The organism is Candidatus Krumholzibacteriia bacterium, assembly GCA_035649275.1.
In the GTDB taxonomy this organism is placed as follows: Bacteria; Krumholzibacteriota; Krumholzibacteriia.
In genome coordinates this window covers 1-44,013 of the sequence record DASRJW010000044.1, presented here as the reverse complement: position 1 = coordinate 44,013, position 44,013 = coordinate 1, and the positions used below count along the sequence as shown (strand labels likewise).

Below are 44,013 nucleotides of genomic sequence, written 5' to 3'. Positions count from 1 at the left end.
ATGTGTTCTTAGCTGATGACCTCCGGACAGCTGCCGCCTCCGATGGTTGATCGATTCTACGCCGCCTCGGGTTCCACCTCCTCCGGTTTCTGCATCTCTGCAACGCCGTCGACGAAGGCCTGGTACGGTGTCCGTCCTTTGGTGCGATAGCCCTGATGGGCGCGCTCACGGTTGTAGAAGTCCAAGTACCGATCGAGATCCGCTTGCAACTGATCGAGGCTCTCGTACTCGGTCTTGCGGAAGGCAACCGCGAAAAACTCCTCCTTCAGCGTCCGATGGAAGCGCTCGCAGAAGCCGTTCGTTTGCGGCGAGCCCACCTGCGTCCGCCGATGCAGGATCTGGCTGATCGACAGATACAGCTCGTACGGATGCTGCAGTGGCCGACCGCAGTACTCCCTGCCGTTATCCGTGAGCATGTGTTCGATCTCGATGGCATGCTCGTCGTAGAATGGCACCACGCGATCGTGGAGCACGTCCACGGCCGTCATCGGCAGCTTCGAGAGGTACAGTTTACCAAACGCCAGCGAGCTGTTGGCGTCCACCACCGTCTGGTGATAGATCCGACCCACGCCCTTGATCGTTCCCACGAAGTACGTGTCTTGGCAAAGCAGGAATCCGGGCTGCGGGGCTTCGATGTGCTGCTGTGGGTCGATGACTCGACCGCGATGACGCTGCAGCAGCCGCACCTGATTCTCGGTCAGCACTCCGCCTCGCGCTGCTGTCCGCTGCTCGAGCCACAGCAAGCGCTGGAAGCGAAGCGTCAGGCCGTGCCGCGCCCACACCCCGCGTACCGCCGGCGGCGACACTCCCACCCCCACCAGCCGCAGCTGCTGGCTGATCCGGATGTAGCTGTAGGTCGGATACCGTTCGGTCATCTCGAGGATCTTTGCCTCGAGCTCCGGCGGCGTCTGGTTCGGCATCCGCGGCGAGCGCCGGACACGAGGTGCCAGGCCCTCCGGACCGTAGCGCTCGAAGGCTTCCTTGATCTCGTAGTAGTGACTGCGGCTGATGCCTGCCCGCTGGCAGGCCTGACTGATGTTCTGAAGCTCCTCGGCCAGAGCTAGCATGCTGAGGCGCGCCTTGATAAGCTTCTCCCGGGTGCTCATGTCCGTCTCCTCCAGGTAAGAGCTGAGTCTCGCAACCCAATTCCTACCACCGGAGGCGACCCCTGAGCACCCTCTCCATTTCTAGGAGCTCAGGCCTCGACTGTCCGGAGATCTCCCGCTAAGTTCACATGATGGCTGCATCGGGCTTCGACTCGTCCTCCCGGCCAACGCCCCTCCAGGCACACACCGCGCCTGACAGGCCGCTCCAGCGGACGAAGCCGTGCGACACGTGGATTCTCATGAAGCCCTCCATCATTGCTCTGTGTGTCGTCGGTTGGTCCTCCGGCCTGGCCGCGCAAACGGCTCCGTGGCAGCCGTCGCCGGGGCATACGCAAGTACCAATCTGGCCCTCGACCGTGGCGGCAGGGCGCGCAGGACCTGACAGTGAAACGACGGCGATCGGCGGATCGATGGTCGCCGGTCGGCCGTGGCTTCAGGTACGCAACGTCTCGCGTCCCACGCTGACCGTCTACTCGCCACAGGGGACAAACACCGGCGCCGCGGTCATCGTGTTTCCCGGCGGCGGCTATCAGATCCTGGCCATCGACCTCGAAGGGACTGAGGTCTGTGACTGGCTGACATCGAAGGGGATCACCTGCGTGCTCCTGAAGTACCGCGTGCCCAATGCCGGACCGAACTGGGAACAGTTCTGCGGTTGTGACGTCAACACGAGATCGTCCAGGCCGCTCGAAGACGCGCAGAGGACGATCTCGCTGGTGCGCTTTCACGCGGCGGAGTGGCATGTCGATCCACACAAGATCGGAGTGCTCGGGTTTTCCGCCGGTGGGCATCTGGTAGCCGCGGTGAGCACGCATTTTGACCGCCGTGTGTATCCACCGGTGGATGCCGCCGACCAAGAACCCTGTCGTCCGGATTTCGCGGTAGCGTTGTATCCGGGACATCTGTTTGACTACCGCACGGATGCGCTGAACGCGGATATTCATGTCACGCGCGACACGCCACCGACGTTACTGGTGCATGCCCAGGATGACAACGTGGATGACCCGAGCCATTCCCTGTATTACTACAAAGCGCTGAAGGACGCCGGAGTGCCCGCGGAATTGCATATGTACGCCGAAGGACGGCACGCATTCGGGCTCCGGCAGACGGAACTTCCCGTGACACGCTGGCCGCAATTAGTTGAAACGTGGCTGCGAACGACCGGCATGATTTCCCCGTAGAGACTTGGAATGGGCATGCGACAGCCCGACCCAGTCGTATACTTGAGGCCGACGGCAAGCCGCAGCTGAGAGCCAACCCGTTCAGCGAAAGGCAGCGCAACCGCATGATCGATCACGGATCGATTCTCGTCACCGGTGCAGCCGGTCAACTCGGGGCGGTCGGGCGAACCGTGACCGGCCTGCTCCTCGATCGCGGGCTTCCGGTTCGCGCCATGGTTCGCCGCGAGGACGAACGGGCGGCGGCCTTGCGGGCCGCAGGAGCCGAGGTGGTGGTCGGAAACCTACTCGAACCGGCCGACGTCTATCGGGTTGTCAGCGGCTGTCAGCGGGTCTATTTCGGCATGTCCGTGTCCACCGGGTACCTGGAGGCGACCGTGACCATGGCGGCGGTCGCCAGGGAAGTCGGGGTGAACGCGCTGGTCAACATTTCCCAGATGACCGTTTCCCAGATGAGCATCCAGCACACCACCCCAAGCCCTCAGCAGCGGCAGCACTGGCTCAGCGAGCAGACGCTCGCGTGGTCCAGTCTGCCGGTCGTCACCGTCCGGCCGACGGTCTTCCTGGAGGGCTTCTTCCTTCCCCTCACCGGTCCGAGCGTCCGCGACCGAGGCCGCATCGAACTGCCGTTCGGGCAGGGCAAGACCAATCCGGTGGCCGCGGCTGATGTCGCCCGCGTCGTCGCTGCCGCCCTCGCCGATCCTGGGCCGCACCTGGGCCGAATCTACGAACTCACCGGACCGCGATCGCAGGACATGCACGGGGTCGCCCAAGTACTCGGAAGCGCTGAACCGTGAGGTCACGTACTCTGACATCCCCGCCGAGGATTGGGAACGGGAGCTGAAAAAGGAAGGGTTGCCGGAGTACCTGACCCGGCATCTTGTGACGATGGCCGAGTTGAACCGGGCGGGTCGGTATGACCGGCTGACGGATGGGGTGGAGCGAGTGACGGGCCGGCAGGCGATGAGCTTCCGGGAGTTTGTGTCGCTTCACGCGGATGAGTTCGGCGGTCGACGATCATAGAGTGCAGGGGGGCAGGTCAGATGAGGGAGGCCGTGCTGAAGATCGCGGCACTTTTCTCGTATTGTGGGGGGCCACTCTTCATCGCTGACCTTCTGAAGCCGCGCTTCGGTGTAGTACCAGTCTTCCTCATCACTTTTCTTCCGGTCGGGCTCATGGTGGTCGGTGCGCTTTGTCTTGACTTCGAAACCCGGGACCGGTGGTCCCTCGCGGCAGTGAGGGCTGGACGCAAGAGTCTCTACATCGTCTTGGGTACGCACTTCTATGCTCTCTGGTGCTTCGCGGGCGGCATGCGCGTACCCGACCAGTCCCTCCACTACCTTGGGATTGGCGTCGGGGTGTTGTGGAGCATTGCCTACTTGCGCGCGGCACGTCGTTCCGCGGCGGCGCCCGGCGACCCCGCTCGCGCGCGTGATCGGCTTTCCAATGAGCCGATCGAGCCGTCCTAGGTGTGCAAGAAGCGTCACCGCAGCCGCTGGCCGCGCCCGGTGAAGACGGCCTGGGGCGTGATGAGCTCGTAGAAATAGACCCCTGCCGGAAGCGTCTTCCCTCTCCCGTCGCGTCCATCCCAGACGAATTCCTGCTCTGCCTGATTCACGAGAGCGCGAAGGAGCCTTCCCGAGGCGTCGTAGATACGTAGTGTCGCATCGCCTGCCGAGATCAAGTTCCCACTACTGGAACCTGCGGCGGTGGGCGCAGGCCGGATCCGCACCTGGGAGATGAAGGGGTTTGGAGACACGAGGAGAGCGGTGTCGCCAAAGTAACGGCTCGAGGGTGTCGCCGCATCCGTGGGCGCTCCGAAGGGATAGTCGAAGATCTGGACCTCGAGATCGCCATGCCAGTCGGTGGTGGCGAAAGAATAGGTGCCGGGCTGCAACGCCGAAACCTGCAGGAAGCCGCCGCCGAGGAACTGGAAGTAGGGTTGCAAGAGGGTTTCGGAGACGCCGTAGCGAAGCTCGAGGTCGATCTCCTCGGCCCACAGCTCGAGGTCGAGCGCTGTCTCCCCGGCGAGGACGAAATCGTCGAATAACACCTGGTTGAACTCGAGTCGGCTGCCGTCGTGGTCGAAGCGACGGAGTGGCGGTGCACCTCCCTCGAGGGTGAGCTCGGAAACGGCAGCCGTGATTCCCCAGCGAGCGGCGAGCGCCGGCGAGCGCACCCGGCTCTGGAACACGACTTCGGCCGGGCGAAGATCCAGGAATGGTCCCGAGGGCTCGTGGATGTGATCGACGGTGGCGGCGCGCAAGGTGACGGTGACCCGGCGCGATTGGGTGAGGAAGACCACCGCTTGCGCCCAGGCGGCTTGGTTTGCTTGCAAGCTGTAATGGGTGTCGTGGAAGACGCTCCACGTGGGCGGGCGTCCGAGGAAGAGCGCTTGGTTCGTCACCGTCTCGAAGCGGGCATCCCAGAGCCCTTGAACACCATCGTTGGGCTGATACGCACCTCGAGACAGCATCGCCGCGGTGAGGGCGCGCTCGTGCAACCTGTCCTCTGTCGAGCCCACCTGCCCGAGCAGGATGCTGGCGTACCAGGCAGAGTCCGCTTCCCGCCGCGGTGCGTGCAGGTGCGCCTCGACCCAGTCGTAGCCCATGTGCTCGACGTCGATGGTCGGCGCGAGCACCAGCTCGGAGAGCCCGACGAGATCTTCCTGGCTCGCGGCCCAGTTCCCGGCTACGACACCCTCGACGCTCAACCAGCGCGCGATGCGTCCCTGGCTCGCCAGATGCTCGACGTCCTTCTCGATCAACCAGCGGGCGATGAGGGAGCCGAAGCTGGCGCTCATGATGTTGACTTGGTCGGCGCCGGAGACCTCGAGTACGTGGCGAGCGTACTTGGCGACGATGAGGGCATAGCGCGGCACGCCGCCGCCCCAGGCGGCCGTCACCGCCTGGAGATCGGCGAGGTCGGTGCCGTCGTAGTACGGCGGGGGCGTGTCGCCGTAGTAGCGCGTGGTGGTGACGACGTTGGCTCTCTCGAGTCCGCCCGGTTGACCTGTCGTCGGCAGACCGAGGAGCGCCGCGGCTTGCTCGAGCAGCGGATCGACCTCGTCGCGGCCGAAGACGCCGGTCTGCGTCGCCCCGGCGGGATCGAACCCATGCACGAACACCGTCGCCGTCCGCGACGGGTCGTGGCTCGCGTTTGCCGTTGCCGCGATGCCGGCGAGGATGCAGCAAGCGAGCGCAGGGAGCGCGACTCGGGCGCTCCGGCTGACTGCCGCCGCGTGCGGGGACATGGCTCAGCGCGCCGCGCGCCAGGCGTCCACGTTGCGCCTGATCTGGCGTGCGTGGACCTCCAGGTGCTCGGCGTAGATCCGCAGCCAGTCCTCCGCCGTGTAGCGCCCGACCTCCGTGTGCGTCCCCTCGCGCGACCAGGCGCTCTCGGGAAGCCGGCGGATCATCTCGTGAGTGTAGCGCCGCACGGCTTGCACCTGCGCCCGCGCCACGTCGAGCGGGTAGGCGTGGTAATCGAAGGTGCGCGTCCAGGCGTCCTGGTCGTAGCCGAGCAGGGTGGGATTGGACTCGCCGACGAGGAAGCGGATGCGTATGGCCCCGTTGGTTTCACTGTCGGCGCAGTGCACCGCGACCTCGTGGGCCGACCACTTGTTCGGCCCCGGTCGCCACTGCATCGCTTCGGCCGGCACCGTGGCCAGTGCTTCCTCGAACTGCCGCACGCCTTCACCGTAGCGCGCGATCAACGCCTGACGTTCTGCTGCAGTCATGAGCAGCTCCCGGTGTCATCGTGGCGCCTCGATGTCGGACCGGACCGGGTCCGGCGGACGCCGCGGCTTCCGGGCATCGTAACAGGTCCACCAAGCCCGGTCCCTCGGGGCAGGTCCTTCCGATCAGGTCCCGATCCAGGACCCGGAGATCGGTCCCTCAAGCCGGCAGACCGTGGGCGGCGACGTGCCGCTCGACCGCGGCGAGCTTGTCCACGGAACCGATGTCGGCCCAGTAGTAGGCATCGGCGCGCCAGGCGAGGATGCGCTTCCCTTGGCCGGCGAGGCGCAAGTAGGCCTGGGTGAGTGAGAAAGCCCCGGTCTCGACGAAGTCGTTGAAGATCTTGGGCGACAGCACCTGGATGCCGTCGAAGCCGAGGCGCCTCACCGAGGCGACGGGGCCCGCGGCCCATTGGCGCACACCCGTCGCTGGGTTCTCCCAGCCGCAGAGACGATCCTCGGTGTCGAAAAGGAGGAGGCGCGAAGCCGGGCGCTCCCGTACCGAGAGCAAGGCGACGGCGCCGCTTGCGGCGTGAGCCTCGCCGAGTCGCCGCAGATCCACGCCGCTCACCACGTCGGCGTTGTGGACGAAGAAGGGCTCCGTGCCGGCGAAAAAGGCGGCGGCTTTCTTCAGGCCACCACCGGTGTCGAGGAGCTCGGCCTCACGGGAGATCTCGATGCGCAGGCCGAGGTGTGTGCAACCGCGAAGGTAGCGCTCCGCTTGCTCGGCGTGGTGGTGGACGTTGACCATGACTTCACGCACGCCTGCTGCAGCGAGCCGGGCGAGGACGATTTCCAGCATGGGCCGGCCGGCGATCTCGAGGAGGGCCTTCGGACGCTGGTCCGTGAGTGGCCGGAGCCGGCTGCCGACCCCCGCGGCCAGGACCATCGCTTTCATGACGCTGGGGCGGCGGCCGGTTCGAGAGCCAGGTGGGCGACCTTCACCTGCACGGGATGTTGCAGCCGCAGGTGCTCGGCGAGGCGCTCGGCGCAGTACACCGAGCGGTGGCGCCCGCCGGTACAGCCGAAGGCCACGGTGAGATTGGTGAAGTTGCGGTTCCGGTAGTTCTCCACGCTGCGGTCGACGAGAGCGATGGCGTGGCGGAGGAACTCGCGCACCGCGGCATCGTTCTTGAGGAAGTCGGCGACCTCGCGGTCTTTGCCGGTGAGGGGCGCGAAGCGCTCGTGCCGCCCGGGATTCGGCAAGGCGCGGCAGTCGAAGACGAAGCCGCCGCCGTGGCCGCTGTCGTCCTGGGGCATGCCCTCCTTGAACGAAAAGCTCTGCACGCGCACGGTGAGCTGCAGGTCGACCTGCCCGTAATGGCGCAGCTTGGAGCTCGACACCAGGGCCTGGAACACCCGGGAGAGAGCCGGCAGCTCCACCGGAAGCGGCGACGTCTGCAGCAGGTACTCGAGGTTGCGCACCGCGTAAGGGATGCTCTGCAGGAAGTGCGTCTTGCGCTCGTAGAAGCCGCGCAAGCCGTAAGCCCCCATGGCCTGCATGATCCGGACAAGGACGTAAGCCGGGTAGTAGTGCAGGAAGCGCTCGCGCTGCAGCGGGGCGATTTCGTTGGCGGCATCGAGATAGACATGCAACAAGCGGTCGCGCAGCTGCGGCGGCACGTCCGCCTTGGCGTCGTAGAGCAGCGAGGCGATGTCGTATTGCAGCGGCCCGCGCCGGCCGCCCTGGTAGTCGATGAACCAGGGCTCGCCGTTCCGGATCATGATGTTCCGCGACTGGAAATCACGGTAGAGGAAATGACCCTGTCCGGCCTCGAGCAGGAAAGCGGCGAAGCGCTGGAAATCGTCCTCCAGCTGCTGTTCGTGGAAGGGGATGCCGGCCAGGCGCAGGAAGTAGTACTTGAAGTAGTTGAGATCCCAGAGGATGGAACGCTGGTCGAAGCTAGGTCGCGGGTAGCAGACCTCGTAGTTCAGAGTGCGGCCCGCTTCGATCTGGAAGCGCGGCAGAAGGCGTACCACCTTTTCGTACAGCGCCGTCGCGGCGGGAGGGAATCCGCTCGGGAGGCGGTGCCCGGCGAGGAAGCCGAAGAGCGTGATGTCACCGAGATCTTCCTGCAGGTAGACGCCGTGCGCCGCGTCCTCTGCGTAGATCTCCGGCACGGGCAGGCCGCACTGGCGAAAGTGGCGTGAGAACACCAGGAAGGCCCGATTCTCGTCGGCGTCGGGGCCATGCACGCCGACGGCAGTCCGCCCAGCGCCGGAAAGCCGCCAGTACTTGCGACCGGAACCGTCGCTCTTCAGGGGAGCCAGGTTGTCCACGGCGCCGTAACGCGCCTGGAACAACTGCAGGAGAGCTTCTTCCACGCGCCTCCACCCCGCCGCACGACCCGAGGACAGGCCTGGTCACGGGCTCCAGCGCCCGGATCCGGCCGCGCCCATGTTTTTACACGATCCAGGGTCGCAAGTGAATCGGATCTTCGGCGCCCTTCAGGAGTCTTCCTCGGGGAAAACCGGGTCAAGTCCGCATACCTCCCTAGGGAGAGAACCGGTAGCATTCCAGCAGCGACGTCGACCAAGGCGCTCCTCGAGTATGGAGGTGTTGCATGCACAGCTCTTCTCCTGACCCGAGGCAAGGCCTCCCGCGGTCCGTCTGGCAGCAGTTGCTGCCATGGTTCTTGGCCACAGTGGCTGGCCTTGCCGGCGCTGTCGCAGTGCAGGCTCAGTCGGTACCCAGTGGCTTCGCCTTGCAAGCCGTCGTGGGCGAGCCCTTCGGCGGCTCTACCGTCGGCTTCGCCTTCCTTCCCGATGGGCGCACTCTCATCATCGAGAAGGACACCGGCAACGTGCGCCTGGCGGCGGTCGGGTCGAGCACCTCGGCGGTGATCGCGACCACCTCGGGGCTGCAAGTCTTCGGCGAGCGCGGTCTCCTCGGGATCGCGGTGGACCCGGCCTGGCCGACGCGGCCCTATCTCTACTTCCACGGCACCTACAACGACGGGACCATCCGGGTGACCATGCGCCAGGCGAGCGGCGCCCTCTCGAATCCAGCGAGCACGAGCGTGACCCTCGCGAGTCCCTACGTGATCCTCGGTGGCATCGCCGACGTGAACTCGAACCACAACGGCGGCACGCTCCGCTTCGGCCCGGATGGGTTCCTTTATGTGAGCATCGGGGACGATGCCTTCAACTGCAATGCCCAGGACACGAACTTGCTGACCGGAAAGATCCTGCGTCTCGATGTCGCGAACATGCCCGGAACCGGGGGCGGCCCGCCCGCGAAGGGGGCGATCACGCCGCCGGACAACCCCTTCCCAGGACCAAACGAGAACGCGCGTCTGGTCTTCGCCGCGGGGCTCCGCAATCCCTTCCGCTTCTGCATCGATCCCTTGACCAACGATGTCTACATCGGGGACGTGGGAGAAGATTCTTGGGAGGAGATGGATGTCGCCACATACGACGGATATGTAGGCAACAACTATGGCTGGCCCGCCTTCGAGGGTTTGGAATCCCGCAGCGTCAGTTGCACCCTGGATCCTCCTTTCACCTCTCCGATTTATGTCTACCCCAATCCCTCGGGGGGCAGCGCTTCGGTCATCGGCGGCCCGCTCTACCGGCGCGTACCGGGTTCGGCGAGCAGCTTCCCCTTCGCTTACGACGGGAATCTGTTCCTCGCCGACGTCTACAACGGCTTCATTCGGCGTTTGGTGCGGTCAGGGAGCAACTGGAGCGTCGCGCCCGCTGTCCCAGGGCAAGCGAATCCCCAGCAGTGGGCATCAGGGATCGACTTCATCTCCGACCTGCAGACAGGACCGGACGGTGGGCTCTACTTCATGGTTCTCTCGGACGGCGGCAGTCTCTCCCGGGGTCTGTATCGGATCGTCGATACCACGGTGACCGACGCCTTGGACGTGCCCGGCAACGCCGGCCTCCAGGCTTTCCCGAACCCCGCCCCCGTGCAGCAAGGCCTCACGATTCGTTACCGATTGGTGCGCCCCGAAACGGCACGCTTGCGCATCTACGACGCGGCTGGCCGTCTGGTGCGGACGCTCGGTCCGGTGCAAGGAACGTTTGGCTCCATTGGTTGGGATGGTAAGACGGAGCGCGGTGTCTCCGTGGCCGCCGGCGTGTACTCGCTGCGACTCGAGACCGGCGGCAAGGAGACGGCGCGGCGCAAGCTCACGCTTCTGCAGTGAGTGAAGGATTCTCTGCGGCATTCGCCTCGACTGACGGCCGGGAGCGTTTCCTCGAGGTGCGGCGTGGTGGCCGCCGCGAGGCCCGGTACAGGCACAGGAATTGACGTGGTGATCGCCGCGGCACCTGCGTCTTATAGTGCGCGCGATGCGGCTCCGGCGCCCCAAACTGCGCCGCCTTCCCAAGTGGAAGCTGCGGATCCGCCGCCTGCCTCCATGGGCGCTGCGGCTCCTCTACAGTCTCTGGCTCCTCTTCCCGGTAGGACTCGCGGTCTACTCGTTCACCCAGCCCTGGGCGAAAGCGCGTGTCGTTCTCTTCTGGGGCATCTCGCGGAGCCCGGAAGCCATGGTGCTCGTGCTCCTCAGCCTGCTGCTGACCGTGGGAGCGGGCATCCTCGTCGCCGGCCGCCGGCGTGGCGCCACGCTGGCCGCGATCGTGCACCTGGCAACCGGCGCGCTCATGTGCTTGGTTTCGTGGTTTGCCTACCGCATGGTGGAGAACGCGGGGACCAAAGCCCTCGGGTTCATTCCTCTGGCCTCGGTGCGCCCCGGGCCGGGCTTGCGCACCTACTTCCTCGCCTCCCTCCTCGTCCTCGCCTGGGGTCTCGCCGGACTCGTCCGGGTGCTTTTGCGCCGGCGCAGGCACCGGCACGAGCCGGCCCCGTTGGCCGCGTGAATCCCGCGCCACAGGCGGGTGACCGCTTGGGTGTGGTACGGCCTTGCGTTCTCGCGTGACACGCGCCGCCCGGCGGACTATGCTATTTCGCAGGTTCCCCGGCGGCCATGGCCGCGACGGGTCCCACCCCAACGGGAGCCCGAAGCCCCCGAGGCTCCACCTCTTCGATCCGTGATTCGACCGCGCTCGGACAGGCGGTCGACACCGTGGAGATCGATGCCGGTTTGAGAGGATCGCATCCCCAGAGATCGCGCGGGCCCCGGCGCTCGGGCGGCGGTGGGCCACGCCACCACGGCGGTGGCGAGCCGCGCCACCAAGGCGGGGGCGATCCGCGTCGGCAGGGCGGTGGCGAACCGCGTCACCAAGGTGGCGGCGGTCCGCGCCAAGGTCCGCAGCACCCGCAGCGCGATGGTCGACGGAACTTCCGCGGTGAAGGACGCGACAGCGGCGTCCAGGGTCGCGATGGCTCACGCCGTCCAGGCAGGGACGACCCTTCCGGACGCCTCGGCGGCCCGAGGAACGACCTCATACGTCAGGGTCCGCGGCTGCGGGGCCCCGGCCCCGGCCTGGGTCCCCGGCGCGGGCGCGGCCCGCAGCGTGCGGCGCCGCTCTTCCTGGATCTGCTGCGGCAGCTGCAGCAGCTGACCAGCGTCGACCCCTTCGAGCGCATCCGTCTCGAAACGACGCCGCAGAACTTCTCCACCCGCGCCCTCGATCTCATCGCGCCCATCGGCAAGGGGCAACGCTGTCTCATCGTCTCGCCGCCGAAGGCGGGGAAAACGATGCTCCTCCTGGAGACGGCGAACGCGGTGCACCAGAATCATCCGGAGATCCAGATCTTCGTGCTTCTGGTGGACGAGCGCCCGGAAGAGGTGACGAACTTCCGGCGCTCTACCAACGCCGAGGTGCTCGCCGCCTCCTCCGACATGACCGCGGTGGATCACGTGCGGGTGGCGGAAACGGCGCTCAGCAAGGCTCTGGAGCCTGTGCTCGCCGGGAAGGACGTGTTCCTCCTCCTGGACTCGATCACCCGCCTCGCTCGCGCCTATAACACCCTCACCGAGGGTCAGGGGCGGACGCTGAGCGGTGGTCTCGACGCCAACACCATGCAGACGCCGCGGCAGGTGTTCGGCTCGGCGCGCAAGATCGAAGGTGGTGGCAGCCTCACGGTGATGGGGACGGCGCTCATCGAGACCGGCTCGCGGATGGACGAAGTCATCTTCCAGGAGTTCAAGGGCACCGGCAACATGGAGCTCGTGCTGTCGCGCAAGCTCTTCGAGCAGCGCATCTTCCCGTGCATCGACATCTCCAAGAGCGGCACTCGCAAGGAAGAGAAGCTGTACCCGCCAGACGTTGTCGCCCGCATGTACCTGCTCCGGCGCGTGCTCGCCAACCTGGAGCCGCCGGCGGCGATGGAAGGGCTGCTCGAGCTCCTGCACCGCCATCCCACCAACGCCGAGCTGATCGCCAGCATCCACGCCGGCCGCTGAGATCGAGGGGCATGCCAGGCCCGAGTTGTCTCTCGCCGCCCGGCACGCGCAGCGGACTTCAACGATAGACCTGATTCATCCGTCCCGAGGTGTGCCCTGCGCTCGTGCTAACGATGAGCGTCCACGGCGTGGTGCTCGCGTTGAGCCTCCGGGCGCGGGTGCGCCTGTGGAGCGCCCGCCGCTCCGCCGATGCGCATCTTGTAGAACGAGCGCCAGACGAAGTAGACGGAGACGGCGAAGAACAGTGCCGAGAGCGTGCGGGTGAGAACGGCGCCCTGCTGGCCTTCCATGCTCACCGCGAGCTCCACGGCGAGCAACCCGAAGAGGGTGGTGAACTTGATCACCGGGTTCATCGCCACGGACGAGGTATCCTTGAACGGATCGCCCACGGTGTCGCCCACGACCGTGGCCGCGTGCAGCGCTGTTCCCTTTTCCTTCAGATCCACCTCGACCACCTTCTTGGCGTTGTCCCAGGCGCCGCCGGCGTTGGCCATGAAGATCGCCTGGTAGAGCCCGAAGAGAGCGATGGAGATGAGGTAGCCGACGAAGAAGAATGGTTCGAGGAAGGCGAAGGCCAAGGTGGCGAAGAAGACCGCGAGGAAGATGTTGAACATTCCCCGCTGGGCGTACTGGGTGCAGATCTCGACCACCTTGCGGCTGTCAGCCACGGACGCCCGCGTCGTGCCTTCCAGCTTGATGTGGCGCTTGATGAACTCCACAGCGCTGTAGGCCCCGGAAGTGACCGCCTGGGTGGAGGCGCCAGTGAACCAGTAGATCATGGCGCCGCCGGCGATGAGCCCGAGCAGGAACGGCGGGTGCAAGAGCGACAAGTTGGCAATGTACTCCGGCTTCAGGCCTTCCGTGAGGGCGACGATGATGGAGAAGATCATGGTGGTGGCGCCGACCACAGCGGTGCCGATGAGCACGGGCTTGGCGGTGGCCTTGAAGGTGTTGCCGGCGCCGTCGTTGGATTCGAGCAGGTGCTTGGCGCGCTCGAAGTCCACGTCGAAGCCGTAGTCCTTCTTGATCTCCGCCTTCACGTTGGGGATCTGCTCGATGGTGGAGAGCTCGTAGACGGACTGGGCGTTGTCAGTGACCGGACCGTAAGAGTCCACGGCAATCGTCACCGGCCCCATACCGAGGAAGCCGAAAGCCACGAGACCGAAGGCGAACACCGCCGGCGCCTGCATGAGGGCGCCAACGCCCAGGGTGCTGACGGCATAACCGATGCCCATGAGCACCAGGATGGAAAGTCCCAGCCAGTAGGCGGCGAAGTTACCGGCGACGAAGCCGCTCAAGACGTTGAGCGAGGCACCGCCCTCGCGCGACGCGGTGACCACCTCGCGCACGTGGGCCGACTCGGTGGAGGTGAACACCTTCACCAGCTCGGGGATGATGGCGCCGGCCAGCGTCCCGCAGGTGATGACGGTGGAGAGCTTCCACCAGAGCGTGCCATCACCGAGGTCGGGGATGAGGAGGTAGGAGGCGACGTAGGTGAGCGCCACGGAAACGAGCGAGGTGAGCCACACCAGGTTGGTGAGCGGCCGCTCGAAGTTCATCTCCTTGGCGTGGCCGTAGCGGGCGCGGCTCAGCGACTCGTTGACCAGGTAGGAGAGGCCGCTCGCCACGATCATCATGATGCGCATGGCGAAGATCCACACCAAGAGCTGCACCTGGGTGACGGCCTGCGGCACGGCGAGCATGATGAAGGTGATCAGCGCCACGCCGGTGACGCCATAGGTCTCGAAGCCGTCGGCGGTAGGCCCCACGGAGTCGCCGGCGTTGTCCCCGGTGCAGTCGGCGATGACGCCGGGATTGCGCGCGTCGTCCTCCTTGATCTTGAAGACGATCTTCATCAGGTCCGAGCCGATGTCGGCGATCTTGGTGAAGATGCCGCCCGCGATGCGGAGCGCGGCAGCACCCAAGGACTCGCCGATGGCGAAGCCGATGAAGCAGGGCCCGGCGTAATCCCGCGGGATGAAGAGCAGGATGCAGAGCATGATGAGGAGCTCCACCGAGATCAACGCCATGCCGATGCTCATGCCGGCCTTGAGCGGGATGGAGTAGCAGGGGAAGGGTTTGCCTTGCAGGCTGGCGAAGGCGGTGCGCGAGTTGGCGAAGGTGTTGATGCGGATGCCGAACCAGGCGACACCGTAGCTGCCGCCGATCCCCACCAGGCTGAAGAGCAGGATGATGAGTACCTTGACGGCGGGGAAATGCTGCAGGAGGCCGAAGTAGAGCACGATGATGGAGCCGATGAAGAGCTCGAGGACGAGCAAGAGCTTGCCCTGCTGCAGCAAGTAGGCTTTGCAGGTTTCGTAGATCAGCTCCGAGATGTCGCGCATCGACTGGTGCACCGGTAGGCGCTTGAGCTGGGCGTACGTCGTCAGACCGAACAGATATCCCACCGCGCAAATGAGGAGCCCGAGTGTGAGCAGCGCCCGGCCGCTCAGACCGAGGAACTGCACCTGCCCCAGGTCGGGCAGCACCAGATTGGCTTCGCCGCCGCGATGGACGGGGTGAGCTTCCTGAGCCGACGCGAGGACGGGAAGCACGATCGCCACGACCGCTGCGACCAGCGCGGCGAAGAGGGCGAGCCGTGGCCGGCGGGGTCCGCCGCACAGGGGACGGAGGGCCTTCATCATCTGAACTCTCTCCCGGATAACGTTCTCTGTGGGTGGGAACCATTCGGCCGCGCTCCGCCATGGGGGCTTGAGGATGGCGAGCCCCAGGCCAGGCCGAAGGCCCCATATATAGCAGGCCTGGACCGAGGGCGCCATAAGGGTCGGAAGCGTTGCACTGCCTGGAACGAGGCCTCCACGGGAGCGGTCTCAAGCGGAGAGGGCGAAATCGACGGCTGCATGGACGTGGAGGGCCAGGGTGTCGAAGGCCGGTAGACCCGGGTCGGTGTCGGCGAGGAGGAGGGGGATCTCGGTGCAAGCCATGACGAGGCCTTGAGCGCCGCGCTCGCCCAGCTCGTGCACCAAGGAGAGGACATGCTGGCGCACTTCGGGGCGGAAGACTCCGCGCGTCATTTCACCGACGATGGCCTCGTCGACGTAGGTACGCTCGGCTGCGTCGGGGACGAGCATGTCGATGTCGCTCTCCGCCAGAATGCGCCGGTAGAAATCCTTCTCCATCGTCGGGCGGGTGCCGAGGAGGCCGACGCGGCTCAAGCCCTGTGCCCGGATGGCGGCCGTGGTGGCGCGTGCGATGTGCACGAGAGGCAGTCGCACTTCTCGCTCCACCTCGACGGAAAACATGTGCAAGGTGTTGGCGCAGAGCACCAGGCACTCGGCGCCGGCGGCGGCGAGCTTGCGCGCCGCGTCCACGACCAGCACGCTGACGCCGCCCAAGTCCCGATCCACCGCCCGGATGCGGATGATGTCACCGAAGTTGAGCGAGTAGAGGATGCAGCGCGCCGCCTCGTCGCCTCCGAGTCGGGCGTTGATCTCCATGTTCAAGAGACGGTAGTACTCGAGCGTCGAAACCCAGCTCGTGCCGCCGATCAGGCCGATGGTCTTCATCATGGCCATAGCCTACACTGACGTACGGGGTGCCGCCATGTCCGACAAACCCATCGACCTCCGCAGCGACACGGTGACGCGCCCGACGCCCGCCATGCGGCGCGCCATGTCGGAAGCCGAGGTGGGCGACGACGTCTTGGGCGACGACCCCACGGTGCAGCAGCTGGAGCGCCGCACGGCGGAGATCGCCGGCAAAGAGGCGGCGCTCTTCGTGCCGAGCGGCACCATGGGCAATCAGATCGCCATCGTCTGCCACACCCGGCCCGGGGACGAGGTGCTGCTCGAGGCGGAGTCGCACATCTTCCTCTACGAGCAGGGCGGGTTGGCGTCGAACTCCGGTTGCCTGGCGCACATCGTGCAAGGCGAGCGCGGGGCGCTCCCGGTGGGGGCGCTGCTGGCGGCGATGAGTGACGAGGACGACCACGTGGCGCGGCTCCGGCTGGTGTGCGCCGAGAACACCCACAACCGCCACGGAGGCGCCATCGTGCCTTTGGCGCAGCTGCAGGCGCTCGCCGACGCCGCCCGCGCCCGCGACGTCCGCTTGCACTTGGACGGGGCGCGATTGTGGAACGCGAGCGTGGCCACGGGGATCTCGGTCGCCACCTGGGCCGCCACTGCCGACAGCGTCATGATGTGCTTTTCCAAGGGACTCGGCGCGCCCGTGGGCTCCATCATAGCGGGAAGCACCGAGTTCATCGCCGCGGCGCGGCGGGCGCGCAAGCGCTTCGGTGGCGGCATGCGCCAGGTGGGGATCCTCGCCGCCGCCTGTCTCCACGCCCTCGACCATCACCTGGCGCGTCTCGCCGAGGATCACGCCCGCGCCCGGCGACTCGCTGCCGGCTTCCGCGCCGTGCCCGGTGTTCGCGTCCCCGAACCGGAGACGAACATCGTGTTCGTGGAGCTCGAGGACGAGTCGCTGTCGCCACCGGCGCTGCTCGAAGCGCTGCGCGCCGAGGGCGTGTGGCTGGGGCAGTTCGGCGCCCGGCGCTTGCGGGCGATCGTGCACATGGACGTGGACGATGCCGCGGTGGAGCGCGCCGTGATCGCGCTCGGCGCCTGCGTCCGCGCGCTCAGCCGCCGGGCGCGGGCGTAGCCACCGGCAAGCCGACGCGCGCGAGCAACGCCGGGAAGCGCGGGTCCTCGCGCAGCGGGTCGAGGCGCGGATTCACCAGCAGCGACACCAGCGCGTCCTCACGCCGCTCCAGAGCCTTCTCCAGCCAGGGAAAAGTCTCGTCGTTCTCTCCCAAGCCCACGTGCACGAGGGCGATGGTATAGAACGAGACGTAGTGTCGCTTGGAGATCGCCAGCAGCTCGCCCAGGATGCGCTCGGCTTCGACGCGATCTCCGGCGCGCCCGTAGGCATAAGCGAGCGCCCCCAGCTGTCCCGGCCCCGGCTCCGCCAGGTCGATGGCCTTGCGGATCGACTCGATGCCGGCAGCGAAACGGCCTTGCTGGATCTGCGTCAGGCCCATGTCCACGTGCACCCGCGCGAAGGTGGGATCGATGGCCAGGGTCTTGGCGAACTGCTCCATGGCGTCGTCGTAGCGGCGCATGTAGTACAAGAGATAACCGCGCGTCCAGTGGACGATGTGAGAGAGGGGATCGAGCTGCAGCGCTCGATCCACCATCGCCAACCCCTCGTCGAAGCGCAGCATGAGGGTGAGGAAGACGGCGAACCAGTGGTGGGCGATCGCGTAGCCCGGGTTGTGCTGGATGGCGAGGCGGAACTCCCGTTCCGTCCCCTCCCAGTCCCAGTCGAAGCGATAGAACACCTGGGCGAGGGTCGTGTGGGCCTCCGCCAAGGTCGAATCCAGCTCCAGAGCGCGACGGGCCTCTTGCTTGGCCTTGGAATAGGCCTCCTGCGGCGGCAGGTAGCCGAAGCCTCCGAGCAAGGCATAGGCGTCGGCGAGACCGGCATACGCCAGGGGGAAGTTCGGATCGAGGTGAGCCGATTGCTCGAAGATCTCGATGGAGCGGAGCAGGCCGTCGCGGCTGCGCTTGTTCCAGTAGAAGCGCCCCTGCAGGTAGAGCCGGAATGCCTCGCTGCTCTGCGTCTGACGTTTGTGCAGCCGCCGCTCGTGGGCTTGCTGCAACTCGAGACGGAGCTGCGCCGAGATCTGCTCCGACAAGCGTTCCTGTAGCTCCTGGAGGTCGCCTGCGTCGCAGGTGTGTTGCTCGCCCCAGAGCCGGGCGCCGTCTTCCGCATCCACGAGCTCGAACTGGAGCTGCAACGTCTCGCCCCTGGAGACCGCGCGACCGCTGAGGACGGCGCGCACGTTCATCTCCCGCCCCACCGCTTGCGGATCGACGCTGCGACCCCGGTAGCGCTGCACGGTGGACAGCGCCATGACCCGCAGCCCCGGCAGCTGCGACAGCGTGTCGATGAGCCGATCGGTGAGGCCGTCGCAGAGGTACTCCGCCTCGGGATCGGAGGCGAGGTTCGTGAACGGCAGGATGGCGAGGGAATCGATGCGTCGCGAGCGGCGCTGCCGCGGCCGGCGCGCTCGGGGCGGGCGCCAGGCGGCGGCCCCGGCGGCGACGGCACCGAGAGCGATGCGCAGCTCCCGGGCGGTCTGGAGGCGCTCCTCGGGGACCTTCCGCAAGCAGGCATGGATGAGCTGCTCGAAGGCGGGAGGGATGGCGGGCGCAGTGGCGAAGGCCGGGACGGGATCGCGGAGAATCGCCGCCAGGACCTCGCCGATGCTCTCGCCGCGGAAGGGCGGCGCGCCCGCGAGCATGGCGTAGAGCGTGCAACCGAAAGCGAAGAGGTCGCTGCGCGCGTCGCCCGGCTTGCCGCGCACCTGTTCCGGCGCCATGTACTGCACCGTGCCGACGAGAGCTCCCGGGGCCACCTCCACCAAGGTGGGGGCACGGCTCGCGCCCACCGAGCCGGCGAGCGCTTCCGGATGTGCCAGGCCGAAGTCGACGATCTTCACTACCCCTGCTTCGGTGATGAAGAGATTCTCCGGCTTGAGATCGCCGTGGATCACGCCGGAAGAGTGCGCCGCCTCCAAGCCCTCGGCGGCGGCGAGGCCGAGGTCGAGGGCATCCCTCCAGGGCAGCGGCGCCCGCTCGAGACGCGCCTGCAAGCTCTCCCCCCGCAAGAGCTCCATGACCACGAAGGAGACGCCCGCTTCGGAGCCGACGTCGTAGAGGGTGAGGAGGTTGGGATGGGAGAGGCTGGCGAGCGTCTTCGCTTCGCGCTCGAAACGGGCGAGTGCGGCGGGATCCTGGGCCAAGGACGCGGGCAGGACTTTGACGGCGACGGCGCGCTCCAGGCGCCGGTCGACGGCCCTGTACACCTCGCCCATGCCACCGGCGCCGAGGGGCGCGGCGATCTCGTACGGACCCAATTGCGTGCCTGTGCCCAAGGTCATGGGAGGATCCTAGCGGATCGCCGGCCTTGCTTGCTGCCGCAGCCCCTTCTATCCTCCCGCCCTGGCAAGACCGGCTCTCCCATCGTGAGGTACCGCGGAGGTGTCCCCATGGCCTGGTGGAGTTGGATCGTGGTCGGCGCGTTGTTGCTCGCCGCCGAGGTCGTGCTGCCGACGGATTTCTTCATTGTCTTCTTCGGCGCCGCGGCCATCGTGGTGGGCCTCGTGCAGCTCGTGGGCCTGGGCCTCCCGGCCTGGGGGCAATGGTTGCTCTTCGCCGGGCTCTCGGTGACCTCGCTCCTGCTGCTGCGCCCCCGACTGCGACGCGCGCTCCGACGAGAAGAAACCGTCGGACACACCGAGCTGGTGGGGGAGATCGTCACCGTGGGGGACGAGATCCCGCCGCAGGGGACGGGCAAGGGAGAGCTGCGCGGCACGGTGTGGGTGGTTCACAACACAGGTGCGCAGCCGCTGCGCGCCGGTGAGCGTTGCCAGGTCGCCAGCGTCGAAGGTCTGACGCTGCACGTGCGTCGAGAAGGTTGAACGGCGGCAGTACGGAGGCGCTAGTGCCGCCGGCGCCGGTGTCCCTCGGTTCTCCAAGGTTGCGCGAGCGTCTCTCCATCCCTGTCAGGAGGCACGAACATGTGGACAACCTTGCTCCCCGTCCTGGGGATCGTGTTCCTCGTCCTGATCATCATCGCCAAGACCGCGGTGGTGGTGCCGCAGCAGAGCGCCTACGTGGTGGAGTACTTGGGGAAGTACCGCCGCACGCTGCAGGCGGGGTTCCACATCCTCGTGCCCTTCGTGGAGAGGATTGCCTACCGGCACAGCCTCAAGGAATCGGCCGCTGACATCCCCGAGCAGGTCTGCATCACCCGCGACAACGTGCAGGTCGCCATCGACGGCATCCTTTATCTCAAGATCCTCGACCCCCAGCGGGCCTCCTACGGCATCGCCAACTACGGCTTCGCCATCACCCAGCTGGCGCAGACGACGCTGCGTAGCGAGATCGGCAAGATCGATCTGGACCGCACCTTCGAGGAACGCGCCACCATCAACGCCTCTGTCGTCTTCGCAGTGGACAAGGCCTCGGAGCCCTGGGGCGTCAAGGTGCTGCGCTACGAGATCAAGAACATCACGCCGCCCCAGGACGTGCTCACGGCGATGGAAAAGCAGATGCGCGCCGAGCGCGAGAAGCGCGCCGTGATCCTCACCTCGGAGGGTGAGAGGGACGCCCGCATCAACCAGGCCGAAGGCGAGAAGCAGCGGGTCATCAAGGAGTCGGAAGCGACGAAGCAGCGTCAGATCAACGAGGCCCAGGGGCGGGCCGAGGCGATCCTCGCCGTCGCCACCGCCACCGCCGAAGGGCTGCGGCGGGTGGCCGACGCGCTGCATTCCCCCGGCGGCGACCAGGCCATGCGCCTTCGTATCGCCGAGCAGTACATCGGCGAGTTCGGCCGGCTGGCGCACGCAGGGAATACGTTCGTGGTGCCCGCCAACCTCTCGGACCTGAGCTCCATGGTGGCGCTCGCCACGGGCATCGCCAAGAAGGACCAGACGTCGTCGGCAAGCTGAGCGCGGCTCACGCTCCGCTCACGCCATCGGCGTGAGCACTGCCGGAAGACGGTCCTTCGCTCCAGGCGCGGTGCCGAGCAGGGAATACCGGCCGTTCTGGAGACAGTAGACCGCGATGATGTCCGGATCTTCGCAGCGGCCTGATTCTGCCGTGGCCGGGGAGACTCGATCCGAGTCTGCTGCCGCGAAGGACGCCACGAATTTGAAGCGCGGATAGCCCACGGTCGGAGGCCGGGGCTCGACCTCCACGAGGGTCAGAGCGCCGCGATGCTCGAAGCCGTGCACGAGCCAATCGCATTGCCTGTCATCCGGGAACCACTCGGCGCCGAGATGTTGCATCTCCCGGCGCAGCCATGCCTCCCGCGCCGCCGCCAGGGCGGGGGCGGGCGGTCCTGGTTGCCACACATCCCATTGCGGCTGGGAGTGGCTCTTCAGGTCCGCATCGGCGCGGCTCTTCCCGGAGGTGGCGGCAAGGACCTTGGTGGCGACGGTATCCACGCCGTAGCGTCGCAAGAGCTTCCACACCACGGCGGTCACCGCCGCACCGCCGATCCAGAGGACGAATTGCATTCCGCACCACCCTTCCCCGAGGCCTGCCCCGCTGCCACCGCGCCGGCGAAACTGCACGACGCAGCCACCGCAGCGCGAACTCCGCTGTCGGCGGAACCAAGGCTCACGGGCACAGAGGAGGCCGATGCAAATGAAAGGCCGGGACGGTCGCTGCCCCGGCGCGCCGGCCGGGTTTCAGGGTTCCCCCGATCGGACCTCAGAGTCCAACGAGAGCCGGGGCGGAACCCCGCCCCGGCCTCGTCCGCCCTGGGCCGAGCGCTCTGGAACGACAGTGCTCCGCCACGGGCGCGTCGTCGCCAGAGCAGCGCAGCCTCCGGACGCCTAGGGTTGGATGTCGCAGATGTCGTTGACGTTGGCATCGGTCGGGTCGCAGGGCTCCCCGACCAGCGTCCGGTCCGTCGAATTGATCAGACAGTCGCCATGATTCCGGAGATGCGCTGGGACGGCGTTCAACGAGATCCAGATGATGTGGGCCCCACCGTTCCCCGTGACGTGGCACACCAGCTGCTTCCCCGCAGGTGCTGCCAACAACACGTCGTGAGAAATCGCGAACCCCAGCACTCCGATCACCAACGCCAGAAGCATCGCAAGACGCCGCATGACCATTCCTCCTTGTCGAGTTGCAATCTTGAAGACATCGCGCCCCGCACGTTACGGGGTTCCTGCACCCACAACCCCACTCACGCGAGCCCGCTCCCCTCGGACAGCATTCGAACTGCTGACGGCGTGATGAGCCGATGGCGCGCCCGCTACTCGGAGCTCTTCACGGATCAGGATCTCGAGCGTCGCTTCGTCGGCAGGATGGACGAGCCGGCCATCGAGGAACACCGCTGGGGTTCCCGGAATCTGGAGTCGGTTGCCGAGCTCGATGTCCTTCGCCACGCGATCCATCGTTTCGTCCGAACGCCGATCGGCGGCGAACCGCTTTGGATCGAGATCGAGATCGTGCATTGCGCGGGTGATGCTGCTCTCGTCCGCCCCGCTGGACCCACCGAAGAGGGCATCGTGGAAAGCCCAGAACCGCTCTTGCCGGCGCGCAGCTTCGGCGGCCCAAGCCGCATCGCAGGCTCCTGGCTGCTGGTCCACTGTCAAACGCGAGTTGCATTGGTTCGAGAGCGGATAGTGCTTGAAGACGACGAGCAGGCGGTCGCCGAAGCGCTGGTGCAGCCGCGACAGCGCCGGCACGAAGCGGCGGCACGCGGGGCACTGGAAGCTGGCGAAAACGACGAGCTGCACCGGCGCCTCGAGCGGACCCAGATGCGGCTCGTCTTCCTCGACGGTGAGGGCGAGCCGAGGCGCAGCGCGATAGGCCGAGATGATCTGGGCCGGAGCCGGTTTGGGCGCCGGGCGGCGGCGCCGCAGCGACGATTCGACGTAGATCCACTGGTAGGTCACGAGTCCCACGAGAACCGCGCTGCCGAGGCCGAGGAGCTTCCAGCGCGCGAGCGGCGACTCGACTCTGGACCGGAACAACCAATCCGCGGCGATGCCGAGGAGCCGGAACTGCTCGCGGAGCGAGCGTGCGCTCGACTTGTGCACCGTGAACAGCAGCATCAGATTGAGTGCCTGAACGGCCAGACAAAGGGAGCAGGGCGATCCGCTTCCCCGCGGCAGGGCGAGCGCCGCCACCAGACCGGCGGCGATGCCGGCCAGGGTCACCAGCCCTGCAGCCAAGTGCGCCTCGGCGGTGAACGATTCCTTCAGGAAGCGGGCGAGCAGCAGGAGAGCGGCGAGCACCGTGAAGGTAGCAAGCGCCCAGCCGGCGAGGGGCACGCCGAGGATCCAGGAGCGCTTGTCGGCCAGCGACGGGTCACAGCTCGACGAGAAGAGCAGCAGGCACAGGTCGGGCAGCTGCGGTCGAGGTGACGCCAGCAGAGCGAAGGTGCGAGCGAGGAGGTACGCCGTGACGGCTGCTCCCGCTGCCACGAGCAGAAGGCTCGCCCACCACCAGAGGTGACGCGACCTGGCGCCCGCTCTCGCACGACTCGGATTCCAGCTCATGGCCGCGTGTCCACCATGTGTCGCGTCGAGGGGGCGACGTCGCAGGATGGCTGAGACCTGTACGTCTGCGCGGATCGGGCTCGTCTCTGCGTCCGCGGGCAAGCGCAAGAAGGATAGCTCTCACGAGCGCCGTCCTCCCATTGGGTGCAATCCCGAGGACGGCTCCGGTGTTTTCCAAGCGCCAAGTGAGGGGAGCGGAGGGGACGATCCCAGGGAGCGATCTCGAAGCGTCGCCAGGTACAGGCCTGGGTGTCGGGTCGTCGCCGCTGCTACGGCGACGGCGTCCTAGGTCGCCGGGTCGAGAGGGCGCGGCGAGCGGTTCACCAACCAGACGCCGATCAGGAGGATGGCACCACCGGCGAGGGCGGGCAGGGTGATAGCCTCGTGCAGCAGCCAAGCGGCGACGGCCACGGTCACCAAGGGTTCGAGATAGATGAAGGAAGAAACCTGCGAGGCATCGGCGACTTCGAGGCTGTCGTACCAGAAGATGAAGGCGACACCGGAGCAGAAGATGCCGAGGAAGAGGAGCGCCAGCCAACCGGTGGAGGAAAGGCGGCCGTAATCCTCCCAGCCCCGGGAGGCGAAGAAGAACGGCAGCGTCATCACCCAGCCGAGCAGCAGTACCCAGTGCATCACCAGCGCCGCTGGGCGGTGGCGCAGCACGGGCTTGCTCAGGACCGAGAACACTGCCCAGTTGGGTGCGCTCAACAGCATCAGGAGATCCCCGAGCGTGCTCGACAGACGGAGCATCTCCAGCGAGGGGCGGCCCCGGGTGGCGACGAGCAGCGCGCCGCAGAAAGCGAGCAGGACGCCGACGATTTGTGGCGGCGCCAGGCGCTCGTGCAGGAAGAGGCGTGCGAGCAGCACGGTGAACACCGGGACAAGAGTGATGATCCAGCCGGAGTTGGTGGCGCTGGTGTAGCGCAGCCCCGTGATTTGCAGGAGCTGGTGCAGGAGGACACCGACGCCACCGAGGAGCGCGAAGGTGGCCAGCTCCGAGCGCTGGATGCGGTGCATCTGCCCGCGCGCCGCGCTCGTGACCAGGAGAACCGCGACGCCCATGCCGAAGCGGGTGGTGACGATGGTGAAAGGTCCCGCCTCGCGCAAGACCGCCTTCGTGGCGACGAAAGATGCTCCCCAGGCGCTGATGGCGAAGAGAGTCTTGCACTGCCAGGGAATCCTCACGCTGCGGCGCCTCCCGAGAAGCCGGCCAGTCTAACCGATCCTGTGCCGCAGACGGCATGTCGGTGGCCCGTGCGCAGACGCTCGACAGCAGTCGCACTCGATCCGTGCTTGCCTTCGGCGTCGGCGCAGCGCACGCTGCACGTCGCCGTGCTGCTCGAGTGCAGCCGGTTCGCGGCCGCACGGTGACGCCGCGGGCGGAGGTGGTGCATGTCCCTCAAGGTCATCGTTTTCCTGGCGGTCCTGCTCGTTGCGGGTGTAGCGCTCCTGTTCTGGGAGCGCGACCCATCGCCAGCCGAGGCTTTGAGCCAGATGAAGCAGCAAGTCGAGCGGTCGATCGCGCGCAGCGAGGCGGAGCTCTACGCCCCGGCGGCGGCCACCGCGGTGCGGGATTCTTTCGCAGCTCTGGAGTCGCTCTTCCAGGCTCAGAAAGGCAGGTTGCCCTTCTTGCGCAACTGGTCTCAGGTCCGAGCGGGGCTCGGACGCATGGAGGGGCTGCTGCGGCAGATGGAGCTGGCGGCGAAGCAGGGCAAAGAGGCTTTGCGCGCCTCCTTGCAGGAAGCCATTGCGGCGGGGCGGGCCGAGGCCGATGGGGTGGAGGCGGAAATCGCCACGGCGCCGCGCAGCAAGGACAGCCGCGGCGTTCTTCTCCGGCTGCGCACCGCATTGCAGGAGGTGCGGGCCCGCATCGACAAGGCGCAGGCAGCCCTCGACGCCGGCCAGTTCATCAGCGCCCGCGAGGAGATCGATGGCGCGCGGGCGAGCCTGGCGACGCTGCGGCAGGAAGTGCAGGAAGCGAAGGAACGCGCCCGCGAGCTCGGGATGGGGTCCCCCACGCGCTCCCCGGCGGTCCTGGTGGTGGACGTGTCGGAGGGCCGCTTCACCTTGCTCGGTAGCGGGCGCTCGATCCTGCGCACCGGTCCCTGCGCCACCGGCAGTGGAGAGACGGTGCATGGCTCCGGTGGGCGGACCTGGACGTTCGACACCCCGCAAGGATTGCGGCGTGTCCACCACAAGGCGCCCCGGCCCATCTGGTACAAACCGGACTGGGCTTATATCGAGGCTGGTCTATCGGTCCCCCCAGCAGGGGCACCGGAACGCTGGGAGCGGGGAATGCTCGGGGCCTATGCCCTCGATATCGGCGGGGGTTATCTCGTGCACGGCTCGCCTTATGCCGTCGTGGCCGGGGAACGGAGCACCCATGGATGCGTGCGCCTCGCCGCAGCCGATCTGGAGGTGGTGTACCAGACCCTGCAGATTGGTGACGTGGTGCTATTGCGCTGATTAGCCCGTTTCTCTTGACCCTCCGGAGCCCGGGGAGTAAGATTTCCGCCTCGGATCTCGAGTCGAAAACCGATACGTACGGACCGCCTCTGGCCCGACCCCGTCCGTCGATCGAACAGTACAAGTGCGGCTCGAAGACATTTGGCGCAATGGAGAGCAGAGCACTTCACTCTTCGGGAGGTTCCAGGTCCAGTTAGTTCGGAAGCACTGTACGAACGAACACCGGTCGCTACAGCAAGCACTCTTTCACAACTTTGCAGGAGGTGCTTCCCCTCATGATCCTTCGCCAACGCGTGTCCGTGCGCCGGTTGGCCGCTGGTTGCGCCCTCGTCGCGCTCCTGCTGCCTGCTTTGAGCGCCGCCCAGTATGCGTATGATGCGCCCTCGCTGGCGGTCGTCGGCGCCGACAAATCCTCGATCACTCTGCAGGTGACAGCCGGGGCCACGGGGTTGCCCGAAGGCTTCACCGTGCAATGGATGAGAGCAGCCGATTTCACTGGAACCTGGCCGACGGGGTCCAGCTCGTATGTGGGGTACTGCAGCTTCACGGGTACACCCACTCTGACCACTGGCCCGGCGACAAACTACGCCCTGGCCGGAAACGGCAGCATCGATGTGGAGCTCGGGGATCTCTTCGATGAAACCGGCATCAGCACCGGTAACACCGACGAGCTGCCAGAGAGCACGCCGTACGTCTTCCGTGCCTTCTCCGGGATCCCCTACTACCGGTCGAGCTATTACTCCCAGACACTCTCCGGCAGCACCATCACCCTCGATACGGGGTGCGTGCGGACGCAGGGCTTCTGGAAGAACCACACCGAGTCGTGGCCCGTGGCCGGGCTCTTCCTCGGCACCACGTTCTACACCCAGGCCGAGCTCCTCCAAATCCTGGGAACTCCGGCTGAAGGCAACGGCTTGATCTTCCTGGCGCACCAGCTGATCGCCGCCAAGCTGAACGTGGCGAGCGGCGCCACGCCACCGGGAACTCTCATCGCCGACGCCGACGCTCTCATCGATGGTCTGGTGGTGCCGCCGATCGGAGCCGGGTTCCTGGATCCATCAGTCGCCAGCCCATTGACCGACGACCTGGATACCTACAACAACGGTCTGAGCGGTGTGCCGCACTGCGACCCCGTCTCGGTGCAGAGCAAGCCCTGGGGCGCGGTCAAGCAGCTGTACCGCGACTGAGAGCCACTGCCGCCGACTCTCGTAAGGACGCCGTCCGGGTACCACCGGACGGCGTCTTCGTCGATGCCCCAAGGAAAGGATGCCGACATGGACCAGCGACTCCTCGATCTCTACGACGAGTACACCCATGCGCCTCTCGATCGGCGGGTGTTCCTGGAACGTCTGGTGCAGCTGTGCGGCAGCACCGCGGTGGCGATGTCGTTGCTGCCCCTTCTCGAGTCGAAAGCCGCCGCCGCGCTGGTGCCGCCCGACGACGCCCGGCTCGCGGCCGGGCGGATCACGTACCCGGGAGCTTCGGGCGACATCGCGAGCTACCTGGCCCGCCCCAAGGACAGCGCCAAGCTGCCGGCGGTGATCGTTATCCACGAGAACCGCGGTCTCACCGCGCACATCGAGGATGTGGCCCGGCGCGCAGCGCTCGCCGGCTTCCTCGCCCTCGCTCCCGACATGCTCTCGCCCCTCGGCGGGACACCAGCGGACCCCGACTCGGCGCGGGCCCAGTTCGGGAAGCTGGAGCCGGAGAAGACGGTGCAGAACCTGGTCGCTGCGGTGAAGTTCCTCGAGAAGCACGAGCACGGTACCGGCAAGGTCGGCACCGTGGGCTTCTGCTGGGGCGGCGGCATGGTGGGCGATCTCGCCGTCGCCTGCCCCGAGCTGGATGCGGCGGTGGTGTACTACGGTCGTCAACCCGCGGCGGCAATGGTGGAGAAGATCCAGGCGCCGCTCCTCCTGCATTACGCCGGATTGGACGAGCGGATCAACGCCGGGATTCCGGCCTTCGAAGAGGCGCTGAAGAAGGCCGGGAAGAAGTACACCCTCTATCGCTACGAAGGTGTGAACCACGCCTTCCACAACGACACCTCGGAAGCACGCTACAACAAAGAGGCCGCCGAGCTATCGTGGTCGCGGACGATCGCCTTCCTGCGCGAGAACTTGCAGTCGTGAGGCCTACACACCGGCGCCAGGTTCAGAGCCGGAGCGGCGAACGCGCTTCGTAGAGCCGGAGATGGTCGCGGATCTCGGCCACGAGTCCCGCGTCCTGGCGCTCGCCGGCGAGCTCCGCGGCCCGCCGGGCCGCGGCGATGGCTTCGTCGAAGCGGCCGGCCTCGGCGAGCGCCGCAGCTTGGGTGACCAGCGCCTCGGGCAGGCGGTCCCGGGCGCGGGCCACGAGACGCGCGGCGATGTCGATGGCCTCGTCACCGTCGCGCAAGCCGGCGTCGGATGAAGTGGCCAGGATCCAGGCCAGGCGTTGCTCCACCATCTCGTCGTCGGGAACGGCGCGCAAGCCGCGACGCAGCACGCGGACGGCGTCGGCGTCGTGCTTCTGCGCTTCCAAGACCACCGCCAGATTGTAGTAAGCCGCGCTGAGGCGACGGTCGAAGCGAAGGGCTTCCTCGTACTCCTGCGCGGCGCGCTCGAGCTTGCTGGTGCGCGTGAGCGCCACCGCCAGATCGAGGTGAGCGCGGGCGTTCTCCGGCTCCTGCAGCGTCGCCTCGTGCAGCGCCGCCACCGCTTCTTCGGGCCGCCCGAGGGCGAGCAACGTCGAGCCGAGCAGCTGCTGGCCACGGGGATAGCGGGAGCGCAACGCCAAGGTGCGCCGTGCTTCCGGCAACGCTTCCGCCGGCCGGCCCTGCTCGGCGAGGACGGCGGCCAGCTGGAAGCGGGCGTGGGCGTCGGTGGGGGCTGCTTCCAGGGCGGCGCGGAAGGAGCGCTCCGCCGCCGCGAGATCGCCGGCCTCCCGTTCCGCCCGGCCGCGCCCGGTGAGCGCTTCGGCGAGCTGGACCCGTGGCCTGCCGTAATGCGGTGCGGCGGCGTGCGCGACCTGCAAGCGAGCGATCACGGGCTCCCAAACCGTGGCTCCCGGAGTCAGCAGGCACTCCTCGATCTGCGCGGTGATCTCCACCGTTTCTCGCTTGGCCCACAAAGTGCGCTCGAGAATGCTGTCCACGGCGCTGTCGGCGAGCTTCCCCCAGTGCGTCACGAGAGGACGCGGGCCGGTCCGAAACGAGTCCACGAGCCGGACGTTGGCACCACCATCGGGCCTGCCGATGGCGAGAGGGCTGGAGAACTCCAGATACAGGTTGTCGTCGGTGCTGAGCCGGGCGCCGGTGGCGAAGCGCCGCACGCTGGCGTCGTCCATGGTGAGGTCGCAGAGGAACGAGATCGGATCGCCGAGGCCGACGCGCTCGAGCTGCCGGTGCACCTCGGTCTGGTGCAAACGTCTGGCGAGCTCGGTCGCATCCACCTGCAACGGCGTATTCGAAGCGATGAGGACGGCATCGAAGGCGGTCTGGAAGAGGAGGTTGTGAGCGAAGTGCGCCGACAAGGAGGCGACGATCGAGCGCAGATTGTCCTCGGTGAGCTCGTAAAGCGGCATCCACTGGCAGAGGATGCCGCCCGGGGCGAGGCGGGCGGCGGTGAGGGCGTAGTACTCCGAGGTGAAGAGGTAGGACGAGCCGTGTTCGTACGGGTGGATCGGATCGGCGGTGATGACATCGAATTGTCGCGCCGTCGTCCGCAGGTAATTGCGGCCGTCCTGGACGACGATGTGCAGCCGCGGGTCGTCCAGGGCGTTCCCGTTCAGGTCCGAGAAGACGCGGGCCGCCCCGAGCACGGCCGGCTCGATCTCGACCAAGGTGATTTCCTGGAGCTCCGGATGTGCGGTGACGCCGCCGAGGGTGAGGCCCGCACCGAGACCGATGACGAGAGCCGTCTTGGGATGCGGGTGCAGCAGCACCGGCACGTGGCCGAGCAGGTACTCGTGGTGCAGGTCCGAGTGGTGATCCGTTGCCACCGATCGGCCGTTGATGACGACGGCGCGGAATTGCTGCGCTTCGATCACCGAGACGGTGGCGCCGCGGCCCTCGCGGTAGTAGAGCCGCTGCGTGGCGGCGAGCTGGCCGCGCACGTCGATGCGGCCGCTGGCGTTGGTGTAGCCGACGGTCACGTTGTTCTGGAAGGAGCCGAGGGTGTGCAGGTCCCAGGCCGGGAGCGCGTACGGGAGCGCCAGACTCGCGGCCACGGCGACGGCACCGCCGAGCAGTGCGAGCGCGCGCAGGCGTGGCCGGCGGGCGCCGAGGAAGACGGCGAGAACGAGCAAGCCGTAACCCAGGTCGAGTCCGCAGACGAGCAGCATGCCCTTCTGCAAGCCCAGGAACGGGATGAGGACGAAGCCGCCGAGCAGCGGCCCGAGGATGCCTCCGAGAGTGTTGAGACCGACGAGATCGCCGACGGAACGCCCGAAGCCCGGGCGCAGTGCGGCGCGGGCGCGCCCAGCCAAAGGGAAGGCGACGCCCATGCAGGTGGCCGGGACGAGCATGACGGCGAAGGAAAGAAGGAGCGTGGCGGCGACGCGCATGCCTTGGGCGCCGCCGTGGAGACGCGCGTTGAGCTCGACCGCGAGTTGCGGCAGCCCGGGAACGAGCTGCGAGACCACCGCACTGCTCGCTCCGATGGCGACCAGGGCGAGACCGCACTGCGCCGCCAGAGCCAGGCGTCGCACGGGGAAGAGACCGTGCAGGATGCTTCCAAGGGTGATGCCAGTGAGGAAGGCGGCGAGCATGATGGTGAATGCATACGTCGTGGTGCCGATGGCGATGCCGAGGGCGCGCGTCCACATGACCTCGAGGGCGAGGGCGCAGAGGCCGCTCACGAAGGTGCCGTAGAAAGCGAAAAGGAGCGACGACCTCGTTGCAGGCTCGAGGACTGGGGACGGCAGAGCAGCTGTTTCCGGCGCGGCGTCCGCCGGAACCAGGGCGTCCGCGGCAGACGCTCCGGTGCGGAGCCTGCGATCGGCGAGGAGAGCGAGGGCAGCGACAGCGACGTTGGCAGCGATGGCCACGAATTGCGTGCGCCGCACGCCGATCCCGGGCAAGAGGACGAAGCCCGCGGTGACGGCGCCGAGCACGGCGCCGAAGGTGTTGATGCCATACAACCAGGCGAGTCGCGCGCCGAAATCCTCGCGCCGGTGCACCACGAAGCGGGTCAGCACCGGTAAGGTCCCGCCCATGAAGAAGGTGGGGATGACGAGGACGGCGAAGGCCATCGTCGCCCGCGTCAGGTGCAGCCACAGGTCGACGCCATCGCGGCGCAGAGCGATGCCGACGTAGAGGCGTTCGACCAGGGCGAGAAGGAGCGGGAGGAGGAGGGCGGCTGCACCGACCGCGAGCTCGAGCAGACCGTAGACACGCAGCGGGCGCTGCAAGCGCTCCGCCACCCGCCCGAGGCTGAAGCCACCGAGGGCCAGCCCGCCCATGAAGGCGGCGAGCACGATGGCGACCGCCTGGTGGCTGACACCGAAGACGAGGGCGAGGTCGCGGCTCCAGGCCACCTGATAGACGAGGGCGATGGCCCCGGAACCAAGGAACAGGCAGGAGACCAGGACCGCCAGGCTCCTCCGCATCCGTTTCTCCTCCTGCAGCCTCGAGCCGCGGCGCTGCGCCCCTAGCCTGGCGGCCACGCGGGTGGCCCGGCGGATCATTATATAGAGAGGCGCCCGCACCTTGCCCGCGCCCGGCGGTCTCCCTAGAATCGTGGAGTCCCTCCTTCTTGGCGCCGCGCCGTCCGCCCCGGGCGGTCGCCGTGTCGCTGTCTTTCGTGCACTTGAACGTGCACTCGAACTTCTCGCTCCTCGCGGGGACGCGGAGCGCCGACGAGTTGGTGGCGGCGGCGCGTCTCGCCGGCATGTCGGCGCTCGCCCTCACCGACACCAACGGGCTGTACGCGGCGGTGGACTTCCAGGCCGCTTGCCGCGCCGCGGACGTCCACCCGGTATTCGGCGTGGAGCTGCGTCACGAGGGCCGGCGCGCCGTGGTCCTGGCGCGGGACGCGGCGGGCTATGCAGAAATCTGCCGGCTCGTGAGCCAGCGACACCTGGACGCGGAGTTCCGCCTCAGCGCCGCCCTCGCCGGCACCACGGAGCACGTCTTCGTGCTCTGCGCCGATCCGGCGCTGCTCGTCGGCCTGCGCGGGCGGAGCCACGTGTACGTCGAGATCGTTTGCCACCGCGACGTCGCCTCGCGCCGGCGCAAGTACCACTTGCTCGACGTGGCGTCGCGCCTCCATCTGCCCGTGGTGGCGACGAACAACGTGCACTTCCTGAAGCCGGAGGAACACCGGGTCCACCGCGTGCTCTGCGCCATCCGCACCAACACCACAGTCGGGACCGTGCCGGAAGGCGAGGTGGAGCACGAGGAATGCTGGCTGCGTTCGCCGGGAGAGATGGCGGCACTCTTCGCCGACGTGCCCGAAGCACTGGCGCAAAGCCTGCACCTCGCTTGGAGCTGCAGCTACGAGATTCCTCTCGGCCAGCCGCGGCCGCCGCGCTTCGCTGTCCCCGCGGCCGCCGCACCGCGCCGCGCTGCCCATCGCCTCGCCTGGCGGCGCGACGTCGCGGAGCGCCTCGCCGCCGCGCGGCCCGCGGCGGACGGCGAGACGCCGCGCGTGCTGCACGGCGCCGACGGCAGCGAGGTTCCAGGCCTCCCCGAGTGGCCGCGCGAATCGCGCCGCCTGTTCCGCGGCAGGAGCAGCGAAGCAGCGATGGAGAACACACTGGAAGCGCCAGGTCAGGCACCGGACCAGCAGGTGCTCGCGAGTGGATCCCGAGACCAACCCGACGCAGGCGCTTTCCAGTTCTTGCAGCAGCTCTGCGACGAAGGGTTGCAAGAGCGTCTCGGTGCAGCGAGCGACGTGGCACGGGAGACGCTGGCGCGAGAGCTCGATGTCATCCGCCGTCTCGATCTCACCGACTACTTCCTCGTCTGCTGGGACCTGGTGCGCTTCGCGCGCAGCCACGGCATGCCGTGCCTGGGGCGGGGCTCGGCGGCGAACAGCTTGGTGAGCTATTGCCTCTACATCACCCACGTGAACCCGCTGGAGCACGGGCTCTTCTTCGAGCGCTTCCTCAACCTGGAGCGCGAGGGCTATCCCGACTTCGACATCGACTTCGGCACCGACGATCGGGAAGTGGTGCTGGACTACGTTTTCCAGCGCTACGGCCGCGACCGGGTGGCGATGATCTGCACCTACAACACCATGCACGCCCGCTCCGCCATGCGCGAGGTGGCGAAGGCGCTGGGCATCCCGAGCGGCGAGGTGGAGGACGTGGTGAAACGCCTGCCGCACTTCGCCTCGCCCCGGGAAGTGCGCGAGCGTCTCGCCCGCGACCCGGCGGGGCGCGACCTGCCCCTCGATCGCGAACCCTTGCGCACCGTGCTGGAGATCGCGACCGCCATCGCCGAGTTCCCTCGCCATCTGGCGACGCACCCCTGCGGGCTCGTCATCGCGCCGCAGCCGATCCTCGAGCTGGTGCCGCTGCAGCGCGGCGACAAGGGGCTCGAGATCACCCAGTGGGACATGAACGCGGTGGAGGACGCCGGCCTGGTGAAGATCGACATCCTGGGGCAGAAAGGGCTCGCGGTCATCAGCGACACCATCCGGCAGGTGGAACGCAACGACGGCTTGCGCATCGACCCGGAGCGGGTGGACGTGCTGCACGACCCCGGGGGCCGGGAGCTCCTGCGCAGCGGCCGCACCATCGGCTGCTTCTACATCGAGAGCCCCATCATGTTGCAGCTCATGGAGCAAGCCGCCTGCGACGACTTCGAGGTGCTGACGGCGCTTTCGTCCATCATCCGCCCCGGGGTGTCGAACTACGGCGGCAAGCAGCGTTACCTCGAATGCCACCTGGGCCTGGCGCAGCCGGAGGCGCTGCACCCGCTGCTCGTACCGGTGCTGCGCGACACCTACGGCTGCCTCATCTACCAGGAGCAGGTGATCCAGGTGGTGACCGCCATCGCCGGCATGACGCTGTCGGAAGCCGACGGCTTGCGCAAGTGCATGTCGAAGAAGCGCAACTGGCAGCACATGGAGACGTACCGGGAGCGCTTCCTCTCCGGGGCGCGACAGCACGACGTGCCGGAGGCGACGGCGCTGGCGATCTTCACCCAGATCGAAAGTTTCGCCGGCTACGCCTTCTGCAAGGCGCACTCGGCCTCGTTCGCCCTGGAGTCCTTCGCCAGCGCCTACTGGAAGGCGCACTACCCGGCGGAGTTCATGGCCGCCGTGCTCACCAACCAAGGCGGCTACTACACGCCGATGGAGTACGCCGAGGAGGCGCGCCGCTGCGGTGTGCGTTTGCTGCCGCCTTGCGTCAACACCGGGCGCAAGGAGTACTGGGGCCAGAGACGCGAGATCCGCACCGGTCTCATGCAAGTGAAAGGCCTGGCGGAGGCGAGCATCGACGTCATCCTGGCGGCGCGGCGCGCCGGCGGGCCGTTCACGGACCTTGGCGACTTCCTGCGCCGCGTGCGCATGAGCCACGCGGAAGCCCGCGCCTTGGTGCGCTGCGGCGCCATGGACTGGTTCGAGAGGACGCGGCCACGCCTCCTCTGGGAGCTGGAGCTCCGCGCCCGGGCTGCTTCGCCTGCCGGTGCGGCGACGCGAGCAGGGGCCTCACCGCCGGAGGCGCGCTGGCTCGCCGAGCCCGCCGATCCGGAGCGCCTGGCAGCTCTCGTGGCGCAGATCCCGCCGCTTCCCGAATGGAATGCCGAGGCGCGCCGGCGGGCCGAGCTCGAAACCCTGGAGCTGAGCCTCGACGCGCATCCGTTCGCCCTCTTCCCGGCGCTGCTGGAGTGGGCGCGGGCGCGGCGGCCCATCGTGCAGAGCACCGAGCTCCGCCGGCACGCCGACCGCGAGGTCTATCTGCTGGGCTGGAAGGTGACCTCCAAGCACACGACGACGGTGCACGACGAGACCATGTGCTTCGTCACCTTCAGCGACGAGCACGGCCGCTTCGAGGCGAGCTTCTTCCCCGAGGTCTACGAGCGCTGCGCCACCGAGCTCGTCCGCGGCTTCGGTCCCTACTTGATCAAGGGCAAGGTGGAAGTACAATTCGGCGTCGCCGAGCTCGTCGCCACCCACGTGCTGCTGCTGCGCCGCACCCAGGTCGCAGGCGGGTGAGCTCGCCGGGAAGGCTGGCTCCGGCGCCCCCTGCCGACGTGGAGCAGCCCCCAGGACCTGACGCGCAGATTCTGCGGCCTACGGGTGGGGGAGGTTGGGGTCGGGACGGTCGCCGGACCAACCGGGGGGCGAAACCTCGAACTGGACACTCGAGCGCCGCAGGCGTAAACTTCCGTCGATTGTCCATCCCCACCTTCCACGACGCAGGAGGACCTGTGCGCCTGTCCCTCGTCGTCCCTGTTGCGTTCGTTCTGCTCCAAATCGCCACCGCCGCTCAGAGCGCTGAGGAGACCCGTGCGCTGGGAAGCGCGGCTCGTCCGTCGGCAGCCTCGGAGACGAAGGATCCACTAGCAACGGCCAGCCAGAAAGCGCCGCACCTCCTGGGCGTCGAGCGCTATCTGGACTTCGAAGAGGTCCGCGAGCCGCAGCTGTCCCCCGACGGGACGCAGATCGTCTACACCCGGCGCTGGGTGGATCGGATGGAAGACGAATGGGCCTCGTCGTTGTGGGTCATGCGCGCCGATGGCACCAAGAACCGCTACCTCCTCGACGGCTCCGAGGCGCGCTGGTCGCCGGACGGCACCCGCATTGCCTACCTGGCCAAGGGCGAGCCCGAGGGCACCCAGGTCTTCGTGCGCTGGATGGACGACGAGGGCGCGACGACGCAGGTGACACGCCTCACCGACAAGCCGGCCAACCTGCGCTGGTCCCCGGACGGACGCAGCATCGCCTTCACCATGGAAGTGCCGGACGAGGACACCTGGAAGATCGACATGCAGAAGCCGCCGAAGGGGGCCGCCTGGACCGAGGCGCCGAAGATCATCGAGACGCGGCACTACCGGCAGGATCGCCGCGGCTACTACGCCGACGCCTTCACCCACCTCTTCGTGGTGCCTGCGGAAGGGGGGACGCCGCGGCAGATCACCAGCGGTCGCTGGAACGTCGGCGCCCGTCCCGAAGGTCTCGCCTTCGCCATCGGCTTCGACTGGACCCCCGACGGTCAGTACCTCGTCTTCGACGGCTTGAAGGAAGAAGAGACCGAGCGGCGCTACCGGGAATCCCACCTCTATGCTGTTGCGGTGGAAAGCGGCGACATCCGTCAGATCACCGCGCGCAAGGGACCCTGGGCGAGCCCCACCGTGTCGCCGGACGGCCGGCGCGTCGCCTTCCTCGGTTTCGATTGGGTCGAGCAGACCTACAAGGCGGACGAACTATGGGTCGTGGGTCTGGACGGCAGCGACATGCACTCGCTGACCCCGGCCCTCGACCGCGACGTGGACGAAGTGCGCTGGACCCAGGGGAGCCAGAGCCTCTGCTTCAGCGTCGATGATCGCGGTGCGCGCAATGTCTACGAGGCGACGCTGCGCGGCAAGGTACGCCAGCTCACCCACGGGACCCACATCCTCTCCCTCACCTCGCTCGCCCGGTCGGGTCTGGCGGCGGGAGTGCGCTCGGCGCCGCAGACGCCCCCGGAAGTGGTGACCTTCCGGCTTGGCCATCCCGACAAGATCCAATCTCTCACCCAGGTGAACGCGGATCTGCTGCAGGGCATCGAGCTCGGCCAGGTGGAGGAGATCTGGTACGGGTCCACGGGTGGGACCCAGGTGCAAGGTTGGATCGTGAAGCCGCCGCGCTTCGATCCGGCGCGCCGCTATCCCCTCATCCTTCATATCCACGGCGGGCCGCATGCGATGTATGGCGTCGGTTTCAACTACTCGTTCCAGAACCTGGCCGCCAACGATTACGTGGTGTTGTACACCAATCCGCGGGGCAGCACCGGGTATGGCACCGCCTTCGGCAACGCCATCGACAATGACTATCCGAGCGTGGACTACGACGACCTCATGGCCGGAGTGGAGATGGTGCTCGCGCGCGGCTACGTGGACCCGGACCGCATGTACGTCACCGGCGTGAGCGGCGGCGGCGTGCTGAGCAGCTGGATCGTCGGTCACACGGATCGCTTCGCCGCCGCGGCGGTGCGCGCTCCCGTCATCGACTGGATGAGCTTCGCCGGCACCACGGACATCGTGAGCTGGGGCTACGAGCGCTTCCATCCGCCCTTCTGGGAGGATCCGAAGCCGTGGCTCGAGCACTCGCCCCTCATGTACGTGAACCGGGTGAAGACCCCGGTCCTGCTCATGACCGGGGAGCTCGACCTGCGCACCCCGATCGGACAAACGGAAGAGTATTTCTCCGCGCTCAAGGCTCTGGGCGTGGAGACGGTGATGTTGCGTTTCCACGAGGAGTATCACGGCACAGCGTCGAAGCCGGCCAACTTCATGCGTACCCAGCTCTATCTCATGAGTTGGTTCGGCAAGCACACGCGAGGAGGCGAGGGGACACCCGCAGCCTCACGCTGAAGATCGTGGCGGGGCTGGTGGCGTGCGCTACAGATGGGCTGGGGCGGGGTCCGTCCCGTCCCAGGCGGGACCGGAACGGCCCGCTCCATCAGGGGGGGACTGGTTCTGAGAGGGAACCGGTCGTCTGTTGGCAGCGTCACCAGCCCTTCTTCACACCCCGCTTGCCTCCCCGGGTCCCCTCTTGACAGGTTAGCAGTCACTCAGGCAGAGTGCTAAGCGCGTGACCGACCCGATCTAACCACGCAAGCTATTGCGCACCAAGAGGATGACCGTGCGCGCGGGAGCCCCGGGGCCGTCCCAGGCTCCCTGTCAACTCCAAAGGAGGACCTGATCCCATGGCGGCCAAGCAGATCCAGTTCGGGGACGAAGGGCGCAAGCGCGTCCTCAACGGTGTGGAGATCCTGGCGCGCGCGGTCAAGGCGACGCTCGGCCCGCGGGGGCGGAACGTCGTCTTGGATCGCAAGTTCGGAGCCCCTCTCGTGACCAAGGACGGGGTCACGGTGGCGAAGGAGATCGAGCTCGAGGACGTGTACGAGAACATGGGCGCGCAGATGATGCGCGAGGTGGCGTCCAAGACGAGCGACGTGACCGGTGATGGAACGACGACCGCCACGATCCTCGCCGAAGCCATCTTCCGCCAGGGGATGAAGACGGTCACCGCCGGCGCCAACGCCATGTCGGTGAAACGCGGCATCGACAAAGCGGTGGCGCGGATCGTGGAAGAGCTCGAGAAGCTGAAGACCCCGGTCAAGGGGCGCCCGGACATCGCCGCCATTGCCACCGTCTCGGCCAACGGCGATTCCACCATCGGCAACATCATCGCCGACGCCATGGAGAAGGTGGGCCAGGACGGCACGATCACCGTGGAGGAAGCGAAGTCCATCGACACGACTCTCGACGTCGTCGAGGGCATGCAGTTCGACCGCGGCTATCTCTCGGCGTACTTCGTCACCGATCCGCAGAGCATGAAGGCCGAGCTCGAGGACTGCCTGATCATCATCCACGAGAAGAAGATCAGCAATCTGAACGATTTCTTGCCGCTGCTGGAGAAGATCGCCCAGCTCGGACGACCCTTCGTGGTCATCGCCGAGGAAGTGGAAGGCGAGGCGCTGGCGACGCTGGTGGTGAACAAGCTGCGCGGCACCCTCAAGGTGGCCGCGGTGAAGGCGCCCGGGTTCGGCGACCGTCGCAAGGCCATGCTGGAGGACATCGCGATCCTCACGGGCGGCAAGTTCATCTCCGAGGACCTGGGCCTGAAGCTGGACAACGTGCAGCTCAACGATCTGGGACGCGCCAAGCGCGTCACCATCGAGAAGGAAGAAACCACCATCGTCGAGGGCGCCGGGAAGAAGGAAGCCATCCAGTCCCGGATCAACCAGATCAAGAAGCAGATCGAGGACACGACCTCGGACTACGACCGCGAGAAGCTGCAGGAGCGCCTGGCGAAGCTGGCCTCCGGTGTCGCGGTCATCAAGGTGGGCGCGGCGACCGAGACCGAGCTCAAGGAGAAGAAGGCGCGCGTCGAGGACGCCTTGCACGCCACCCGCGCCGCAGTGGAAGAGGGCGTCGTGCCCGGCGGTGGTGTGGCCTTCCTGCGCGTGCAGCACGTGCTCGATTCCGTGCCCGGCTTGGAGGGCGACGAGAAGTTCGGCGTCGACATCGTGCGCCGCGCTATCGAAGAGCCCTGCCGGCAGATCGCGGCCAACGCCGGTGCCGAGGGCACCGTGGTCTGCGAGCGCGTCAAGCAGGAGAAGGGCAACATGGGTTACGACGCGGCCACCCAGGAGTACCGTGACCTGGTGCAGGCGGGCGTCATCGACCCGAAGAAGGTGACGCGGACGGCGCTGCAGAACGCTGCCAGCGTCGCCGGGTTGATGCTCACCACCGAGGCCCTGGTGGCGGAGATCCCGGAGAAGAGGAAGAGGGCTCCGGCGATGCCCGGCGGTGGCGGCGGCATGGAAGACATGGACTTCTGAGCGTTTCGCCGTCGCCGCCCAGGCGGCGGTGGCGTTTCGCGTCCAACAAGATCCGCAGGAGACGGGGGCCGGCAAACAACCGGCCCCCTTATCTATACGCGCATCCGGGCCGAATGGCGAGGTTCCGCGAGCGCCTGAACTGGAGCCGGGGTAATTCCTCGCACACAACGATGACTACAGCGATGCCCCGCGAGGTGCTCTTGTGAGGCCTGGAGGGGTACTCGTAGACTCGCCTCCGTGCAGGATGACGCGACAGAAGCGGCGGAGCGCGAACGCCCCCGCCCTCGCGACGAGGAGCGTTCGGGTTTGAGCAAGACGGCGCCTGCAGTCCTGGTGGTCGTGCTCACCTGGAACGGGCGCGAGGACACGCTAGCCTGCGTCGAATCCGTCCTGGCCCTGGACTACCCGCGCTTCCGGCTGCTCGTCATCGACAACGCTTCGAGCGATGGCACAGCCGAGGCGCTGCAGCAGCGTTTCGGTCACCGCATCGAGATCCTGCGGCAGAAGGAGAACCTGCTCTACGCCGGGGGCATGAACGCCGGTCTCGAACAGGCGCGGCAGGCGGGCACGGAGTTCGTTCTCCTCCTCAACAACGACATCGTCCTCGACCCCGGAATGCTGGCCGCCTTGGTGCGCGCCGCCGCGGCGGACGAGCGCGTCGCCGCCGCGAGTCCGAAGATCTACTACCACTCCAGGCCCGATCGCCTCTGGTTCGCCGGCGGCGAGCTGTCGTTGTGGCGCGGCTGGCCGCATCACCGTGGACTGCGCCAGATCGACCGGGGACAGCACGACCGCAGCTACGACGCCGACTACCTGACGGGGTGCGCTCTCTTGCTCCGCACCGCGGTGGTCGGTGAGGTGGGGCTCCTGGACACGGGATACGCGATGTACGCCGAGGACGCTGACTGGTGCTTGCGCGCCCGGCAACGGGGTTACCGCTTGCGATACGTGCCCGAGGCCCGGTTGTGGCACAAGGTGTCCGCCAGTGCCGGCGCGCGTTCCCTGTTCAAGATCAGGCGGCGGATGAGGAGCCAGCTTCGCCTGCTGCGGCGGCACGCGCGCTGGTACCACTGGCTCACGATCCCGTGGTACACCGCCTTCGAGGCCGTTCGCGTCGGTTGGGAATTGGCGCTGCGACGGATCTGAGGCGAAGGTGGAGAAAGAAAAACGGCCCCAGGGAATGACCCGGAGCCGGGGAAGCTTTCGCATCGTGAACCATACGAGGCAATGCTGTTGGTCTCCGGTCCAGACGCGAAATTTCCGTCGGGCAGGATAGCACCAGTCCAGACACTTGCCAAGGCAGAACTGGGTTTCCAGACAGTCACCAACGGCAGACCCTTTGGGTCATTTTCCCCACGGATCAGCTACGTAACCTGAATGAAGAGAATCTGTTGCGCTTGGAGGGTGGCTTGCGCGAAGGCTGGAGGGCGGACGACAGCAGGTTCGTGCTCTTCTGCGTCGCCGTCGCCGTAGTCTGCGGCCTCGAGGCCTGGCGCGATTTCGGTCGCGCCTTCCCCGAGGCAAGCATCGACTTCCAGGTGAACCGCAGCACCTCGCGACCCGTCGCCGAGGCCTACCTCGGTCGACTGGGGTTCGAGGTGGAGGCGTGGAAGCACGCCGCCATCTTCCGTTACGACAACACCGCCAAGATCTTCCTCGAGCGCGAGCTCGGGCCGGAGCAGGCACAGGCTCGGGGTGAAGAGCTGGAACTCTGGCGCTGGAGCCACCGCTGGTTCCGGCCAGAGGAGAAGGAAGAGCTGCAGGTCGAGGTCACGCCGAGGGGCGAGATCGCGCACTTCGAGCACCTGCTCCCCGAAGAAGCGCCGGGAGATTCCCTTTCCGAGGCGCAGGCGCGGCAGCTGGCGGAGGAGTTCCTGGCCGCGCACACGGACGTGGCGCTGGAGCGGCACGACTTCGTGGAAGCTGCCTCGGTGCGGCGGCCGGCGCGCGTCGATCACACCTTCACTTGGAAACGCACGGACTTCGCCGTCGGCGGCAGTACGGCGCGGGTGCGGGTGCAGGTAGCCGGTAGTGCGGTGACGGCGTACGAGGAGTTCCTCCAGGTCCCCGACCAGTGGCTCCATGACTACCGGCAGCTGCGGTCGCGCAACGAGACCGCGAATCTGGTAGCGGCGGTGCTCGGGTTCGTCACCGGCCTCGCCATGCTCCTCGTGCTGGTGTTCCGCATCCGGGATCGCGACGTGCGCTGGCGCACGGCGGCGGCCATCGCCGTCCTGGCCTTCGTGCTCCAGCTCTTGGCCGCGCTCAACGAGCTCGGTCTGGCGCGCTACGAGTACCCGACGGAGCAGGGCTACTTCGCCTTCATGACCTGGCAGGTCGTCGTGGCGGTGCTCGGCGCGAGCGCCGCCGCAGGAGTCGTCCTCCTGCTCACCGCGGCGGCGGAGCCGGTGTACCGGCAGAGCTATCCGCACAAGCTCTCGCTCGGGCGCACCTTCACCTGGCGCGGCCTGGGAACGCGGGACGCTTTCCGACAAATCATGCTCGGCGTCACGCTGGCCTTCTTCTTCGTTGCCTACCAGACGGTCTTCTACCTGGTGGCGGCGCGCTACGGCGCCTGGGCTCCCCTCGACGTGCCCTACGACAACATGCTGAACACCGTCTTTCCCTGGGCAGTGGTGCTGTTCAGCGGCTTCTTCCCCGCTGTCTCCGAAGAGTTCGTTTCCCGCATGTTCTCCGTCCCCTTCCTGAGCGGACTCTTGCAGCGCGGCCGGCGCTGGCGGCGTCCCGCGGTGGCGCTCGCCGTGGTGATCTCGTCGTGCATCTGGGGCTTCGCCCATGCGGGCTACCCGAACCAACCTTTCTATATCCGCGGCCTCGAGGTGAGCGTGGCCGGCATCGTCACCTCCTGGGTCATGCTCCGCTGGGGCATTCTCGCCACTCTCGTGTGGCACTACTCGGTGGACGCGTGCTACACGGCGCTGCTCATGGTGCGCTCCGGGGATACGTATCTCGTTCTTTCCGGCGCTGCTGCCGCCGGGATCATGCTCGTGCCGCTCGGCATCGCCGTCGGGCGCATCCTGCGCCAGAAAGGCTTCGAGCCCACCGACGGTCTCCGCAACGGCGACGAGCCTGGGCCGCAGACGGTTCCCGCGGCGGTGGCGGAACCGGAGCCGGAAGCGGTGCAAGCGGTGCGGGTGCCGCGGTCGCGTCTTGCCGTCGGGGCGGGCGTCGCGGCAGCGTTGCTCTTCCTCTACGCCGTGCCGGTGGAGCGACCGGGGGAAGGCTTGAAGTTGCTGCAGGGTCGGGGGAGCGCGCGGCAAACGGCGGTGACCGCAGCGCGCGCCATCGGCATCGATCCCGACAGCTTCCACGTGGCCATGGCGGTTCGCTCCCGTTACGACGACGAAACCGGGAAATACGTTCTCGAACAAGCCGGCATCCCGGCGTTGAACGCCCTCTACCGTGATCCGCTCTGCACTCCCGTGTGGTTCGTGCGCTTCTACCGTCCCGGCGACCTGGAAGAGGCGAGCTTCGATGTCCCCGCAGCGGCGGCGGCGCAGAAGCTCGGCGGCTTCGAGCACGTCGTTCCCGAAACCGCAGCCGGGGTGACGCTCCCGGGCGCAGAGGCGCGCGCTCTGGCCGAGGACTTCCTGCGGGCGCAGGGATTCCAGATCGAGGACTTGACCCTCGTCGAAGAGAGCGTGACCGAGCGGCCCGCGCGCAGGGATCACCAATTCGAGTGGGAGAACCGCCGTTTCGCCCAGGGTGAGGGCGTGCCGCGCCTCGCGGTGACGGTGCAGGGGGAGCGCGTGGGTGGCTTGCACCGCTATCTGCACGTCCCCGAGGAGTGGCTGCGCGCTCAGCGCGAACGTGGTCTCATGCAGCGCTTGGCCTGGGTGCTCGGGAGAGCGCTGCTCGGAAGCGGGATCCTCATGGTGACGCTTCTGTTCGTGGGGCAAGTACGCTCCCGCCGTTTCCCGTGGCGGCGGGCGCTGCGCTGGGGGAGCTTGGCCGGAGCACTCGCGCTCCTCGGCTTCGTCCTGGAATGGGAAGCGCGGGTGGCGACTTCCTATCCTTCGTCGACGCCGTGGGCGCTCTTCCGCGTGCTCGCGGTGAGCGTGGCCGGTGTGCGCGTCCTCGTGCTCGGCATGCTGGCGGCGATGCTGATCGGTACGCTTCTCGCCGTGCGTCCCGAAACGCGGGCGCTCCTCTCCGGCCGCTCCGGCACGTCGCGGCGGGATGCCGTCCTCCTCACCCTGATCGGCGTGGCAACGCTCTGCGGCCTGCGACAAGCGGCGGCCGTGGTGCAAGCGGCGGGGTCGGCGCACCTCCGGGTGGGCGACTTGTTCAGCCTCGACGCCGCGGCGAGCCCGCTCCCGTGGCTGGACGGGGCGTGCACCTTGTTCCTCCAGGGGATGCTCGCGCTGTCGTTGTTCGGTCTCCTCGCCCATCTGGCGCAGCGGGCGATCGGTCCGACGCGTTTCCTCCTCGTTCTGGTTGCTGGGGTTCTGCTCTTCGCCGGCGGCAATGCCACGGATGTGCTCGAGTGGGGCATGAGCGCGCTGCTGCTCACTCTGCGCGTCGGCGGCTTGCTCTGGCTCACTTGCTTCCTCTACCGCGGCCACGATCTCGCCTACCTGCTCACCTACCTCGCCGGTTTGGGCGGGCTCACGGTCTTCGAATGGTTGCAGCAGCCCGAGGGAGGCCTGCGGATCTCGGC

At 67.3% G+C, this 44,013-nt stretch carries 30 protein-coding genes; 17 read left to right on the top strand and 13 right to left on the bottom strand.

Annotated features, from left to right (window positions below; genetic code table 11):
* Nucleotides 1-56 precede the first annotated feature (56 nt).
* Nucleotides 57-1,106: an IS481 family transposase gene (locus VFE28_04490; protein HZM15241.1), complete on the bottom strand. Its 1,050-nt coding sequence runs from the start codon at nt 1,104-1,106 to the stop codon at nt 57-59.
* Between the two features lie 239 nt (nt 1,107-1,345).
* Between VFE28_04490 and VFE28_04485 the strand changes: the two genes are divergently transcribed.
* The 3 genes from VFE28_04485 to VFE28_04475 all read left to right on the top strand — a co-directional run bounded on the left by VFE28_04485 (nt 1,346) and on the right by VFE28_04475 (nt 3,753).
* Entirely contained in the window at nt 1,346-2,287 is a 942-nt protein-coding gene (locus VFE28_04485) for an alpha/beta hydrolase (GenBank protein HZM15240.1), read from the top strand.
* A 104-nt stretch (nt 2,288-2,391) separates the two neighbouring features.
* Complete coding sequence (locus VFE28_04480; protein HZM15239.1) at nt 2,392-3,081, top strand: NAD(P)H-binding protein; 690 nt, start codon at nt 2,392-2,394, stop codon at nt 3,079-3,081.
* Nucleotides 3,082-3,339: 258 nt separating this feature from the next.
* Complete coding sequence (locus tag VFE28_04475; GenBank protein HZM15238.1) at nt 3,340-3,753, top strand: hypothetical protein; 414 nt, start codon at nt 3,340-3,342, stop codon at nt 3,751-3,753.
* 14 nt (nt 3,754-3,767) lie between these two features.
* Here the strand turns inward: VFE28_04475 and VFE28_04470 are convergent, their stop codons facing one another.
* From VFE28_04470 to VFE28_04455, 4 genes are all read right to left on the bottom strand, one after another.
* Entirely contained in the window at nt 3,768-5,537 is a 1,770-nt protein-coding gene (locus tag VFE28_04470; protein ID HZM15237.1) for a FlgD immunoglobulin-like domain containing protein, read from the bottom strand.
* A gap of 3 nt (nt 5,538-5,540) precedes the next feature.
* Nucleotides 5,541-6,023: a DinB family protein gene (locus VFE28_04465; GenBank protein ID HZM15236.1), complete on the bottom strand. Its 483-nt coding sequence runs from the start codon at nt 6,021-6,023 to the stop codon at nt 5,541-5,543.
* A gap of 157 nt (nt 6,024-6,180) precedes the next feature.
* Entirely contained in the window at nt 6,181-6,918 is a 738-nt protein-coding gene (locus VFE28_04460) for a nucleotidyltransferase family protein (GenBank protein ID HZM15235.1), read from the bottom strand.
* Nucleotides 6,915-8,345, bottom strand: a complete 1,431-nt coding sequence (locus VFE28_04455; GenBank protein HZM15234.1) for an RNase adapter RapZ — start codon at nt 8,343-8,345, stop codon at nt 6,915-6,917. The genes VFE28_04460 and VFE28_04455 overlap by 4 nt, the downstream gene beginning before the upstream one ends.
* A gap of 239 nt (nt 8,346-8,584) precedes the next feature.
* Between VFE28_04455 and VFE28_04450 the strand changes: the two genes are divergently transcribed.
* From VFE28_04450 to rho, 3 genes are all read left to right on the top strand, one after another.
* Nucleotides 8,585-10,174, top strand: coding sequence for a PQQ-dependent sugar dehydrogenase (locus VFE28_04450; GenBank protein ID HZM15233.1), 1,590 nt, complete (start codon nt 8,585-8,587; stop codon nt 10,172-10,174).
* A gap of 145 nt (nt 10,175-10,319) precedes the next feature.
* Entirely contained in the window at nt 10,320-10,847 is a 528-nt protein-coding gene (locus tag VFE28_04445; protein ID HZM15232.1) for a hypothetical protein, read from the top strand.
* A gap of 224 nt (nt 10,848-11,071) precedes the next feature.
* Entirely contained in the window at nt 11,072-12,337 is a 1,266-nt protein-coding gene (rho, locus tag VFE28_04440; GenBank protein ID HZM15231.1) for a transcription termination factor Rho, read from the top strand.
* Nucleotides 12,338-12,444: 107 nt separating this feature from the next.
* Here the strand turns inward: rho and VFE28_04435 are convergent, their stop codons facing one another.
* Together VFE28_04435 and VFE28_04430 are read right to left on the bottom strand one after the other, a co-directional pair.
* Complete coding sequence (locus VFE28_04435; protein HZM15230.1) at nt 12,445-14,979, bottom strand: sodium-translocating pyrophosphatase; 2,535 nt, start codon at nt 14,977-14,979, stop codon at nt 12,445-12,447.
* 189 nt (nt 14,980-15,168) lie between these two features.
* Nucleotides 15,169-15,867 carry an amino acid racemase gene (locus VFE28_04430; protein HZM15229.1) on the bottom strand — a complete coding sequence of 233 codons (699 nt, stop codon included), beginning with the start codon at nt 15,865-15,867 and terminating at the stop codon, nt 15,169-15,171.
* A 34-nt stretch (nt 15,868-15,901) separates the two neighbouring features.
* On the opposite strand from VFE28_04430, the gene VFE28_04425 reads away from it, so the two are divergent.
* Nucleotides 15,902-16,957: a GntG family PLP-dependent aldolase gene (locus tag VFE28_04425; protein ID HZM15228.1), complete on the top strand. Its 1,056-nt coding sequence runs from the start codon at nt 15,902-15,904 to the stop codon at nt 16,955-16,957.
* Here the strand turns inward: VFE28_04425 and VFE28_04420 are convergent.
* Nucleotides 16,935-19,241 (bottom strand): protein kinase, encoded by a 2,307-nt coding sequence (locus VFE28_04420; GenBank protein HZM15227.1) that lies wholly within the window; start codon nt 19,239-19,241, stop codon nt 16,935-16,937. The two genes, VFE28_04425 and VFE28_04420, sit on opposite strands and share 23 nt — an antisense overlap.
* Before the next feature lie 108 nt (nt 19,242-19,349).
* Between VFE28_04420 and VFE28_04415 the strand changes: the two genes are divergently transcribed.
* Together VFE28_04415 and VFE28_04410 are read left to right on the top strand one after the other, a co-directional pair.
* Nucleotides 19,350-19,781: an NfeD family protein gene (locus VFE28_04415; GenBank protein HZM15226.1), complete on the top strand. Its 432-nt coding sequence runs from the start codon at nt 19,350-19,352 to the stop codon at nt 19,779-19,781.
* Nucleotides 19,782-19,880: 99 nt separating this feature from the next.
* Nucleotides 19,881-20,813 carry a stomatin-like protein gene (locus tag VFE28_04410; GenBank protein HZM15225.1) on the top strand — a complete coding sequence of 311 codons (933 nt, stop codon included), beginning with the start codon at nt 19,881-19,883 and terminating at the stop codon, nt 20,811-20,813.
* An 18-nt stretch (nt 20,814-20,831) separates the two neighbouring features.
* On the opposite strand, the gene VFE28_04405 is transcribed toward VFE28_04410, so the two are convergent.
* The 4 genes from VFE28_04405 to VFE28_04390 form a co-directional block, all read right to left on the bottom strand.
* Entirely contained in the window at nt 20,832-21,383 is a 552-nt protein-coding gene (locus tag VFE28_04405; protein ID HZM15224.1) for a hypothetical protein, read from the bottom strand.
* 321 nt (nt 21,384-21,704) lie between these two features.
* Nucleotides 21,705-21,983, bottom strand: a complete 279-nt coding sequence (locus VFE28_04400; protein HZM15223.1) for a hypothetical protein — start codon at nt 21,981-21,983, stop codon at nt 21,705-21,707.
* A 51-nt stretch (nt 21,984-22,034) separates the two neighbouring features.
* A complete protein-coding gene (locus VFE28_04395; protein ID HZM15222.1) occupies nt 22,035-23,384 on the bottom strand; it encodes a thioredoxin domain-containing protein in 1,350 nt (449 codons plus the stop codon).
* Between the two features lie 285 nt (nt 23,385-23,669).
* Nucleotides 23,670-24,569, bottom strand: coding sequence for a DMT family transporter (locus VFE28_04390; GenBank protein ID HZM15221.1), 900 nt, complete (start codon nt 24,567-24,569; stop codon nt 23,670-23,672).
* 207 nt (nt 24,570-24,776) lie between these two features.
* Here VFE28_04390 and VFE28_04385 point away from each other — a divergent pair, with 207 nt between their 5' ends.
* From VFE28_04385 to VFE28_04375, 3 genes are all read left to right on the top strand, one after another.
* Nucleotides 24,777-25,850: a L,D-transpeptidase family protein gene (locus VFE28_04385; protein ID HZM15220.1), complete on the top strand. Its 1,074-nt coding sequence runs from the start codon at nt 24,777-24,779 to the stop codon at nt 25,848-25,850.
* Nucleotides 25,851-26,125: 275 nt separating this feature from the next.
* Complete coding sequence (locus VFE28_04380) at nt 26,126-27,037, top strand: hypothetical protein (GenBank protein ID HZM15219.1); 912 nt, start codon at nt 26,126-26,128, stop codon at nt 27,035-27,037.
* 87 nt (nt 27,038-27,124) lie between these two features.
* Complete coding sequence (locus VFE28_04375; protein ID HZM15218.1) at nt 27,125-27,982, top strand: dienelactone hydrolase family protein; 858 nt, start codon at nt 27,125-27,127, stop codon at nt 27,980-27,982.
* A gap of 22 nt (nt 27,983-28,004) precedes the next feature.
* Here the strand turns inward: VFE28_04375 and VFE28_04370 are convergent, their stop codons facing one another.
* Complete coding sequence (locus VFE28_04370) at nt 28,005-31,439, bottom strand: fused MFS/spermidine synthase (GenBank protein ID HZM15217.1); 3,435 nt, start codon at nt 31,437-31,439, stop codon at nt 28,005-28,007.
* A gap of 179 nt (nt 31,440-31,618) precedes the next feature.
* Here VFE28_04370 and VFE28_04365 point away from each other — a divergent pair, with 179 nt between their 5' ends.
* The 5 genes from VFE28_04365 to VFE28_04345 all read left to right on the top strand — a co-directional run.
* A complete protein-coding gene (locus VFE28_04365; GenBank protein HZM15216.1) occupies nt 31,619-34,996 on the top strand; it encodes a DNA polymerase III subunit alpha in 3,378 nt (1,125 codons plus the stop codon).
* A gap of 215 nt (nt 34,997-35,211) precedes the next feature.
* Nucleotides 35,212-37,356, top strand: coding sequence for a S9 family peptidase (locus tag VFE28_04360; protein ID HZM15215.1), 2,145 nt, complete (start codon nt 35,212-35,214; stop codon nt 37,354-37,356).
* 335 nt (nt 37,357-37,691) lie between these two features.
* Complete coding sequence (gene groL / locus VFE28_04355; protein HZM15214.1) at nt 37,692-39,332, top strand: chaperonin GroEL; 1,641 nt, start codon at nt 37,692-37,694, stop codon at nt 39,330-39,332.
* A gap of 306 nt (nt 39,333-39,638) precedes the next feature.
* Nucleotides 39,639-40,478, top strand: coding sequence for a glycosyltransferase family 2 protein (locus VFE28_04350; protein ID HZM15213.1), 840 nt, complete (start codon nt 39,639-39,641; stop codon nt 40,476-40,478).
* A 263-nt stretch (nt 40,479-40,741) separates the two neighbouring features.
* On the top strand, nt 40,742-44,013 hold a 3,272-nt coding region (locus VFE28_04345), incomplete at its 3' end, for a type II CAAX endopeptidase family protein (protein HZM15212.1).

Bases quoted from the DNA above. Each gene is read 5' to 3' on its own strand.
- VFE28_04490 (HZM15241.1), bottom strand. From the start codon at position 1,106: ATGAGCACCCGGGAGAAGCTTATCAAGGCGCGCCTCAGCATGCTAGCT.
- VFE28_04485 (HZM15240.1), top strand. From the start codon at position 1,346: ATGAAGCCCTCCATCATTGCTCTGTGTGTCGTCGGTTGGTCCTCCGGC.
- VFE28_04480 (HZM15239.1), top strand. From the start codon at position 2,392: ATGATCGATCACGGATCGATTCTCGTCACCGGTGCAGCCGGTCAACTC.
- VFE28_04470 (HZM15237.1), bottom strand. From the start codon at position 5,537: ATGTCCCCGCACGCGGCGGCAGTCAGCCGGAGCGCCCGAGTCGCGCTC.
- VFE28_04465 (HZM15236.1), bottom strand. From the start codon at position 6,023: ATGACTGCAGCAGAACGTCAGGCGTTGATCGCGCGCTACGGTGAAGGC.
- VFE28_04460 (HZM15235.1), bottom strand. From the start codon at position 6,918: ATGAAAGCGATGGTCCTGGCCGCGGGGGTCGGCAGCCGGCTCCGGCCA.
- VFE28_04450 (HZM15233.1), top strand. From the start codon at position 8,585: ATGCACAGCTCTTCTCCTGACCCGAGGCAAGGCCTCCCGCGGTCCGTC.
- VFE28_04445 (HZM15232.1), top strand. From the start codon at position 10,320: ATGCGGCTCCGGCGCCCCAAACTGCGCCGCCTTCCCAAGTGGAAGCTG.
- VFE28_04435 (HZM15230.1), bottom strand. From the start codon at position 14,979: ATGAAGGCCCTCCGTCCCCTGTGCGGCGGACCCCGCCGGCCACGGCTC.
- VFE28_04430 (HZM15229.1), bottom strand. From the start codon at position 15,867: ATGATGAAGACCATCGGCCTGATCGGCGGCACGAGCTGGGTTTCGACG.
- VFE28_04425 (HZM15228.1), top strand. From the start codon at position 15,902: ATGTCCGACAAACCCATCGACCTCCGCAGCGACACGGTGACGCGCCCG.
- VFE28_04420 (HZM15227.1), bottom strand. From the start codon at position 19,241: ATGACCTTGGGCACAGGCACGCAATTGGGTCCGTACGAGATCGCCGCG.
- VFE28_04415 (HZM15226.1), top strand. From the start codon at position 19,350: ATGGCCTGGTGGAGTTGGATCGTGGTCGGCGCGTTGTTGCTCGCCGCC.
- VFE28_04410 (HZM15225.1), top strand. From the start codon at position 19,881: ATGTGGACAACCTTGCTCCCCGTCCTGGGGATCGTGTTCCTCGTCCTG.
- VFE28_04405 (HZM15224.1), bottom strand. From the start codon at position 21,383: ATGCAATTCGTCCTCTGGATCGGCGGTGCGGCGGTGACCGCCGTGGTG.
- VFE28_04400 (HZM15223.1), bottom strand. From the start codon at position 21,983: ATGCGGCGTCTTGCGATGCTTCTGGCGTTGGTGATCGGAGTGCTGGGG.
- VFE28_04395 (HZM15222.1), bottom strand. From the start codon at position 23,384: ATGAGCTGGAATCCGAGTCGTGCGAGAGCGGGCGCCAGGTCGCGTCAC.
- VFE28_04385 (HZM15220.1), top strand. From the start codon at position 24,777: ATGTCCCTCAAGGTCATCGTTTTCCTGGCGGTCCTGCTCGTTGCGGGT.
- VFE28_04380 (HZM15219.1), top strand. From the start codon at position 26,126: ATGATCCTTCGCCAACGCGTGTCCGTGCGCCGGTTGGCCGCTGGTTGC.
- VFE28_04375 (HZM15218.1), top strand. From the start codon at position 27,125: ATGGACCAGCGACTCCTCGATCTCTACGACGAGTACACCCATGCGCCT.
- VFE28_04370 (HZM15217.1), bottom strand. From the start codon at position 31,439: ATGCGGAGGAGCCTGGCGGTCCTGGTCTCCTGCCTGTTCCTTGGTTCC.
- groL (HZM15214.1), top strand. From the start codon at position 37,692: ATGGCGGCCAAGCAGATCCAGTTCGGGGACGAAGGGCGCAAGCGCGTC.